Here is a 55375-nt window from a genome sequence, read left to right as displayed (position 1 = left end):
GCGAGGCGGGTGCCTACGCCAAGCTCAGGGAGATGATCGAGCCCGTCGCGGAGCGGCTGGGCTCCGAGGTCATCTGGGTGATGGGCAACCACGACGACCGGTCCACGTTCCGCCGCGAGCTCCTCGGCCAACTGCCGACCTCCAATCCCGTTGACCGGGTGCACGATATCAACGGGCTTCGCATCATCGCTCTCGACTCCACCGTCCCGGGCCACCACCACGGCATCGTCTCCGACGAGCAGCTCGACTGGCTCGCCGAGGAGCTGTCGGTGCCGGCACCGCACGGAACCATCCTGGCGATGCACCACCCACCGGTGCCGAGCGTTCTCGACCTCGCCGTGCTCGTGGAGCTCCGTGAGCAGGACGGGCTCGCCGAAGTGATCAGGGGCTCGGATGTGCGCAGCATCATCGCCGGGCACCTGCACTATTCGACGACAGCGACGTTCGCGGGGGTTCCCGTCTCGGTCGCGTCGGCCACCTGCTACACCCAAGACCTCAATGTGCCGGTCGGCGGCACACGCGGTCGAGATGGAGCACAGTCCTTCAACCTTGTGCATGTCTATGACGACACCGTGCTTCACTCGGTGGTGCCCGTGGGCAACTACCCGACGGTGTCGACCTGGGTCACAGCGGAGGAGACCGCGGAGATCCTCGCCGAACACGGGGTTGTGATCCCGGATGCTGTGAACCCCCACGTCACCGCGGAGCCGCCGTTCGTGCTCCCGCTCGCCGCGGTCGCCGCTGTCGCCGCCCTCTGAGCGCGGGGCTCAGCCTGCTTCGCTGTCCGAGCGACCGAGCCCACCGGAGTGTTCTCCCGCCGGCGCCCGTTCCCATGGCGCCGGAATCGGGAAGTAGCGATCGAGGAACGAGAGCACCGCGGTCGCCCGCTCCGCCCCGTCGATTTCGGGGAAGCTTCCGTCGTTCAGGCAAAAGAAATCGAATGAACGCCGCTTGAGGAGCCTCTTCAGGTCGCGGAGACCCTCGCGCATGGTCGTGTCGACGTATTTGACGCTCGCCTGCGTCTGGGTGACGGCCCGGCCGGTCATGAGCGCGTAGTAGTGATACAGCGAATTCGTCACCGAGATGTCGGTCGCCGAGCGGAACGGGCTGGCGCTCGTGCGGGTGAAGTCCTCGGCGAACTCGCGCTCGAGCTCGATCAGCACCGACTTGCGGAGCGGGGTCGCGGCGTGTTCGAGGTGACGCGTGGTGATCTTGCCGAACCTCTCGCCGAGCAGGCGGCGGTTCACCCGTGCACCGTTCTCGAACCCGCTGCGGCCGGCGTGGGTCTCGCCGAGTCCGATGCGCGTGTTCGCTTCGATGAACTTGGTGACCCCGCCGGGAGAGAAGAACATGTCGGGTGAGATCGGACGACCGAAGAACATGTCGTCGTTCGAGTAGAGGAAGTGCTCCGAGAGTCCGGGGATGTGCTGGAGTTGCGCCTCGATCGCGTGCGAGTTGTGCGTCGGCAACACCGACGTGTCGACGAAGAAGTCCTCGCTGCGCACGATGGTGACGCCCGCGTGCTCGTCGAGCCAGGTGGGCACCGGCGAGTCTGTCACGATGAAGATGCGCCTGATCCAGGGTGCGAACAGGTGCACCGAGCGCAGCGCGTACTTGAGCTCGTCGATTTGGCGGTAGCGCGCCTCGGCACTGTCGCCCTCGCCGACGACATAGCTCTCCATGCGCTTCGCCCGCGCGCGCTGCCAGTCGATCGACGCCCCGTCGACCCAGGAGAAGACGATGTCGATGTCGAAGGCGATGTCGCTCGCGTGCTCGTCGAACATGCCGTCAAGAGTGGGCCACGTCTCCCCGAAGAGGTCGACGGTGCCCTCGATCGCGTCGCTGGCGAGGAGGGTGTTCCGCATGAGGGCGTTCTCGGCGGGGGCGATGATCGTGTCGCCGGCCCACTCCCACAGTTCGACCCTGACGCCGGTCGCGGAGCCGTAGCGCAGCCGTCCCTGCGGCTCGATGCGCGGGCGGTAGAGGGTGAAGGCGCGCGCCTTCGGGTCGTCCGCGAGTCGGCCCTCGGCCACGAGAACGGGCGGACGGCCGCGCTCGCCGGCGGGCTTCGAGTAGAACGGCTCGTTTGCGCACGCCTCGGCGAGGGCAGTACGCAGCTTCTTCCGCCGCGAGAAGTCGACCGCGATGATGGGGCGGTCTCCCCCGTCACGGATCAGGAAGAACGGGATCTCAGCGGAATCAAGAACCGAACCGAGGAACAGAAGATCCTCGATCATCGATTCGCGCGGCGTGAGATGGCCGTTGACGAGGGTGAACATCCCCTTGCGGACGACGACGTCGGCGCGGCGGATCACGCCGGGGGAGGCGAGGGAAGACACCACTACGGGCGCGAGGTTGTCGGTCATTCGGGGCCCAATCGTCTGAGCCTGGCCCGCTGCCGTTCTTCTGGTTCGGGCCCTTAGCTTCTTCCATTATCACCCCGCCCGCGACGAGTTCTCCCCGCCTGCCACACCGGTCAGCGCCGGTTGCGGTCCTCGGGGTTGGGAACCTTGATCAGGAGGCCCGCCGCGATGAATACGAGGGCGGCCACAAACTGCACCGCCTGCCACGCCACGCCGTCGAACGGGAGCACAATGACGGGGTTCCACGCGACCGCGATCGGAAGCAGCCCGAGGAGCCACCACCACTGCCGGGATTGCCACGCGAAGACGCTGATGATGAGCGCGAGGATGCTCGTTACGTAGCGGATCCAGGTGAATCCCTCCGTGCCGACGAGCACGGCACCGGCCGCGAGCACGATCGCGGCGAGCACTCCGGGTACGAGGGCGGTGCGACGGAAGGCGGCGGTGGGATAGGTGGTCACGCGTCAACGCTAGCGGTCGCCGCTGGGGTCAGCGGGCGGGGCGGGTGTACTGGTCGGGCCTGATGATCTGAATCGGGGTGGTCATGGGCGGCATTTCCCGCAGTCGAACGAGGGCGGGCCGCAGCTCGCCAAGCCACGCCTCGTAGCCGGCGTCGTTGAGGTGCAGACGATCGCCGGAGAATTCGGGGTTGAGTTCGCCGTCCTCCAGCGCCATCGCCGGCCACAGGTCGAGGAACTGGGCGCGCACGGTGGAGGAGAACTGGCGAAGGTGGATGTTGGCATCCTGGAGACGGGGGGCATACTCCCGGCCACGGGGCAGGATCGACTGCACCAGCATCCGCGAACCGGGCAGTTCCTTGCGCAGCCTCACGCACGCCGACTCGATGTTGCGCACGAGGTGCTCGACAGTCTGGCGCGTGCCGAGGTCGTTGGTGCCGATGAGCATGACGATCTCGTCCGGTCGAAGCTCCACGACGTCATCGATCTGGCTGATCAGGTCATCCGTCGTGCTTCCGCTGACGCCGAGGTTCACGACGTTCAGGTCAGGGAACCAATCGGCCCAGCGCCCGCCGGCGGTAAGGCTGTCACCGAGGAACGCCACCGTGTCGCGCTCGTCGTGCTGGCGGCCGTTGTCGTGCTCGCTCGTCGCGCCGTCCGGTTGTGCGTCGTTCATGAGGGCCTCCCCGTAATCGCGCTCGCCAGAGCAGCGTGTGGTTTCCTCCACCCTAGGCCGCGATGACCTTCTCTTCCCCGCCCGGCACCGACTTCTCAGCTCTCGCTTCGGCAGTCTGGGTGATCTTTGTGGCCATCGAGTTGAAGATGATGCCGTGGAACGGGAGGATCGCGAACCAGTAGAGACGACCGCCGAGGCCCTGGGGGAAAAAGATCGCGCGTTGGCGGTAGTCCGAGCCGCCTCCGGGGGCCGGTTCGACGCTGAGCTCGAGCCACGCCCGGCCCGGCAGTTTCATTTCGGCACGCAGGCGCAGGAAGCTGCCCCGCCGGATCTCCTCGACACGCCAGAAGTCGAGCGCGTCACCCGAGTTCAGGGTCTCGGCGTGGCGCCGTCCCCTGCGCAGGCCGACTCCCCCGACGAGCTTGTCCAGTACACCCCGCGCGGCCCACGCAACGGGCAGGGAGTACCACCCGTTGTCCCCGCCGATGCCCTCGATGACCGCCCACAGGTCCTCGGGAGACGCCTGCGTGTGCTTCTCCTTGAGGTCGATGTAGACCGTGTGGCCGGTCCAGTCGGGGTCGGAGGGGAGGAGGTTCGCCGGGGCACCCTCGACGGAGGAGTTCAGCCAGCTCGTCTCGACCTCGCCGTCGCGCACACGGCCGAGGGCCAGTCGCACCGCGGTGCGGTACCGCGTCAGCCCACCCTCTGGAGCGGGGATGTAGTTCGCGATGTCGTGCTCGTGAATCACGCAGTCGTACTGCAGCGACGCGATAATCGGAATCGCAAGGCGGCGCGGGATCGGTGTGACGAGGTTGACCCACTGCGAGGCGAGCCACGGAGTGAGCACCGGCAGAGCGGCGATCGCCCGCTGCTTGAGTCCGGCCTCGAGCGCGTAGCCGTTCATCATCTGGCCGTAGCGCAGCACATCCGGTCCACCGATGTCGAACGTGCGATTGACCTCGGGCGGCAGGTCCGCCGCTTCGACGAGGTAGTGCAGCACGTCGCGCACGGCGATGGGCTGGATGAAGTTGCGCACCCACTTGGGAGCGGGCATGTACGGCAGAACGTCGGTGAGATGCCGGATCATCTCGAACGCGGCCGAGCCGGATCCGATCACCACCCCGGCCTGGAGCGCAACGGTCGGAACCCCGGAGCGGATGAGGATGCGTCCGACCTCGGCGCGAGATCGAAGGTGCGGCGACAACTCGCCGTCCGGGTGCAGGCCACCGAGGTACACGATGCGGCGCACATGCGCGGCCCGTGCGGCACGCGCGACATTCATCGCCGACTCCTTCTCGGCCTGCTCGAAATCGCCGGAACCGCCCATTCCGTGCACAAGGTAGTAGAGCGCCTCGATGCCGTCCACTGCGTCGACGAGCGAGGCGGGGTCGCCGAGGTCACCCTGCACGATCTCGACCTGGTCCGCCCACGGCACATCGCGCATCTTGGCCGTGTTCCGCACGAGCACACGCACCTGGTGGCCCGCCTCAAGAAGCTTCGGCACGAGCCGCCCGCCAATGTAACCGGTCGCACCGGTGACCAGAATTCGCATTCTCCGACCCTAGCCGCGACCCCTGTGACTTGCCGGAGGTTTCGTGTTCCCCTCTGGCGTCGAGCAAAAATAACCTTTGTGGCGGACGCGATTTCATGGCTAGGATGGCGGAATCTGGCCGACGACGGTCAGAGGAGGCGGCCAATGGGGGTCGTCGACTATCTGGCGGAGAAGACATGTCCATTACTTTGAGAGCGCTCCCACGGATAATCGCTGCCGCGGTTGCCGTGCCGGCGCTCATCGTGCCGATAGCGGTCGGGGGTGTCTCGGCCGCGGCGGCCGAGACAGTATCCACGGTCGACGACTTCGAGGCCGGCGCCCCCGCCCCCGCCTACTTCTCCTATGGCGGAGGGGGCGGCGGGGCCGGGATAGGCATCGTCGACGTTACTCCGGGCACCGCCGGGGCGAAGCCCGGCCAGACCGAACCGACAAAGGTTCTCTCCTACGGGTTCGACGTTCCCGCCGGCGCCTACGCCGGCTTCGGCCACAACTTCCCCGCGGCGGCCGACTGGAGCGACTTCGACGGCGTTCGGTTCATGCTGAACGGCACGGGCTCCGGCGCCGTCCTGCAGTTCGAGATCTTCGACGGCGGGACCAACTCCGACACATCGGAGCGATTCGAACTTCAATTCACCGATGATGTGGCCGGATGGCGCCCCATCGAGATCCCGTGGTCGTCGCTGGTCCGCTCCACCGACTTCAACCCGGGACCGAACGACGGCCTCGGCCTCACCACCATGTGGGGCTACGCTGTTCCCGCCGTCAGCGGCACCGCCACGGTGCAGATCGACGACATCGAGCTCTTCGCGGGCACCGAGGTGACGCCCACGGTCTCACTGTCCGCCGCATCCGCCGAGGTCATCGAGGGAGCCACCGCCAACATCAACGTGCGCCTCAATGTTGCACCCACCACCCCCATCACCGTCGACTACGCGACGAGCGACGGTACCGCCGGCACCGGCGACTACACCACCGCGACTGGCACGATCACGTTCGCCGCCGGCGAGACGACGAAGACGATCTCGGTCGCCACGATCGATGACGACGCCGAGGAGCCGAGCGAGAACCTCGCGTTGACCCTCAGCAACGCTGTCGGCGCGGTGCTCGGCAGCCCGAGCGCCGCGACGATCACGATCGTCGACAACGACGGCCCGGTCGTCGGTCCGCCCACCGGCCGCACGCTGCTCGTCGAGGACTTCGAGGCCGCGCTTCCGTCGGGCACCGCGGGAACGGTGCCGGTCGGCTGGTTCAATGCCGAAGACCCGAACAGCACCGTCTCGTTCGGCACGGTCCCGTCCCCCGTGGCCGTGCCCGGCCAAGCTGCAGGCAACGACGTGCTCTCCTCGGCATTCACCGTGACGTCGTATGGCGTCGTCGTGAGCAACTTCACCAACGACACCGCCGACGCGTGGACCACTCAGGACTGGAGCACCTACGAGGGCATCGGATTCTGGATGCACGGCAACGGATCGGGAACACGTCTGTTCCTCGACATCCAGGACAACCGCAACCCGGGCTCGACCGTCGACGACGCCGAGCGCTTCGTTGTCGAGTACACCGACAACTGGACCGGCTGGAAGTTCCAGCAGTTCGACTTCGCCGACATCGCGCGCAAGAACATCAACAACAACGCGCCGAACGACGGGCTCGGGCTCACCGAGATGCACGGCTTCGCCTTCGGCGCGCTCACCACGCCGGGCACGCAGACGTTCTACTACGACGATGTGCTGCTCTACGGCCAAGCCGCCGAGGTGCCCCTGACGGTCGGATTCGACCGCGCCGGGTACGAGGTTCTCGAGGGTGCAGATGCCACCGCGACCGTGCGACTGAACCGGCTCTCCGCCACCGACGTGACCGTCGACTTCGCGACGGCGGAGTCCGCTGCACGCACCGCGACCGAGGACCTGCCCGCGACGCTCGACCGCGACTTCACCGCGGCCAGCGGCACGATCACCATCCCCGCCGGGGAGCGTGAGGCGACCATCACCGTCTCGACCCTGCAGAACGCCAAGCACGAGGTCGACGAGACCTTCCTCATCGACCTGTCGAACCCGATCGGAGCCGAGTTCGGTTTCGTGGACAGCGCCACCGTGAGCATCCAGGACGACGACCCGATCGACTTCACGATCATCGACGACTTCGAGACCCACCCGTGGCTCTTCGACGCTGAGGGCGACATCGACCTCACGGTGCGCGAGGCCGCCGCAGGCACCTACGCCGGACAGGACGTCTTCGAGAACGTGCTCGACGTGACCACGGGCGGCGAGTCGACTCTCACGCGCGACTTCGCGGCCGGTCAGGACTGGTCGGCCTACGAGGGACTGTCGTTCTGGTACCTCGGAGAGGGCGACGGCGACACCGTCACCATGACGGTGGCTGACAACGCGGCCGCCGACCAGGGGCCCGACAGCTGGGTTCCGGTATGGAGCGACGAGTTCGACGGAGCGGCGGGCACTCCCGCCAATCCCGACAACTGGACCTACGAGACCGGAGGCTGGGGCTGGGGCAACGACGAGCTGCAGTACTACACCGACAGCACCGAGAACGCGGCGCATGACGGCAACGGCAACATGGTGATCACCGCTCGCGAGATCGACCCGGCGACCACCGACCTCGACTGCTGGTACGGACCGTGCACGCACACGTCGGCCCGCCTCATCACCGAGCAGAAGCAGGAGTTCGAGTACGGCCGCATCGAGTCACGCGTGAAGGTGCCCCAGGGCTCCGGAATCTGGCCCGCCGTGTGGACGCTCGGCAACGACTTCCGCGAGGTCGGCTGGCCCCAGACGGGCGAGATCGACGTGATGGAGTTCGTCGGGCGCCTGCCCAATGAGATCTTCGGCACCATCCACGGACCGGGATACTCCGGAGGCAACTCGTTCGGCGACATCTACACGTTCGACACCCCGGTGTACGAGGAGTTCCACACCTTCTCGGTCGAGTGGACCCCGGAGCGGATCGACTGGTTCGTCGACGGCATCCAGTACCACTCGGCCACCCCGGCCGACGTGGCACCGAACGAGTGGGTGTACGACCACCCGTTCTCGCTGCTCACCAACGTGGCCGTCGGCGGCAACTTCGGCGGAGCGCCTGGCGAGGATCTCGTGTTCCCGCAATCGCTGACCCTGGACTACATCCGTGTGTTCCAGGCGCCAGACACCGCCGAGCGGTTCGAGACGAGCTTCGTCGATAACCAGGCCGGATGGCGCAAGGTGACGGTGCCGTTCGCCGACCTGACCCGTGCCGCGGACCAGCCGGCCGGCGCACCGAGCGACGGCCTCACCCTCACCGACGTGCAGGGCTACGGCTTCGGCTTCAGCGGTGCGGGATCGGTGAGTCTGGACCGGGTCACCCTGGTCGAGGACATTCCGGTGCAGACCTGCACCGTCCGAGGCAAGCCGGAGGTCAAGGGCAAGCCGGCGGTCCCAGGCAAGCCCGCGTTTGCGGGCAAGCCGGAGTTCCCCGGGCGGCCCTGCCGGTAACGCGCGCGCCGAACTGACGGCGTCTGAGAACGACGAAGCCCTCACCGAAAGGTGGGGGCTTCGTCGTGGTGCCGGGTCCTGTGCCTAGATGAGGCCCTTCGTGTGCCACACCGTCTTGGTCTCGGTGAAGAACGTCACGCGCTCGACCGAGGGAGCCGGAATGCCGGCCTCGGGCGGCAGCACGCGCTTGAGCGTCTCGGCCGCGGCGATCTGCAGGTCGACCCAGTCCAGGTCCCCTGCCCCGGCGAGGTCGAAGGCGTTGACGTCGGCGTGGCTTGCGAGCCACGGCCCGATCTCCGCCGCCGACCCGGTGAGGATGTTCACCACTCCGCCGGGCACGTCGCTGGTCGCGAGCACCTCGCCCAGGCTGATTGCGCTGAGCGGGGCAGCCTCGCTCGCGATGACCACGACGGTGTTGCCGCTGACGAGTGCCGGGGCGACGACGCTCACGAGCCCGAGCAGGGAGGACTCCTGCGGGGCGATGACCGCCACGACGCCGGTCGGCTCCGGGGTCGACACGTTGAAGTAGGGACCGCTTACGGGGTTGCCGTTGCCGGCCACCTGCACGTATTTGTCGGCCCAGCCGGCGTACCAGACCCACACGTCGATGGCGGCGTCGACCTGGGCGGATGCCGCTGACTCGCTGACACCCTCCGAGCGGCGGATCTCGTCGACGAACTGCGCGCGACGCCCCTCGAGCAGCTCCGCGATGCGGTACAGCACCTGCCCGCGGTTGTAGCCGGTCGCGCTGGACCAGCCGGGGACGGCGGAGCGTGCCGCGACGACGGCATCCCGCGCGTCTTTTCGGGAGGCCTTCGCCGCGTTGGCGAGGAAGTCGCCCTTCGCAGTGACGACCTCGTAGACGCGGCCGGACTCGCTGCGCGGAAACTTACCGCCGATGTAGAGCTTGAATGTCTTCGGCACGGTGAGGTGGCTCACTTGCGTGCTCCCTTCGTGACGGCCGGCGCGGTCCAGCCGCGGGATTCGAGGTACGCGGCGAGGCCGTGACGGCCACCCTCGCGTCCGTAGCCGGACTCCTTGTACCCGCCGAACGGGCTCGAGGGGTCGAACTGGTTGAACGTGTTCGCCCAGACGACGCCCGCGCGCAGCTTGTCGGCCACGCCGAGGATCCGGCTGCCCTTGTCGCTCCAGATGCCGGCCGAGAGGCCGTAGGGGGTGTTGTTGGCCTTGGCGATCGCCTCGGCCGGGGTGCGGAAGGTCAGGATGCTGAGCACCGGGCCGAAGATCTCGTCCCTGGCGATCCGGTGGCTCGTCGACACGCCCGTGAAAATCGTCGGCGCGAACCAGAATCCGGCATCCGGCAGTTCGCACGCCGGGCTCCACCGCTCGGCACCCTCGTCCACGCCAACATTGCTCAACTCGCGGATGCGGTCGAGCTGCGCGCGGGAGTTGATCGCCCCGACATCGGTGTTCTTATCCAGCGGGTCGCCGACCCGCAGGGTCGACATGCGTGCCTTCAGCCGGGAGACGACCTCGTCGTGGATGTTCTCCTGCACCAACAGGCGCGATCCAGCGCAGCAGACGTGACCCTGGTTGAAGAAGATGCCGTTGACGATACCCTCGATGGCCTGGTCGATGGGCGCGTCGTCGAAGACGATGTTCGCCGCCTTGCCGCCGAGCTCGAGAGTGAGCTTCTTGCCCGACCCGGCCGTCGACCTCGCGATCGCACGGCCCACGGCGGTCGATCCGGTGAACGCGACCTTGTTGACATCGGTGTGGTTCACAAGCGCCTGACCGGTGTCGCCGGCACCGGTGATGATGTTGACCACCCCTGGCGGCAGGTCGGCCTGCTGCAGGATCTCCGCGAAGATGAGCGAGGTCAGCGGTGTTGTCTCGGCGGGCTTGATCACCACGGTGTTCCCTGCGGCGAGCGCCGGCGCGATCTTCCACGCGAGCATGAGCAGCGGGAAGTTCCACGGGATCACCTGGGCGGCGACTCCGAGGGACCGAGGGTCCGGCCCGAGGCCCGCGTAGTCGAGCTTGTCGGCCCACCCCGCGTAGTAGAAGAACCAGGCGGCGACGAGCGGGATGTCGACGTCGCGGCTCTCCTTGATGGGCTTGCCGTTGTCGAGGCTCTCGGCGACCGCGAGCTCCCGGGCCCTCTCCTGCACGAGTCTCGCGATGCGGAACAGGTACTTGCCGCGGTCCGAGCCCGACATTTTCGACCAGGTGCGGTCGTACGCGCGCCGGGCGGCGGCGACGGCGGCGTCGACATCGGAGGCATCCGCGTTCGCGATCTGGGCGATGTGCTTCTCGGTCGCCGGCGAGGTGGTCGAGAACGGGGTGCCGTGGCCCTCGACGAACTCACCGCCGATGAACAGCCCGTAGTTCTCGCGCAGGTTCAGGATCGCGGTCGACTCGGGGGCCGGAGCGTAGTCAAGAAAACTCATGGTTTCAGTCCATCGTCACGTAGTCGGGGCCGGAGTACCGGCCGGTGGAGAGTTTCTGGCGCTGCAGCAGCACATCGTTGAGCAGGCTCGACGCGCCGAAGCGGAACAGGTGCGGCTGCAGCCACTCCTCGCCCACCGTCTCGGCGACCGTGACGAGGTACTTGATCGCGTCCTTCGAGGTGCGGATGCCGCCGGCGGGCTTCACCCCGATCCTCTCGCCCGTGAGCCGGTACCAGTCGCCGACCACCTGCAGCATCAGCAGGGTGACGGGAAGCGTCGCGGCCGGCGCGACCTTGCCTGTGGAGGTCTTGATGAAGTCGCCGCCCGCGAGGATCGCGAGCCACGACGCCCGACGCACGTTGTCGTAGGTGGTGAGCTCCCCTGTCTCGAGGATCACCTTGAGGTGCGCGTAGCTTCCGTCGTCCCGACGGCAGGCCTCCTTCACCGCGACGATCTGGTCGAACACCCGGCCGTAGTGCCCGGCAAGGAAGGCTCCCCTGTCGATCACCATGTCGATCTCGTCCGCCCCGGCCGAGACGGCATCCGTCGTGTCCACGAGCTTCACGGCAAGCGAGGCCCGCCCGCTCGGGAACGCCGTGGCCACGGCGGCGACGTTGATGCCGTCGTCGCGGCCGGCCGAATGGGCCGACCCCAGCGCGGCGACGGCGTCGGCGACCATGTCGCCATACACACACACCGCGGCGACCCGTGGGGTGGAGAGGTCTCCGGGATCCGGCGTCATCGCCTTGGCCACGAGCGAGCGCACCTTGCCGGGGGTGTCCGCCCCCTCGAGTGTCGTGAGGTCGATGAGGCCGATGATCTTGTCGAGGGCCCAGGCCTTCGACGTCGTCTTGATCGAACGGGTTCCGAGTGCGGCGGCGCGCGCCTCGAGGCCGACGGCGTCGACCCCGGGCAGACCCTCGAGGTGGAGCCGAAGGCTCTTCTCCGTGAGGTCGCCGCCGATCAGTTCCACGGCCCGTTCGGCCGGGGCGAGGGCGTTGTTCTTGGTTGCTGTCATCGCTCGATTCCAGTCACGTGCCGGCCGGGCAGGGCCCCGGGGAAAGCGGCAGAATTCAATTCTGCCTCATGGCAGTCGTGAACTCGCACGGGTGGAGGGTCAGCCGCGCCCCTGCTCGGGCCGTGACCGCGAGACGGGCACCGGATAGCGGGCCCAATCAACCGGATGCCCGCGCAGAAGCTCCGCCAGCTGCTCGAGTGCCGCGAGCCACGTCTCGCGCACCCGCCCGGCAAAGGGAGGGTCGATCACTGCGGTGACGGTGAGCCGGAGCCGAGTGGATGTCCCGCGGGAACCACCCTCGAGTTCGTCGAGGCGGAAGTCGAACTTTCCGTGGCGCTCGCTCGCGATCGTGAGGCGGCCCGGTGCGAGAATCGTCTCAATTGTGCCGTCGGTGCCCGGGAAATGCGGTGAGCCGACCCAGTCGAGGCGGTAGCGGCCTCCGGGCGCGACGTAGATGTCGGCTTCGCCGAGCCAGCCGCTCACGAGCACGGGATCGACGAGCGCCGCCCAGACAATCCCGCGCGGGAGCTCGTAGTCACGCTCGAATTGCAGCTCGTGCACGCTCACGGTCACACCCTACGCGCGGCATCCGACACACTCGCGAACAGCGCGCGGCGGGTCCCCTATGCTCGACGCATGGAGACGTCCAGAACAACCCGTTCCGCTCGTGAGTGACGCCCTCGCCCTTGCGGTCGACCTCGGGGGGACCAAGGTCGAATCGGCCCTCGTCGACGCCGACGGCACCGTTGTTCCCGGCAGCCGATTCCGTGAGCCGACCGGGCCAGAGCTCTCGTCGGACCAGCTGACGTCGGCCGTCCGCTCGGCGATCCTCGCGAGCCTCACCACGCTCGGCGACCCGGCCAGACTCATCGGAGTGGGCATCGGCAGCGCCGGCCCGATCACCGAGTCGCTCGGCCTCGTCTCCCCGCTCAACCTCCCGTCCTGGCGGGACTACCCGTTGAAGGCCCTCGCCGAGCAGACCGTGCCCGGGGTTCCCGTCACCCTCCGCATGGATGGCCTCTGCATCGCCCTCGCCGAGCACTGGGTCGGCGCCGCGCAGGGGTACGACAACGTCATGGGGATGATCGTCTCGACCGGCATCGGTGGAGGCCTGATCCTGCACGGCAACACCGTCTCCGGCCCGACCGGCAATGCCGGGCACATCGGCCACGTCGAGGTCGCCGGCTTCGACGACCCATGCAAGTGCGGCGGAATCGGATGCGTCGAGGCGATCGCATCCGGTCCCAACACGGCGCGCTGGGCGCGGGCACAGGGCTGGACCGGCGAGACCGGTGAAGACCTCGCGATCAGCTACCGCGACGGCGACGAGATCGCTATCGCCGCCGTCGAGCGCGCGGGCCGCGCCATCGGCCAGGCGATCGCGTCGGCGACAGCCCTCGTCGACCTGGAGATCGTCGCGATCGGCGGCGGGTTCTCCCAGGTGTCCCCCGACCTCTTCGACCACATCCGCGCCGCGATCGCACGACGGGCCGAGTTCGGGTTCGTGACCAAGGTGAAGGTCGTGCCGAGCGGGCTCTCAAGCGACGGGCCGCTCGTCGGCGCGGCGGCGCTGGTTCACCGAGCGGAGACCGTCTCCTAGCGCCGGCCGAACGCACTCAGTGCGCGAGCGAGTCGGCGATCTCGTCTTCGACGAACGACCGCTGGCGGAGCATCAGCGCCGGGATGACGCACGCGAGGGCCGCCGCGATCAGCGTGACGAGCGGCAGGGTCCAGCCGCCGGTCGCGTCGTGCAGCAGGCCGAACGACACAGGGCCGGCCACGGCGACGGTATACCCGATTCCCTGCGCGAAGCCGCTGAGCGCGGCGGACCCGTTGGTCGTGCGCGTGCGCAGGTTGATGAGCGTCAGGACCCCCGGGAACATGATCGTGCCGATCCCCGAACAGCTGACCCACAGGGCGAGCAGGCCGCCGGGTGCAAGCAGCAGTCCGCCGTACCCGACGACGAGCAGGGTGATGCTCAGGAAGACGAGGATGCTGACGTCGGCGAGGCGGCTGATGACCCGCGGGATCACGATTGCGAGGGGCAGGCCGAGCGCGACGTAGAGCGCGAGGTAGCCACCCGCAGCGAGGGGCGAGACGCCTGCCGTCTCGATCAGCAGCCGGGGAAGCCAGGAGATGAGGGCATACACCTGGAACGAGGTGAGGGAGAAGACCATCGCCAGCGCCCACGCGGTGCGTGACCGCCACATCGCCGTGTGGTGGTGGGCGGTCGGCCGGGTGCCGCGCGCCCCCGCATCCGGTCCCAGCGCCCGCCGCTCACGATGCGTCCTGACGATCACGACCAGCCACGGCACGAGCGTCACCGCGGCGAGGATCGACCACATTCCGAGCGACGCGCGCCATCCGGCGGCCTCGGCGGCGGGTGCGGCGAGCAGTGCCGGCACTGCGCCGCTGATTGCCATGAACGACGCGTAGGCAGTGGTCATAAGCGCGATGCGGTCGGGGAAGTACTGCTTCACGAGCGGCGGGAGCAGGATGTTGCCGATCCCGATCCCGGCGAACGCGACGACGCTGCCGGCGAGCAGGGCCTGGTAGCTGTCCGCACTGCCGCGGAGGAGGTGCCCGGTCACCATCATGCCGATCGCCGCGAGCAGCAGCGGTTCCAGACCGAAGCGGCGTCCGAGCCGCGCCCCGAACAGACCGGAGAGCGCGAACGCGACCGGCGGCAGCGCGCCGATGATGCCGAGGCCGAGGGTGTCGAGCGGGATGTCCGCACGGACCTCGGCGACGATGGGCGAGATGGCGGCCACCGCCGTGCGCAGGTTGAGCGCCATGAGAAGGATGCCGACGAGGGCGAGACTTCGGCCTGCCCACAGCGGCAGAGGGCTTGTGTCAGGCATTATCTTTGAGCATACCCACCAGTGATTCCGGAGGTCTCCTTGTCCGACTTCTCCCGCCACCTTCCCCTGAGCCAGCGTGGCGGCGGCGGCGACGAGTCGACGGTCACGAACGACTGGCGACCGCTCGCGGGACAGTGTCTCCTGCTCGTGTGTGATCTGCTCGACGGTGCGACCGGCGAGCACTGGGACGCCCCGAGCCTGCGCGACGGATGGCGCGTGCGCGACGTGGCCGGGTACCTCCTCTGGCGCCTCGAGAGCAGCGGGACGGACCGCGCTCGAAGCTGGTTGCGGGGCATCCTCATCGGACGGGGCTCCCCGGCCCGCGGCCGGCGGATCATCGCGGTTCGGCTCGGCGGTGCGGATCCGGTCGTGCTGCTCCGGCGGCTTCGGGCCGTCGCTGGCGACAGGGTCGCCCGACGTGGCCCGCACGGCGTCGCCGGACTCTGCGCCGTGATTGTGGACGGGTACGACATCGCCGGGTCTCTCGGGCGGCCGCTCGCGTTCCCGAGCGAGGCGACCGGTGCCGTCGCCCTCGCCACCACGCTCGCGGCATCGACACCGATTACGGCGGTGACCCGCGGGCGGGCGCTGCGCGCGACGGATGCCGAGTGGACGGTCGGACGGGGACCGGAGCTGGCCGGCACCGCCGAGTCGATCATCCTGTTCCTCGCCGGCCGCAGCGGGAAGCTGCCGCAGACCGGCGAGTGACCGCGCTCAGCCCAGCAGTGACCAGGCCTTGCGCTTGATCAGCACGTGCCCACGCTCGGTCGACAGGCGCGTCCACGGTCCGGTCTCGAAGATGCGCACCTGCTCGCAGAGGAAGCCGAGGGACAGCGCGGCGAACGCCCCGCCGGCCGGAACGTGTTCGAGGCCCGGGATCGGCCGGCCCCATACTTCGGCGCGCACGCGGTGCACGATCTGCTCCCCGGTACCGGCGGGGATCGCCTGGGCGACCTCGTCGATTCCCGCCTTCGCGACGGGCTCGAGCACGCTGGACTCCGTGGGGTCGAGGCTCTTCCAGCCTCCCCGCGGCGGCGAGATCGCCGCCCAGGTCACGGTGTAGACCTGCATCGGCACGCTCACCACAACGGGGGCATCGGCCGACCGCCCGGCGTCGCCCTCCAGGCGCGCGAGGCGCTCGAGGAGCGACCTGACCGGCACGACGACGTCGAAGGCGGCCGGGGCCGAGAGCTCGAATGTTCGCAGCCCCAGCACCGTCGGGCTCTGGTCGAGCAGCCCGGACGGATAGAACACCGCGACATAGACCGCGAGCACACTGCCGTCGGCGATCAGGCGCACGGAACCGTCCTCGACACGACCGGCGCGACCGAGGTAGACCTGCAGGTCGTTGAGTGACAAGGAGTCAGTAAGGGAAAATTCGAGGCTCATCTGCACTCTAAAATACCCACTATGGCGCCCGCCCGGGTACCGCCCCGCACGACGACCTCGGGAGAGCGCATGACCGACCCCCTCGCCGGGCTGTTGACGGCCCTCGATCTCACCGACACCGGAGCCCGCACGAGCGAGGACATCTTCACCGGTCCGAGCCAGTGGATGCCGCTTGGCCGGGTATTCGGCGGGCAGGTTCTCGCCCAGTCCCTCGTCGCCGCGATGCGCACCATCCCCGAGGGCCGGTTCGTGCACTCGATGCACGGCTACTTCCTCCGCCCGGGCGATGTGAGCCTGCCGATCACGTTCTCAGTCGACCGAATTCACGACGGCCGGTCGTTCTCGACCCGGCGCACCCAGGCCTACCAGGAGGGCAACCCGATCCTCTCGATGATCGCGTCGTTCCAGGATGAGGACGAGGGGGTCGAGCACCAGATCGACATGCCGGCCGACATCCCCGATCCGGAGAGCCTGCCGAGCGCCGCCGAGGCCCTGGGCAAGGTCGACCACCCGATCGCGAGGTACTGGGCGTTCGAGCGCCCGTTCGACATGCGGCACGTGCCCTCCCCCGTCTTCCTCAGCGTCGAGGGCGCCCACGTCGCCCACCAGGCCGTGTGGATCAAGGCCATCGGAACACTCCCGGACGACCCGAACCTGCACCGCGCGGCGCTCGCCTATGCGAGTGACTACTCGATCCTGGAGCCGATCTTCCGCCGGCACGGCGTCGCCTGGGCCACCCCGGGGCTGAAGGCCGCGAGCCTCGACCACGCGATGTGGTTCCACCGGTTCGGCCGCGTGGACGAATGGATGCTGTACGTGCAGGGATCGCCCAACGCGCGAGGCGGGCGCGGGCTCTCCCTCGGTCGCATCTACGACCGCGCCGGGCGGCTCCTCGCCAGTGTCGCGCAAGAGGGAATGGTGAGGGTTCCGCGCTCCTGATCGGCGCAGGACCATCGTGCGGTCAGCGGCCGCGCTTGGTGAAGCTCACCGGCTCCTCGACATACGGCTCCCAGACGTGCCGGAGCTCATCGCTGATCCGCTCCGGGCGGCCCGTCGCCGCGGTGACCATGACGAGAGTCGTCGCGGCGCGGGTGAACAGCACCCGCGGGCTCACACCGACAGGCGAGTACAGCTCGTAGCAGACCTCGAGGCTTGCCCCGCCGATCCGGCCGATCCACAGCTCGATGTCGATCGGCGCCCGCATGTAGGGAATCGGGGCCAGATACTCGACTTCTTGGCGCGCGATCAGCGCGATCGTCTCCGCTCCGGGCCGCGCATCGAGTATCGCGGTGGCACCGGCGACCCCGCCGTCGTCAGGCCGCCAGAACGCCTCGATGCGGGCCTCTTCGAGCAAGCGCAGCATCTCGGCGTTGTTGACGTGCGCGTAGGCGTCAAAGTCCGACCAGCGCAGCGGAATGATGACGTGGAGGCGTGTCACCCCGGGTCAGTCTCTTGTGAGCTTGCGGTAGGTCGAGCGGTGCGGCTTCGCCGCGTCCGGGCCGAGGCGCTCGATCTTGTTATGCTCGTACGCCTCGAAGTTGCCCTCGAACCAGTACCAGTTCGCGGGGTCCTCCTCGGTGCCCTCCCACGACAGGATGTGGGTGGCGATGCGGTCGAGGAACCACCGGTCGTGAGTGATGACCACGGCACAGCCGGGGAACTCGAGCAGTGCGTTCTCGAGGCTGCCGAGGGTCTCGACGTCCAGGTCGTTGGTGGGCTCGTCGAGAAGCAGGAGATTGCCGCCCTGCTTGAGAGTGAGGGCGAGATTCAGTCGGTTGCGCTCGCCACCGGAGAGAACACCCGCCTTCTTCTGCTGGTCCGGACCCTTGAACCCGAACTGCGACACGTACCCGCGGGACGGAATCTCGGTCCTGCCGACCTGGATGAAGTCCTGCCCGTCGGATACGACCTCCCACAGTGTCTTGTTGGGATCGATTCCACCGCGGTCCTGGTCGACGTAGGAGATGTCGACGGTCTCGCCGATCTTCAGATCGCCACTGTCGAGAGGCTCGAGCCCGGTGATCGTCTTGAAGAGGGTGGTCTTCCCGACACCGTTCGGACCGATGACGCCGACGATGCCGTTGCGCGGGAGCGTAAAGGTGAGGTTGTCGATGAGCACACGCTCGCCGAACGACTTGTGGAGCTTCTTCGCATCGATGACCTGGGCACCAAGGCGCGGTCCGACCGGGATCACGAGCTCCTCGAAATCGAGTTTGCGCGTCTTCTCCGCCTCGTTCGCCATCTCCTCGTAGCGCGCCAGGCGTGCCTTCGACTTGACCTGACGACCCTTGGCGTTGCTGCGCACCCACTCCAGCTCGGACGAGAGCCGCTTCGCGAGCTTCGCGTCCTTCTTGCCCTGCACTTCGAGGCGTGCGCCCTTCTTCTCGAGGTAGGTCGAGTAGTTGCCCTCGTAGGGGTACAGGTGCCCGCGGTCGACCTCGGCGATCCACTCCGCGACGTTGTCGAGGAAGTACCGGTCGTGGGTGACGGCGAGGACGGCGCCGGGGTACTTGGAGAGGAACTGCTCGAGCCACAGCACGCTTTCGGCGTCGAGATGGTTGGTCGGCTCGTCGAGCAGCAGCAGGTCGGGCTTCTGCAGAAGGAGCTTCGTGAGCGCGACGCGGCGCTTCTCTCCACCGGAGAGGTTGGCCACCTCGGAGTCGCCCGGGGGTGTGCGCAGCGCGTCCATCGCCTGCTCGAGCTGGGAGTCGAGGTCCCAGGCGTCGGCGGCGTCGATTTCCTCCTGCAGCGTGCCCATCTCGGCGAGCAGCTTGTCGAAGTCCGCATCGGGATCGGCCATCGCGGCCGAAACCTCGTTGAAGCGGTCGAGCTTGGCCTTGATCGGGCCGACGCCTTCCTGCACGTTCTCGAGCACCGTCTTGGTCTCGTCGAGTTCGGGCTCCTGCATCAGGATGCCGACGCTGTAGCCGGGGCTGAGTCGCGCCTCACCGTTGCTGGGGGTGTCGAGCCCCGCCATGATCTTGAGGATGGTCGACTTGCCCGCCCCGTTGGGCCCGACCACGCCGATCTTGGCGCCGGGCAGGAAGGACATGGTGACGTCGTCAAGGATCAGCTTGTCGCCAACCGCCTTGCGGGCGCGCACCATCGAGTAAATGTATTCGGCCATGTACCCCAGTCTATTTGCCAGCGGCGCTACTTTTCCCGCCCTGGCCCAACGGCCGGGCGCTACCAGTCGATCGGGCGGAGCTCTCCAATGAGGCACCTCGAGCCGCTGAGCACGGGCCCCACGATTCCGACGTAGCCCGAATCGCTCGCCTGACCGACGAGGCAGGCATCGCCGACGCGCACCGAGAACTGCACAGAGTCGGCCGGCCGGCCGATCGGTGTCGTGTCGCGTGTCAGCTCCATCGCTTCGCGGTCGAATCCCGCGGCCACGAGGTTGTCGACGATTGGGCGCCCTCCAGGCGACGGATCGGCCGCAAGAAAGCGGGAGTTCACGTCGTCGAAGTAGGCGAGATTCTCGTCGGCGGTGGCGTCGGGGTCGAACTGCGCCGCCGGCTCGGGCTCGGGCGGCGGAGCTGTGTCTGGCGCCGGCGCGGGCCCGGGCTCGCCCGAGGGATCGACTGCCGCGGAGGAGGGCCGAGCCTGCGGGTCACTCACCCCGCATCCGGCGAGGGCGACAGCGACGGCGATTCCCAGAGTCGCGGCAGCCATCGCCGACCCGTGCGCCGCGGTGCGGATCCGTCTGCGTGGTGCACTCATCGGTGCAAGCTTAGAACGGCACGCTGGCCTCATCGTCGACTCGAAGGCCCGTCTGGGATTCGGCACTGTCGAAATCCGCCTGAGCGGTGCCGCCAGCACCGAACTGGGCCTGATCGGCATCCGGCGGCGCGGCGGCCTCCGACCACGTGTGCGCCGCCTCGGCCGGTTCGCCCGCCGCTGGACCCTGATCGTGTGCCGCGACCGCCGATGATCTCGTCCATCTCGCCGTCCCGAGCGTCAGGTCGTGCCCCATCCAGTCGACGTCGATATCGATGTTGGTGCCGGCCTTATCGGCGGTCTGCCACGGCCGGATGTGCAGCCGTCCGCTCAACACCACGGCATCGCCGCTGTTCAGCGAGGCATAGGCGTTGACGGCGAGCTTGCGGTAGGTGGAGACCGAGTAGAAGTTGGTCTCTGTCTCGACCCACTTGTTCAATCTCTTGTCGAAGTAACCCAGGTTTGAGGCGAGGCGGAACCGTGTGATCGCCACGCCATCGCGGCTGGTGTAGTGATTGGGCGCGGATGCCACGTTGCCGGTGATGATGATTGTGTCTGTCGTCATGCCGCCAGTGTGCCGAGGCGCAGGTGCCGACCGGGCGGCGTCTCTTGTTCCGGGGAGAGCCGCCGCCACGGACAGCCTGTGCAGGGGTGATGAGGCCTGTCGCGAGTCAGTGCTCGCGGAACTCCGGCCACTCCGATCCCGGCAGCAGGGCGGCGTGCAGTGCGCTCTTCGCCACCTCCAGCGACGGGTACACGGAACGGAACTGCTCGTCCCGGAGCAGCTTGAAGGTGTAGCCGTTTTCGACCCGGTGGATCGATCCGACCGCGCCGGCCGGCCCGAAGGCGACCCAGGTCTGACCGGTCAGGGTGAGGTTTTCGTTGCTCATCGTTGAGCTCCTTTTTCTAGTGTGCCCGCGATCAGGAAGCGAGAATGTAACCAGCGTACGACTTGCGCACCTTATTCACCTTAGGAAGCGCGACAGCCATGCAGTACCCCTGGCCGGGATTCTTCGCGAAGAAATCCTGATGGTAGGACTCGGCCTCGAACCACTCCCCGAGCGGGCTGATCTCGGTGACGATTCCCCCGTCCCACACTTCGGAGGCGCGATCGCGTGCGGCCTCGAACAGTTCGCGCTGGGCCTCATCGGTGTAGAACATCGCCGAGCGGTATTGCGTGCCGACGTCTGCGCCCTGCCGGTTCAGCTGCCGGGGATCGTGCAGCGTGAAGAAGACGTCGAGAATGACCTCCGCGGGGATGACCTCGGGGTCGAAGGTCACGGCGACCGCCTCGGCATGGCCGGTGCGCCCGGTGCAGACCGACTCGTAGGTCGGATGCGCATCCGCTCCCCCGGTGTAGCCGGAGACGACCGAGTCGACTCCCTTGAGTACGCGGTAGACCGCATCGAGACACCAGAAACAGCCACCGGCCAGTACGAGAGTTTGCATTGTGTGAGCCTACTTTCCGGCGCAGCGGGTTAGCTGAGCGCCTTCCTCGACAACAGCGCACGTCGGGAGGGCATTCCCGCTATCGCCCGGCCGTAGGCTGACCGCATGAGCTATTGCGCTGAGCACGCCCGCTACGAATCGATCCAGTACAACCGAGTCGGCCGGAGCGGTCTCAAACTGCCCGCCGTGTCGCTGGGACTCTGGAACAATTTCGGATTCGACAAGCCCGTCGAGACGCAGCGCGCCATCCTGCGACGCGCGTTCGACCTCGGCGTGACCCACTTCGATCTCGCCAACAACTACGGACCGCCCGCCGGGTCGGCCGAGACCAACTTCGGCCGCATCTTCGCCGACGACTTCCGCCCGTACCGCGACGAAATGGTCATTTCATCGAAGGCCGGATACGACATGTGGCCTGGCCCGTACGGCGACTTCGGCTCCCGTAAGTACCTGCTCTCCTCCCTCGACCAGAGCCTCGAGCGAATGGGGCTCGACTACGTCGACATCTTCTACTCGCACCGCCCCGACCCGGAGACGCCGATCGAGGAGACGATGGGCGCCTTGGCGACCGCGGTGCACTCAGGGCGCGCCCTCTACGTCGGAATCTCGAGCTACTCGCCCGAGCAGACCGTCGCCGCGCACGCGGCCCTCGCCGAGCACAAGATCCCCCTGATCATTCACCAGCCCCGCTTCAGCATGTTCGACCGCCACATCGAAGACGGCCTTCTCCCGGTGCTCGATGACCTGGGAATGGGAAGCATTGTCTTCTCTCCACTGTCGCAGGGGCTGCTGACCGACCGCTATCTGAACGGCATCCCGTCGGACTCCCGCGTGGCCGAGGGGCGGTGGATGTCGTCGGACGTGATCAGCGACACGTACCTGACCCGCGCCCGCGGGCTCAACGAGATCGCCGGGCAGCGCGGGCAGAGCCTCGCCCAACTCGCTTTGACCTGGGTGCTGCGTCACCCCCAGGTGACGTCGGCGCTCATCGGCGCCTCGAGCGTCGCCCAGCTCGAGGACAACATCCGAGCGCTCGAGGGTGCTGCTCTGAGCGACGACGAACTGGCCGCCATCGACGAGTTCGCCGTGCACGGAACCGGTCGCAGCTGACCCGCAGTTCACCTATGCCGTTGCGCTCGGACTTTCCCGGCGAGAAGCGCCCCGCGCCGACCAATGTCGGCGGCCTCCCCTACCGTCGTGTGCACACAGACCGTTGGGCCGGGCGGCAGACAGGAAGGCACCTCATGCGCACCATCGAACACCGCGCCGCCCCGGCATCCCGCGCCACCGCGGTACCGGGACTCAACCTCGTGCGAGTCAACGACGGCCTGTGGCGGGTTGTCCGCCCGGTCGGCGAACTAATCGGCTACGTCGAGTTGGTCACCACGCCAGGTGGCACCCGGTACCGCGCGAAACGGTTCTTGTCCGTGCAGCGGCGTGTGCTCATCGACGGGGAGTTCTGGGCGATGGACGACGCCGTGGAGTGCTTCCGCACCCGGTAGTCGCCCTCCGCGATTCTCATGACACTCGCGTGCGGTGGGCCGCCGGATCCCGAGTTCGGGTTATGTTGCCCCCATGGAGCTCTGGAACGATTTTCTCGCATGGTTCGAATCGGCTGATGGCGAGCGGATGATGGGCAACGTCATCATCCCATTCCTCGCGATCCTCGTCGCAGGTATTGTCGCGGCGTTGATCGGTCGCGGCTCGACGAAGCGCCTCATCACGCTCAACGACCGGGAAAACCGTGTCTCAGCGGTCGCGACGATGATCGGTGCGGCACGCCGCGCATCCGTCTGGAACACCCTGAGCGTGCCAGAGCAGCAGCACGCCGACCACGTGGCGAGCGAGGCGGACGTGCGCGTGCGCCTGCTGGCGGTGCCCGGTTCGAGTCTCGCCGCCGACTGGGCCGCACACGAGATCACGAGCATGAAGCGCGACTCGGTGTCGTTCAGCTTTCAGGCAGAGCAGTCGCTGATCGAGTTCCGCGACCGCATGGTGACCTGGCAGGGCAAGCCCGGCCGCGCGAAGAAGCTCTTCAAGAACGATCTCGACCTGTGGGCGTACGAGGACTCGAAGAACAAGAACGACATCGTCTCCCAGCAGCAGGCCTGGGCCGCCGCGCAGGTGGCCTCCGAAACCGGCCCTATCTCGACTGTGAAGCCGTCGCAGCAGGAGGCCGACGCGGCACAGCCTCGCGCCTTCGCGCCCGCGGCCCCAGCCCCGATTCCGGTCCCGGCCACAGCCCCCCAGCAGGAGACCCCGCGCGGCGCCGACGGGACTCCCGAGCTCATCGAACCAGCCCGTCGGTCAAACGAGGACACATTCGACGACGACGGCAACCGCCTCGACGAGGCTCATTACTCACCCGTCACGGCCAACACGGTGACGAAGCGGATAAACCCGCCGCGTGTCGGGGACGACGGCGAAAAGTACTGACCCCGCTCAGCGCACCGGAGCGGCTCCTCCCTCAACCGATCCTGCCAGTTTCGGCCACCGATGGCCGCCCAAGCCGGTGCATCGAGGGGGGCGGGGAGCGCGCGGCCCTGGGCGGCGGACGCTGAGGGCAGTCCATCGCTCGGGGCCCCGAAGGAGTTATGTGCCGGGAGGCCGGTACTTAATCTGCCCGGCTCTCCGCATGGCGTCCATCGTTTCGTCGACGGTCAAGAGCACTGTCGTTTCAAAGGAGCTCAGTGCGCCGCCTTCGCTGATAGCCAGTGCTACCGCGGCCATGGACACGTTGTCCGGGGCCTCCCACACGTTGTAGCCGTCGTGGGTGCCAAAGGCGTACCAGAATCCATGGAGTTTCCCGCCGACCGATCCGATATACGCCTCGGCGGCCTTCCGGCGATCTTCCGGGTTGTTGATCAGCCTCGCCCAAGTCTGGGTTGTACAGCTGAACTTTGTCAGATAGAGCGGCATCGCCTGTTCCTCTCGTTCGCCGTCGGAAGTGCGGATTCGCCCAGAATGGCAGCCTGCTGCCCTCCCGGCAATGGGTCACATCTCGACGCCCGGGATCGACGTCGGGGCATCTCGTCGGCATACGCGGCACCCGCCGCCGTGACGCCCAGCGCACCGGCGACGCCGCCGTCGCAGATCGCCAGCGGCGGGCTTGAAGCGAGGTTCAGCTTGTGGTGCCGGCCACACACGAGGACGAGGAAGTGACCCCGTGTGGCAGATCTAATCCTGTGAGTTGCAGTCCTGGGGCTCGGATGCGAACTGAGCCCACGAGGGAAGATCTGCAACGAACAATTCCGTGGTCGCCGTGTCGGACAGGATGGTCCAGTCCACGGTCTCACCTACTTCGGGTTCGAACTTTTTCCACTCGAACCAATTGATCATGCGCAGTGCCGGCAGCTCGGTCGCTGTCTTCTCGGAAAAGATCTGCTGCCACCATGCCCGTTTAATCGCGAGCTCGCCGGCCACGTCACCGCGATAGACAACGAAGGCAGCTGTCTCCGGAATGGCGACCGGCTTGTTCTTGTCTGCGCCGTAGAGCGCATAGAAGTTGGGCACTTGGGTCTCGTCGCCGTCGAGACCGTTGTACTCGCCAGTGAGCTGTTGCGCGAACTTGCCAACCTCGGGCATCTCGTTCTGACCCCACGGGTGCGTCGAACCCCAGTGGTAGAGGGACATGCCGACCCAGCCGACGACGTCGTCGCCCGGGTAGTACGCGGCGTAGGGGTCGTCGGCCTCGGTGAGGGCGCCGTCACCGTCTGTATCGAGGGAGACGAATTCGTCGGTACCAGCTTGCGCTTCGAAGGCGCCACCAGTAAACGGATATCCGCCACCATAGTTGGGGGCCCACATCATCGCCGTAGCTTGAGTACCTTGCCGCAGGCCCTTAGCCAGCGTCCGGAAGGCGGCGATGTATTGCGCAGGCTGCTGCCCCCATGCGTACCACGACCCGTTCATCTCGTGCGCGAAGCGCACAACCACCGTCGTCCCAGTGTCTTCCATCGAGGAAACGACCGTGGCGACGTCGGCGGCAACGGCGGGCGTGACGGAACGCAGCCCGAGTTTGGGCTCGAGTGTGAGCAGCAACATGCCACCATTCCGGGCCACCTGCTCGCCAGCAGCGACCACGTTTCTGGTGTCAGTAGCGCTCATCGGCACATCGGCGAACGAGACGGCCACCGCCGGCCGATGGCCCATGGCCGCCGCATACTGCTCGAGTGAACGTTTCTCCCAGTCGGGATTGATTCCGACAAGGACACCTTCAGCAGGAATGGCCTCCGCTGCTGACGGGACTATGCACGCAACGGGCGACGAGGGATCAGCACAACCGACGACCATGAAGACGAGTGCACCGGCGAGCGCTGCGCGAAGAGCCCGGCGGTGACCCCGTTTGACTTGGTTGTGCATCGCGCTTCAGATTACACGGCACGCCTATCAGCAGAGACCGGGACAACTCGAAGAATCATGTGCCCCCGGCAGGATTCGAACCTGCGACCAAGAGATTAGAAGGCTCCTGCTCTATCCCCTGAGCTACGGAGGCGTGTAGGGCACTTCAACGATACCGCAAGGGCCCTTTCGGGCCCTCGCCGGTGGCTACTGGCGGCCGCCGCGGTCCTCGGGGTCGTCGGAGGGCTCGCTCTGGTCCTTGTCCCAGGCGTAGGTGACGTGCACCATGCCGCCGACCTCTTTCCAGGACACGACGTCGTAGTTCTCGAGCGTCTCCTTGCCATCAACGGCAGTGAGAACGGTGACTTCCTTGTCCCAGGATCCGTCGGTGCTGATTCGACGGTCGGTCTGGCCATCGTTCGGTCCGCCGGTGTAGATCACGACGTACTCGTCGCCGTGCGCGAGCGTGGGAATGTTCTCAGTCATGCTGCATTACTACCACGCGCCGACGAGAGAAGCGATTGCCGCCACAGCCGACACGGCGGCAATGACGAGCGCCAGTCCGATCAGCACCGCGTGCACCTTGAGGAAGCGGGTCGCCCGCCCCGCGGCATCCCGCGCGCGCACGTCGCGCGCGACTCGACGGTAGAACGTGGGCCAGACGAGCAGGTTGAATGCCGCATTGACGAGCAGGAGGACGGCGAGGGTGATCGTCATGACACCAGCCTAGGCAGCCCCGGCGGGGTGGCCTGCCGCCTCGGATGCCGGTGCTCGCCGGTAGACTCGCCGCATGGCCTCTGTTACCGATCGTCTCGTCTGGATCGACTGCGAAATGACCGGGCTCGACCTCGCGACCGACGAAATCGTGGAGGTCGCGGTCGTCATCACCGATTTCGATCTCACCCCCATCGCCCCCGGTCTCGCCGTCGTCATCAAGCCCGACCGCTCGGCTTGGGAGAACATGGGCGACTTCGTGCGCGGGATGCACACCGCATCCGGGCTCATCGACGAGGTGCCGAACGGGGTCAGCCTTGCCGACGCCGAGTTCGCGATCCTCGAGTACATCCTCAAGTACGTGCCGACCGCGCAGCAGGCTCCCATCGCCGGCAACTCGATTGGCACCGACCGTGCCTTCCTGGCGAAGTTCATGCCGCGCGTCGACGCCCACCTGCACTACCGCAGCATCGATGTCTCGTCGATCAAGGAGCTCGCCCGCCGCTGGTTCCCGCGCGTCTACTTCAACGCGCCGGCCAAGAATGGCGGCCATCGCGCGCTCGCCGACATCCTCGAGTCGATCCGCGAACTGCAGTACTACCGCCTCGCGGCCTTCGTGCCGGAACCCGGCCCGACGACGGAGCAGGTGCAGCTGATCTCCTCGACCGTCACCGACGGCTTCCCGACGCAACTCGACTGACCCCTCCGGCCGGGCAATCGGGCGACGCGTGCACACCGGGTGCCTCGCGTGTAATACGATGGTCTAGTTGTCACGAAAGCGAAAGCGATCACGACGCATGGTGGGCGTAGCTCAGTTGGTAGAGCGCTGGCTTGTGGAGCCGGAAGTCGCGGGTTCGAGCCCCGTCGTTCACCCCAATCGGAATGGCCCCGCTTCGGTGGGGCCATTTCGCTGTCCTGAAAGGGTTCCCGCATGACCCTCACCGCCGAGTCCGTCGACACGACCGTGCAGGCCGCGCTCGACTCCCCGTGGGTCGCGATCGTCTGGAATGACCCGGTGAACCTCAGGTCATACGTCGAGTGGGTCTTCCGCAGCTACTTCGGCTTCAGCCGGGAGGAGGCCGAGATCCGGATGCTGCGCGTGCACAACGACGGCCGCGCCGTCGTTGCGACCGGCAGTCGCGAGGAGATGGAACGGCACGTCGAGGCCATGCACGACTTCGGGCTGTGGGCGACCCTCACGAAGGCCGACGCGTGAGAGCGTTCGAGCCGGCCGGCGACGGCAGCGTGCGCGCCGTCTTCGAACCCGTCGAGGCCGCGCTACTCGCCCAGCTGGCAGGTCAGGTCGCAGGGCTCCTCGACGAGCAGCGCGGCGGGGCCGCCGGAGATCTTGCGATCCTGCGCCTCCTGCCGAACGCCTACCCGGACGACCCGGAGGCCTCCGCAGAGTTCCGCCGGTTCACCGCCGATGAGCTCACCGAGAAGAAGCTGCGCAACGCCCGCATCCTGATCTCCGATTGCGCGGAGGCGGCGGATGCCGACGGGCCATCCACGATTCGCCTCGATGCGGCCTCCATCGGCGCCTGGCTGCGGTCGCTCACCGACGTGCGGCTCGTGCTCGCAACCCGGCTGGGCATCACCGACGACGGGGACCTCGGTCCGGACGACGACGAGGAGGCCCTCATGCTCACCGATGTGTACGACTGGCTCGGTTTCGTGCAGGACTCACTCGTGAGCGCGCTGGAAGACTGATGGCCGACGAACAGGAGCACGCCTCAATCGACCCGGCGACGATCGATGCGGCGGCATTCGAGGTGCTCGTCATCGCTGAACTCGACGAGCTGCCCGACGACATGATCGACGGGCTCGAGAACGTCATCTTCGTCACCGAGGACCGGCCGGAGGACGGCTCCCTCGACATCCTCGGCCTCTACGACGGCGTGGCCCTCACCGAGCGCGACCGCTACGGCTTCGGCGAGCTGCCCGATCGGATCATCCTCTACCGCGAGCCGCTGCTCGCGGCCTGCGCCGATCTCGACGAGCTCAAGGACGAGATTCACGTGACGCTCGTGCACGAGATCGCCCACTTCTACGGGATCGACGACGACCACCTGCACGAGCTCGGCTGGGCCTGAGCCCCGCCGGGACTCCCCCGGATCCACAGGCGTATGCCCCGCCTACCCCACAGTCGGGGTCGGCGCGCCCCGTCACCTGTCGCCAAAGTCGGACGTGGAGCCCTCAGCCCGGCGTTTTCGCGCCATCTGGAGTGCAGCGCTGGCCGAGTTCCGACTTTGGCGATACAGGGAGTCCGTCAGCCAGGAGTGGCCGGCAATGGACCTGACGCCGGGATCCGCCGCCTCCGCGCGTCAGCCGAGGTCGAGCGGCAGGACAGGGTCGGCGGACCACTCCTCGAGTGATCCGTCGTAGACCCGCACTGCGACGACACCGAGCTCGGCGAGGGTCAGCGCATTCGCCGTCGCGGAGATGCCCCCGCCGCAGTACAGCAGCACCTCCTCCTCTCCCGTGACACCCTCGGCGACGTACGCCTCTCGCAGCTCGTTCTCTCCCCGCACGGTGCCGTCGGCGGCGAACAGGTCGCGCGACGACACGTTGACGCTGCCCGGGATGCGCCCCCGGCGGGAGTACCGCGACGTGTCGGCGCCCGTGAAGCTCGCCGACGGCAGCCCGCAGACGAGCGGGCGGGAGTCGGTCTCGCTGCGCTCCGCCAGCTCGTCCTTGGTGACCCAGGCTGCCCCCTCCCCACTGACCGGCCAGCCGTCGACCGGTTCGTGGGCCGCCGCGGGCCCGGAGCGCACGGGTAGCCCCGCCGCCCGCCACGCGTCGAGGCCGCCGTCGAGAACACGGGCATCCACCCCGATCCAGCGGAGCAGGTACCAGAGCCGCGCGGCGAACATCGTCTGGGTCTGGTCATAGACGACCACCGGGTTGTGCCGTGCGACGCCGAGGCGGGCGAGCTCGTCGGCGATCGCCTGGGGCTCAGGATGCGTGAAATGGGTCGCGCCTCGCGGGTCGGAGAACTGCCGGGCGATATCGACGTATCTCGACCCGGGAATATGCGCCTCGAGCCAGTCCGACTCGGCGGGTCCTGAGCTGTAGTCGCCGTCGAACGCGGGCTTCGCGAGCAGGTAGCTCGCGTCGAACACCGCCGGCCGGGTATCGGGCGCCTCGAGGGCGAGGGCGAGCTGGCGGGCGGTGATGAACGGGGACGGGGATACAGGCGTAGGGGTCACGGGGCAATGCTACGGCCGTCGATCACGACGTCGGCCAGGCGGTCGGGGTGCTCCCGCGCGGCAAACCGTGCCTCCTGCGCGGCCCACCGGTCCCAGTGGGGCTCGTACGCCTCGCCATCCCTGGCGATCGCCCGCCGGCGTCTCTCGTCGGCATCCAGCTCGACCCAGACTCCGAGCGTGGCGAGCGCGCGGCTGGCGCGGCCGAGCGCGCCGGAGCCCTCGACAACGAGAGCGGACGCCGGATCGACGCTGTGCCACTCGGCGTGCGCCCCGTTGGTCCAGTCCCAGCGCCGCCAGCGGCCCGGCTGACCGGCGGCCAACGGCGCCAGGAGGTCGTCGGTGACCTGCCGGGCAGCGACCTCCAGGCCGTCCCAGCCGGGGTAGAAGTCGTCGAGCCGCACGAGGGAGACCTTCTCCCCCGGACGATTCGCGGCCCACTGCGCGACGAGCAGCCGCGCGAGCGTGCTCTTGCCGGACCCGGATCCGCCGTCGACGAGCACGACGGGCCGCCGGCCCGGCGTCGCGGCGGCCGCGAGCGCGGAGAAGACCGCCGCGATCGGCTCGGCCGTCAACCGCTCAGCCGCCGGCAATGAAATTCCAGTTCCCGGTCGCGACCGACACCGTGACCGACACGACGGCGACGACACCGCCGATCAGCAGCAGCGCGACCTCTGCCGCACCGAACCGTGACTCGCGAGCCCAACTGCGCCGGTGGGACGCACCGAAGCCGCGCGCCTCCATCGCCGTCGCAAGCTTGGAGCCGCGGCGGATCGAGAGCACGAGCAACGCGAACGCCTGGCCCGCGAAACGGCGCAGCCGTCCCCGGTCGGCGATGCCCCGGGCCCGGCGGGCCAGCTCGAGCGACTTCCAGTCGTCGATGAACAGGCCGACGAGGCGCAGCCCGCCGAGGGCGCCGAGCACGAACCGGGAGGGCAGGCGGAGCACCTGGGCCAGGCCGTCGGCGAGGTCGGTGGGATCCACCGTGACGAACAGCACGACCGCGGGCAGCCCGATCGCGAGCACGCGCAGGAGGGTGGCGAGCGCGAGCTCGATCGAGCCGTCGGTCACGTTGATGAGGAGGAACTGCAGGTAGCTGCGCCCGGAGGGCTGGCCGTAGAGCAGGATCGTGACGGCGCTGAAGAAGGCGGCGATCGTCACGGGGAGCGTGCGCAGGGCGAAGCGGCGCAGCGAGAGCCCGGCGAAGAGGAACAGAATGCTCTCGAACGCGAGGGCGACGGCCGCCGACACCCAGTCGATGCTGAGCACGAGTGCGATGCTGAGGATCGCGGTGGCCCCGAGCTTCGCGACCGGGTTCACCCGGTAGATCGCCTGGGTGCCCGCCTGAGGGGTGAGCACGCTCACGATCGCACCTCCAGGCGCAACTCGTCGTCGGCGAGCACGTCGACGAGCCTCGTGTCATGGGTCACAGCGACAACCCCGCTGCCCGCGTCGAGCAGCTCGGCGAGAAAGGCGACGAGTTCACGCCAGGTGCGGGCATCCTGGCCGAAGGTCGGCTCGTCGAGCACGAGCAGCCGGGGGCGGGTGACGAGCACCGTCGCGACCGACAGTCGGCGTTTCTCGCCGCCGGAGAGGGTGAAGGGGTTCGCATTCGCGAGGCTGCCGAGCCGCAACCGCTCGAGCAGCGGGTCGATTCGGCGCGCTGTCTCCGCGGCGTCCAGCCCGATCGCGTGGGCCCCGACGGCGAGTTCGGCCCGCACCGTGCCGGCGACGAACTGGTGCTCGGGATCCTGGAATACCGTGCCGATGCGGGTGACGAGCTCGCGCGACTTCCACGCGAGGGGCGCGGCACCGAGGCCATCGGCGATACCGCTCGCATCCACGGTGCCGGCGGCGGGCCGGATCAGCCCGGCGAGAGTGAGCCCCGTCGTCGACTTGCCTGTGCCGTTCGGGCCGGTGATCGCGAGGCAGCGCCCCGCGTCGATCCGGAGGTCGATGCCCGAGCGGAGCACGACGCCCGGCCGGCGCCCGACGGCGAGCCCCTCGGTTCGTACGAGCTCGGGGCCGCGGAACCCCACTCGGGCCGGCGGCTCGGGTGCGTGCCCTGGCACCCAGACGCCAGATGCGGCGAGCGCGGCGCCCTCGCGCGCGAGCACGTCGTCCGGACGGCCGTCGGCGAGCACTCCTCCGCCCGGCGCGAGCACGATCACGCGGTCGACGAGCTTCCACCACACGTCCACGCGGTGCTCGATCACGATGAGGGTGGCATCCGACCCGGCGAGCACCCGCGCGACGGCGTCCCGCACTTCGATCACCCCATCGGGGTCGAGGTTCGCAGTCGGCTCGTCGAGCAGCAGGAGTCCGGGGCGCATGGCGAGAACCCCGGCGAGCGCCAGGCGCTGCTTCTGACCGCCGGACAGTTCGCTCGTCGGATGCCGGAGGGGCAGGTCCAGACCCACAGCATCCAAGGCGTCGGCCACGCGGCGCCAGGTCTCGTCCCTCGGCACGCCGAGGTTCTCGCATCCGAACGCCACGTCATCGCCGACACGCGCGAGCACGACCTGCGAATCCGGATCCTGCAGTACCAGTCCGGCGCCGCCGCGAGCGCTCTCCGGCTCAGCCCCGTCAATGAGCAACCGCCCCTCGCTATCGCCCTCGTCCGGGCCGCCAAGCACACCCGCGAGGGCGTGCATCAGGGTGGACTTGCCCGCGCCGGATGCACCGAGTAGCAGCACGCGCTCGCCGGGCTCGATGCGCAGGTCGAGCCCGCGGAGGGCCCACGCCGCGCGGCTCGCGTGCCGCCAACCCCAGCCGATCGCCTCGACCGACGCCCCGCCCGCCGCACCGACAGCAGCTGGGCCGCCGCGCGCGCGTCCGGATGCCGTCGCGCGGGTCGGCGCGGCGGTGCCCTCCGGGGGCGTGAGCGGCGGGGCGGCCATGCGCGTTCTCAGGCGCGCGCGGTGGCGTCCCGGCCGGACGCGAACCGGCTCAGCACACCCGTCTTCGCGAGGGCACGCACGATCAGCCACGAGCCGAGGCCCGCGATCACGGCACCGGAGATGATCGCGGAGACGGTGTAGATCGCCTGGAAGGCGGTGTCGGCTCCCGGGTACCAGAGCACGAGGTCATTGATGGCCATCGCCAGTCCCGCGCCGGCGCCGGCAAGGATCGCGACGCCGACCTTCCAGCTGGAGTAGAGGAAGACGAGGAAGACGACCTCCGCGCCGAGTCCCTGAACGAGGCCGGCCTCGATCGTGAGGAACCCGCCCCACTTGGCCCCGAGCAGCGCCGACACGGTGGCGGCAACGACCTCGGTGTAGAGCGCGGCGCCGGGCTTGCGGATGACAAGCCCGCCGAGCACGCCCGCGAAGAGCCACACCCCGTAGAGCAGCGCCTGCGATCCGGGCAGCAGCGCCTCGAAGGGGGCGGTAACCGGGGCGTAGAGCTGGTTCCAGCCGAAGAAGATCAGCGCGGCGGCGACCCCGAGCACGCTCGCGACGACGATGTCGACGACCCTCCACCGGTAGTTGATGCGCTGGAACGGAGACGTGGTGGTGATGAGTGTGTTCTGCACTGGCGTGCCCTTTCAGTATATGAAGTGGGCACGGGTGTGGATCGAGGCGGTTGCCTGGACCCGGAGAGAATCTGCCTCCCTGCGCTGGCATGATCCAGATCAGGTTCGACGGTCGAAGCTTGGAGAAGCTTCCTCTCAGCCCGGCTCACCGGACTCCCGTGTTCGAGTCGATCATACGCCGGTCGGCGCGCGCTCACACCTCGAGGAGCATGATTGTCCGCCCGTCGCGCGTGCGACCGACCTCGCCGAACCCGAACGAGCTGTACAGGGCGAACGCGGCGTCGTTTCCCGCCCGAACGTTCAGTCCGACCCGGCGCACGCTCGGATGCTCCGACGCGAGCCAGTCGAGAATCGCTGCCACCGCGGCGCGGCCGAGACCTCGCCCCTGCGCCTCCGCCTGGATCAGCAGGTTGTGGATCCACGCGGACTGCGCGCCGCCCAGCCTGTCGTCGCGGTCGATGCTCACCGCGACGATCCCGACCGGCTTGCCGCGCTCGGCGATCAGGAACGGGTGCCAGACCTGGGCCCCGGGCCGGTCGTGGCACTTCGCGAGCATGAGCGCGGCCGGGGCCACGCGGTGTGATTCGGCAGGGGTGAGACGCACGCCGAGGGCGTCGGGAAGGTTGTCTCGTGTGATGGGCGCGAGAACAAGCATCCGCACAGATTACCGCGCACTGACCAGCTCGGATCGGCCATGCGGCATCCGGTCGCGCGTTTCGAGATACGGTTATCTTCCCCCTCTTCACTAGGAGCTGCATTGGAAACATGGCCCGGATCGGCCTACCCGCTTGGCGCGACATTCGACGGAAGTGGCACCAACTTCGCCATCTTCAGCGAGGCCGCTGAAAAGGTTGAACTCTGTCTCTTTGACGAGGACGGCACAGAAACGAAAGTTCAAGTCCACGAGGTCGACGCGTACGTGTGGCACTGCTACCTGCCCCAGGTGCAGCCGGGCCAGCGCTACGGCTACCGCGTGCACGGCCCGTACGACCCCAAGAACGGCAAGCGCACCAACGCGAACAAGCTGCTGCTCGACCCCTACGCCAAGGCGACCGCCGGGGAATTCGACTGGGACCCGTCGTTGTTCTCCTACAACTTCGGCGACCCCACCTCGGTCAACAACGAGGACTCCGCCGCGCACATGATGCTCGGTGTCGTCATGAACCCATTCTTCGACTGGGCCGGCGACCGCCCGCCCCGCATCCCGTACGCCGAGACGGTCATCTACGAGGCGCACGTCAAGGGAATGACGCAGCTGCACCCCGACGTGCCCGAGGAGCAGCGCGGCACCTACGCCGGCCTCGCGCACCCGGTCGTGATCGAACACCTCCAGCGCATTGGCGTGACCGCGATCGAGCTCATGCCGGTGCACCAGTTCGTGCAGGACAACACCCTGCTCGAGAAGGGACTGCGCAACTACTGGGGCTACAACACGATCGGCTTCTTCGCGCCGCACAACAGCTACTCCGCCGCCGGCCAGCTCGGCCAGCAGGTGCAGGAGTTCAAGGGAATGGTGCGCGCGTTCCACGACGCCGGCATCGAGGTCATCCTCGACGTGGTCTACAACCACACGGCGGAGGGCAACCACCTCGGCCCGACCCTGAGCTTCAAGGGCATCGACAACGAGGCGTACTACCGCCTCATGGAAGATGACAAGCAGCACTACATGGACTACACGGGCACGGGCAACTCGCTCAACGTGCGCCACCCGCACTCGCTGCAGCTCATCATGGACAGCCTGCGCTACTGGGTCACCGAGATGCACGTCGACGGCTTCCGCTTCGACCTCGCCTCCGCTCTCGCCCGCGAGTTCTACGACGTCGACAAGCTCTCGACCTTCTTCGAGCTCGTGCAGCAGGACCCGATCGTCTCCCAGGTGAAGCTCATCGCCGAGCCGTGGGACGTCGGGCCCGGCGGCTACCAGGTCGGCAACTTCCCGCCTCAGTGGACGGAATGGAACGGCAAGTACCGCGACACCGTGCGCGACTTCTGGCGCGGCGAGCCGTCGACGCTGGGCGAGTTCGCCTCGCGCTTCACCGGCTCCGCCGACCTCTACGAGCAGGATGGCCGGCGCCCGGTCGCGTCGATCAACTTCGTCACCGCGCACGACGGGTTCACGATCGCCGACCTCGTCTCCTACAACGACAAGCACAACGACGCCAATGGCGAGGGTAACAAAGACGGCGAGTCACACAACCGCTCCTGGAACTCGGGCGCCGAGGGTCCGACCGACGACGAGAAGGTGCTGACCCTGCGCGCCCGCCAGCAGCGCAATTTCCTCGCCACCCTCCTGCTGTCGCAGGGCGTGCCGATGGTGCTGCACGGCGACGAGCTCGGCCGCACCCAGCAGGGCAACAACAACACCTACGCCCAGGACTCCGAGATCTCCTGGGTGCACTGGGACCGGGCCGACACACCGCTTGTCGAATTCGTCGCGGCGATCACCCGGCTCCGCAAGGAGCATCCGACGTTCCGGCGTGCCCGCTTCTTCGACGGGCGCCCCGTGCGCCGCGGCGAGGGAGAGCCCCTGCCCGACATCGTCTGGCTCACCCCGGACGGCACCTCGATGAACCCCGAGGACTGGGATGCCGGATTCGGCCGTGCCATCGGCGTATTCCTCAACGGCAACGGCATCCGCGGCCGCGACGCGCGCGGCGAGCGCATCCACGACCGCAACTTCGTGCTCTACTTCAACGCCCACGATGATGTCGTCGAGTTCACCCTGCCGTCGGACGAGTACTCCGCCGAGTGGGAGACCGTCGTCGACACCGCCGGAGCGGGCGCGGACAGCGCCCCGGTCAAGGCCGGCCAGGTCATCCCGGTCGCCGCGAAGGCCCTCGTTGTGCTGCGCGCGTTCACCACCCCGGAGGTCGAGCCCGACCACTCGGTCGCCGCGTCCCTGCTCAGCCAGGCGCACACGGGAGCGATCAGCCTGCCGAAGGTCACCTGATGCGCCTCCCGATCTCGACCTACCGGCTGCAGATCCGGCAGTCGTTCGACCTCCACAAGGCGGCCGGGATCGCGCGCTACGTGCACGATCTCGGCGCCGACTGGCTGTACTTCTCGCCGCTGCTCAAGGCGGAGGAGGGCTCCGACCACGGCTACGACGTGACCGACCACTCGCTCATCGACCCCGCGCGGGGTGGAGCGGCGGGGCTGGATGCGGCGTCGGCGGCCGCGCGCGCGCTGGGCCTCGGGATCCTCATCGACATCGTGCCGAACCACGTCGGCGTCCAGACGCCGGCCCAGAGCGTCTGGTGGTGGGACCTGCTCACCCACGGGCAGGACTCGCGCTACGCCGAGGCATTCGACGTGGACTGGGAGTTCGGCGGCGGCAAGGTGCGCCTGCCTGTTCTCGGCGACGCCGGCGACGACGCCGGCGAGAACGTCGAACTCGACAAGCTCACGATCACGGACGGCGAGCTGCGGTACTACGACACCCGGTTCCCGATCGCGCCCGGCACCGCCGACGACGGCGCGACGCCCGTCGAGGTGCATGCGCGACAGAACTATGAGCTGATGAACTGGCGGCGCGCCGACGCCGAGCTCAACTACCGCCGCTTCTTCGCCGTGAACACGCTCGCCGGCATCCGGGTCGAGACCCCCTGGGTCTTCGACGAGTCGCACGTCGAGATCGTGCGGTGGATCCACGAGGGCCTTGCCGACGGGCTGCGCGTCGACCACCCCGACGGGCTCGCCGACCCGGCCGGTTACCTCGACGACCTCGCCACCGCCACCGGCGGCACCTACGTGCTCGTCGAGAAGATCCTCGAGGGCGAGGAACGGCTGCCGTCGTCGTGGGCCACCGCGGGCACGACCGGCTACGACGCCCTCGCCGACATCGACCGGGTGCTGATCGACCCCGACGGTCGGGCCGCGCTCGACGCGCTCGACTCGAAGCTGCGCGACCAGTCCGAGGTCGTGTCGTGGACCGAGCTCATCCATGGCACGAAGCGTGCTATCGCCGACGGCATCCTGCGCTCCGAGGTGCTGCGGATCGAACGTGACCTCGGCCGGTCGGTCGAGGAGGTCACCGGCGACGAGGGCGCCGAGATCTCGCGCACCGCCGACGCGCTCGCGGAGCTCCTCGCCTGCTTCCCCGTCTACCGCTCCTACCTTCCGCTGGGGCTCGGGCACCTCCACGAGGCGTCCGACCTCGCGAAGGCGCACCGGCCGGAGCTTGCCGAGGAGATCGACTCCCTGCTCGTCGTGCTGTCGGATGCCGCGCATCCGGCGGCGATCCGGTTCCAGCAGACCTCGGGCATGGTGATGGCCAAGGGCGTGGAGGACACCGCGTTCTACCGGTACACCCGGCTCGGGTCGCTCACCGAGGTCGGAGCCGACCCGGCCGAGTTCTCGATCGATGCGGCCGAGTTCCACCGCCGCCAGCAGATGCGCCAGGCGAGCTTCCCCGCGTCCCTCACGACCCTTTCGACCCACGACACCAAGCGCGGCGAAGACGTGCGCGCGCGCATCAACGTGCTCGCCGAGATGCCAGAGGAGTGGAAGTCCACCCTCGGTCGGCTCCGCGAGGAGGTTCCCCTCGGCGACGGGCCGCTCGAGGTGCTGCTCTGGGAGGCCATCATCGGCGCCTGGCCGGCATCGCGCGAGCGGCTGCACGCCTACGCCGAGAAGGCCTCCCGGGAAGCCGGTGACTCCACCACCTGGACGGCTCCGTCGGCGGACTTCGAGCAGCGGATGCACGCACTGATCGACAGCGCGTTCGACAACCCGCTGGTGGTCGAGCTCATCGAAGGGCTCCTCGCGAAGGTCACCGCGGCCGGCTGGAGCAACTCGCTCTCGGCGAAGCTGATCCAGCTCACGGCCCCCGGTGTGCCCGACGTGTACCAGGGCAGCGAGCTGTGGGAGACCTCGCTCGTCGACCCCGACAACCGCCGCGCCATCGACTTCGACCTGCGGCAGCTGTACCTCGTCGCGATCGACGGCGGGGTTCTCCCCGAGGTCGACGAGACCGGCGCCGCGAAGCTCCTCGTGGTCTCTCGCGCCCTGCGCCTGCGCCGGGACCACCAGGAGCTGTTCAGCCGCTACGCGCCCCTCGAGGCGCACGGGTCGGCCGCCAAGCACGCCATCGTCTTCGATCGCGGCGACGTCGTGACCGTCGCCACCCGGCTCCCTGTCGGCCTCTACCGGGCCGGCGGCTGGGGCGACACCACCGTCATCCTCGCCGGACGCCCCGTCGTCGATGTCATCACCGGGCGGGTGTTCGAGGGCGGCACCATCGCGCTGTCCGACCTGCTCGACCGCTATCCGGTTGCGCTGCTCGTGCCCACCGACCTCCTCCCGAACGGAGCCGCACGATGATACGCGAACTGTGGGCCCCCAGGGCCGGAGCCGTCGCACTGCTGGCCGATGGCCAGACGCATCCGATGACCGCGGGCGAGAACGGCTGGTGGAGCGTGGACGCGCCCGCCCCGGCATCCGCCTACGGCTTCCTGCTCGACGACGACGAGACGCCCCTGCCCGACCCGCGCTCGCGTCGGCAGCCGGACGGGGTGCACGGGCTCTCCCGCGACGTCGACCCCGCGGGCTTCGCCTGGACCGACGGTGCCTGGACGGGCCGCCAGCTCGCGGGCGGCATGATCTACGAGCTGCACCTCGGCACGTTCACCCCCGATGGCACCCTCGACTCGGCGATCGACCGGCTCGACCACCTCGTCTCGCTCGGCGTCGACTTCGTCGAGCTGCTGCCCGTCAACGGCTTCAACGGCACCCACAACTGGGGCTACGACGGCGTCGCCTGGTTCACCGTCTCCGAGACCTACGGGGGGCCAGAGGCCTACCAGCGGTTCGTCGACGCCTGCCACGCGCGCGGATTGGCCGTTATCCAGGACGTCGTGCACAACCACCTCGGCCCGAGCGGCAACTACCTGCCTCGCTTCGGCCCGTACCTGCACGAGGCCAGCGCGAACACCTGGGGCTCGTCGGTCAACCTCGACTCCCCCGAGGTGCGCCGCTTCATCCTCGACAACGTCGCCATGTGGATGCGCGACTACCACGTCGACGGCCTGCGCCTCGACGCGGTGCACGCGCTCATCGACACCTCGCCGAAGCACCTGCTGCAGGAGATGGCGGAGGAGACGGACGCCCTCTCCGCATACCTCGGCCGCCCGCTGATCCTCATCGCCGAGTCCGACCTCAACGACCCGAAGCTGATCACGCCGCGGGAGGCGGGCGGCTACGGCCTGCCCGCGCAGTGGAGCGACGACTTCCACCACGCCGTGCATGTCGCCCTCACCGGCGAGGTCACCGGCTACTACGCCGACTTCGCGAAGCTCGAGTCGCTCGCCAAGGTGCTGACCAAGGGTTTCTACCACGACGGCACCTTCTCGTCATTCCGCGAGCGGGACCATGGCGGCCCCGTCGACACCGAGAACATGCCCACCTGGCGCCTCGTGGTCGCCAACCAGAATCACGACCAGATCGGCAACCGGGCGATCGGTGACCGGCTGAGCGCGTCGCTCGACTACGGTCAGCTCGCGATAGCGGCCGTGTTGACCCTCGCTGGCCCGTTCACGCCAATGCTGTTCATGGGCGAGGAGTGGGGCGCGTCGACGCCGTGGCAGTTCTTCACTTCGCACCCGGAGCCCGAGCTCGGCACGGCGACGGCCGAGGGCCGCATCCGCGAGTTCGAGAAGATGGGCTGGGATCCGGCTGTCGTGCCCGACCCGCAGGCGCCGTCGACCTTCACCAACTCGAAGCTCGACTGGTCCGAACTGCAGTCCGGCGATCATGCGCGGCTGCTCGCCGTGTACCGGGCGCTCGCGCGGCTGCGTGCGGAGCATCCGGAGTTCACCGACCCGCGTTTCACGCAGATCGACGCGGAGTTCGACGAGGACGCGCGCTGGTTCGTGCTGCACCGCGGCGGGGCGAGCATCGTGATCAACTTCGCGGCGAGCGAGCAGGAGCTGCCCCACTCGGGCCGCGTGCTGCTCGCGACGGATGCGGCGACGGCGCTGACCCCCGGCGGGATTTCGCTTCCGGCACACAGCGCGGTGATCCTCGCCCGCTGAGGCGCCGGCTCACCTAGTCAATCGTCCGAACGCGGTCAGTCGTCGCTGCGGCGGCGCTGGCGTGCGTCGCCGAGCTTGCCGCGCCCCAGCAGGTGTGTGGCCGGCCCGAGTAGCGACGCGGGCCGGAGCGACCCGCGGCCGAACCTCTCGGCGACCCCGTCCACCGCCCTCTCCGTGTCTCGCCAGGTCTCGTCCTCATCCCACAGCGATGCCGCCTGGCCGCCGACCGGGGTGAGTTGCTCGACCCGCACCCCGATGAGCCGCACCGTGCCGTGTGCGCCGACGGCGTCGTAGATGCCGCGCACCTCCTCGTAGATGCGCCGGCCGAGGTCCGTGGGTTCGGCTATCGTGCGCGACCGGGTGATGGTCGTGAAGTCGGAGTACCGCAGCTTCAACACCACCGTGCGCGCGACCCAGCCGCCGCGGCGCAGGCGCACGGCCACGGCATCCGCCTGGCGCAGCAGCTCCCGCCGCAACAGCTCCGCGTCGCTCATGTCGACCTCGAAGGTCACCTCGTGCCCGATGCTCTTCTCGGCGACGTCCGGGGTGACGCTTCTGCGGTCGATGCCGTTGGCGAGGTCGTGCAGCTTGTGGCCGGCGGCGTCGCCGACCGCCCGCTGCAGGTTGGCGAGCGGGGTGGCGGCGATGTCGCCGATCGTGCGCAGGCCCCGCTTGATCAGCGCCTCTTCGGTGGTCTGGCCCACGCCCCAGAGGGCTCCGACGGGCAGCGGATGCAGAAACCGCAGTGTCTCCTCCGCCGGAACCACGAGGAGCCCGTCCGGCTTCGCCCGACCGGAGGCGAGCTTGGCGATGAACTTGGTCGACGCGGCACCGACCGAGCAGGTCAGCCGTGTCTCGGCCTGCACGCGCCGGCGAATAAGCCGGCCGATCTCGGTGGGGCTTCCGAGCAGCCCGCGCGCGCCCGCGACATCGAGGAAGGCCTCGTCGATGCCGAGGCGCTCGACGATCGGGGTCATGTCGTCGAAGATCGCCATGACCTGATTGGAGTAGGCGGTGTATTTTTCCCGGTGCGGCTCGAGCACGATCGCGTGCGGGCAGAGCCGCAGCGCCTGCGACAGCGGGATCGCCGAGCGAACGCCGAACTTGCGTGCCGGGTAGTTCGCGGCGGTCACCACCGACCGCGACGAGTTTCCGGACACGACGACGGGTTTGTCGACGAGGTCGGGGCGGTCGAGCAGTTCGACCGAGGCGAAGAAGGCGTCGAGGTCGACATGCAGGATCGTCGCCGTCGAGCTGTCGACGCTGTCCCCGCTGACCTGTCGGTCGCTGCCGTCCTGCCTGCTCATCGCACTCTCCCGGTGTCGAGCTTAACCGGAGCCGCCCACCTCGAGGTCGCGGCGCGGATGCTGTGCCTCGAGGCGCGCGATGCGGACGCGCGCGGCATCCTCCGATGTCGACGACGCGCCGAGCAACAGTCGAACACCACCGAGCACCACGCGGGTGCCCCAGATGACCGGCAGCGGCGACCGCTTGAGGCCGAGCAGCGCCCTGTAGTCGGGCGGGATCGACGCGACGGCGCCGGCGAACATGATCCGGTACGCCGGCATCATCGACCGACGCAGCGGCGGATTGCGGATGAACCGCACCGCCTCGGCGACGCGCTCGTCGTTCTTGTAGACGCCGGCGTCGCGGAAGGCGTCGAACTGCGCGCGGAGCTGCGCCTCGGACCGGGGCGGGTTCGCCACTCCGACCAGTTCACCGGCCTTGGCCCACTCGCGCACGTAGCCGTCGGGGCCACCGGGGATCTCGCCGTCCCAGATCTTGTGGCAGCTGAGGAACGCGTCGGTGAACACCACATGCACCCAGGAGAGCAGTTCGGGGTCCCCCGCAGCGTACGGGCGCTCCTCGCCGTTCGCGTCGAGGTAGGTTCCCGTGACCCGGTCGTGGAACCGGCCGACCCGGGACGACTCGGTCTCGGCGAGCGTGGTGTCGGCGAAGGTCACGGTCACGAGCCACTGGATCGTGCCGGAGAGGCGCCCGAGCGGGTCCTCGCGGTAGCGGGACCAGTCGTGCACCCCTGCCATCGCGCCGGGATGGAGGGTCTGCATGAGCAGCGCGCGGATTCCGGCGACCATCGTCGCCATGCCTCCGTGGACGGCCCACGCCGCCGAGCCCGGTCCGAAGAATCCGGCGTCGTCGCCCTCCTCGATCTTCCCGACCCAGTGCGGACGACCCTCATTGTTGCCCGACAGGGTCGTCAGCAGGCGTGACCGCCAGGTGTCCGAGAACCGACTCATGATGAGAGGCTAGCCGCCGGTCGCTGGGCATCCGCCCAGACGATTCAGGCCACGCGCGGGGCGAGGAATGCCACCGGATCGACGGCAGCGCCGCCGCCCGGGTGCACCTCGAAGCGCAGGTGCGCACCCGTGCAGGAGCCCGTGCAGCCGAGGAGCCCGACGACCTGACCGGCCGCCACGAAGTCGCCGACCTGGAGGCTCATCGACCCCTCCTGCATGTGCGCGTAGACGCTCGTGACCATCTGGCCATCGACGAGGTGCTGGATGCGCGCGTGCACGCCGAGGGACGCGTAGCCCGGGGCGTTCGTGTCCACGACGACGCCGGCAGCCATCGCCTCGATGGGGGTGCCAGACGGTGCGTTGAGGTCGATGCCCTGGTGGTCGCTCGAGCACCCCGAGCAGCTCCGGGGGCCGAAGTCGCTGCTCATGGGCGTGCTCGGGGGCAACGGCCACTGCACGGGAGGCGGCGCCGTCACACCGTAGGCGTCGCGCGGTGCGTCGAACATCGCGGCGGTGGAGACGGAGGCCGCGTCGGCGACGCAGAAGGTCTGCGCGGCGCCGGACTGCTGCGGTGCCGCGCTCGCGTCGAACGCGGCAGCGCTCGGGATGACGAAGGCGACCGACGTGACGATCGCGAACGCACCGGCGAGAGCGGACAGGATGCGACGGCTCGCGCGGACGGCGCCGAGCCCTGGTCGGGTTGCACGGTGGAAGTGGGCGACGGCGGGAGGGGTCGTGACGTTGGCGACGGTCGGCGCCCCGGCGGGCTCGGGGGCGCGCAGGATGAATGGATGTTTCGGCAAGGGGGTTCTCTGACTCTCGGCACGCGCTCGCCGTGGGACTCGCGGGGTCAGTCCGGGCGGATGCACGACGGTGAGCAGGGACGGATCGAACAACGACCCAGCACCAAGTTGGCTGGCAGGGTGCTGGGAGCACGGCGGGTCGACTACCCGAGTCGGGCTCGCATCCACGCCACGGGATCGACGGGGGCGCCGCCTCCCGGCTGGATCTCGAAGTGCACGTGGGTACCGGAGCACGATCCGGTGCAGCCCATGGCACCGATGACCTGGCCAGGCGCGACCGTCTGACCCGTTACCACCTGCACCGAGCCGGACTGCATGTGGGCGTAGAGGGTCTCGACCATTTCGCCATTCACGACGCTCTGAATCCGCACGTGCACGCCATAGGACGAGTAGCCCGAGCCGAGGGGCGGCAGGACCACTCCGGCGGCCATGGCCCAGATCGGGGTGCCAGCGCTGGCGTTGAGGTCGACTCCCTGGTGGAAGCTCGAGCATCCGCTGCAGCTTCGCGGGCCGAAGGCGCTGCTCATGGGCGTTCCCGCTGGCACCGGCCACTGCAGGGAGGCCGACGAGGACGACGGCGTCAACGACACCCGTATCGGAGACGCGAAGGTCGAGACGACCTTGGCCGGCGGGGGCGGGGGCGGCGGCGGGGGCGGGGGCGCGGCCGTGACGGTGTAGGCATCGCGGGAGACCGCGGGATCGGGGACCGCGCCATCGACCGGGGCCATCGCCTGGACATCACCCTGCTGGGTCTGTCCGCCGATCGCGATCGCCTCGTACGCCTGCGCGTTGGGCACGACAGCAGCGACCGATGCCGTGAAGGCGAACACCACGGCGATCATCGCCAGAACCCGACTGCCGCCCCGAAGGACGGTCATCGCCGAGCGGTGCGGCCTGATCGGCGCGGCGGCCGATGCGGGCACCGCAACGAGTCCGCCGCGGCGGGTCTGCAGGGCGCGAGAGATACGTTTGGGTGGCACGAAGTTAGGGTTCCAGACGATCGGCGCGCAAATTTCACGCGGTGACGCGCGGGGTTCGCACGCTCATTAGCAGGTTTTCGGGTTGCCCGTAATGCGGCCGTTACCTTGACAGGCTAAGGGCCGAACGGCGCCGAGTCAAAGTTTGACGTTATACGTGTTGCATTCACGTGCATCCACAAGCCACCCGGGGCCGAGTCGAACACCCTATTCCCGCGCACCCGCGCGGGACTTACCAGCCAACCCGGTGAACGGCGCGTAACGTGGGTTTCATGGAATTCAGATATCTCGGAAACAGCGGCCTCAAGGTCTCGGCTATCACCTACGGCAACTGGCTCACCCACGGTTCGCAGGTCGAGAACGACACGGCGATCGACTGTGTCAGGGCGGCCCTCGACGCCGGGATCACCAGCTTCGACACCGCGGACGTCTACGCCAATACGGTCGCGGAGAAGGTGCTCGGCAAGGCCCTCAAGGCCGAACGCCGCGAGTCACTCGAGGTCTTCACGAAGGTGTTCGGGCCCACCGGGCCGAAGGGCCCGAACGACTCCGGTCTCTCCCGCAAGCACATCCTCGAGTCGATCGATGGCTCGCTGCGGCGCCTGAAGACCGATTATGTCGACCTCTACCAGGCTCACCGCTACGACGTCGAGACCCCGCTCGAGGAGACGATGCAGGCGTTCGCCGACGTCGTACGCCAGGGGAAGGCACTCTACATCGGGGTGTCCGAGTGGACGGCCGACCAGCTTCGCGCCGGACACGCGCTCGCCACCGAGCTGAACATCCAGCTCATCTCGAACCAGCCGCAATACTCCATGCTGTGGCGGGTCATCGAGGCGGAGGTCGAGCCGGTCTCACGCGAACTCGGCATCAGCCAGATCGTCTGGTCTCCGATTGCCCAAGGGGTGCTCACCGGTAAATACAAGCCGGGAGCGGCACTGCCGAAGGGCAGCCGGGCCACCGACGAGAAGGGTGGCGCCAAGATGATCGAGCGGTTCATGACGGACGAGGTGCTCACATCGGTGCAGGAGCTGAAGCCCATCGCGAAGGAGCTCGACCTGGATCTGGCGCAGCTCGCCATCGCCTGGGTGCTGCGCAACTCGAACGTGGCATCCGCGATCATCGGGGCCTCCCGCCCCGAGCAGGTGACGGCGAATGCGAAGGCGGCAGGGGTGAACCTCTCGGGCGAGACCCAGGCCCGCATCGATTCCGTGCTCGGGAATCTGGCGGAGTATGACCCGGCGCGAACGCACGAACAGTCGCCGAAGTCCCGCGAAACCTGAATTGCTCGATCGGGAATAAGTTGCCGATCAATGCGCTTGCATACATCTGAGCCCCGGCTCATCCCTGTCAGCTCTATCAAAGGACGTCAATCATGACCACGCTCAGCGCAGAAACCATTCCCGGATACGTCGCCGGAACCTGGAAGCTCGACCCCACCCACTCCGAGATCACCTTCTCGGTTCGCCACCTCGCGATCTCCAAGGTGAAGGGATCGTTCGAGACGTTCGACGTCACCGTCGAGACCGGCGAGAACCCGCTCGACACGAAACTGACCGCCTCGATTGACGTCGCATCGGTCAACACCCGCCAGAAGGACCGCGACAACCACCTCCGCACGGGAGACTTCTTCGCAATCGACGCGCACCCCACGATCGAGTTCGCCTCGAGCGCGGTGCGCCAGGACGGCGACGTGCTGCACATCGACGGCGACCTGACCATGCGCGGCGTCACCAAGCCCGTCACGTTCTCCGGCGAGTTCGGCGGAATCATCGTCAACGGCTACGGACAGACCGTCGCCGGCGCGTCGTTCTCGACCAAGATCAACCGCCACGACTTCGGCGTGAGCTGGAACGCGGCCGTCGAGGCCGGCGGCCTCACGCTCGGCGACACCGTGTCGATCTCCATCGACGCGCAGGTCGCGCTCCAGGCGTAAGCCAGCCAGTCCGACGCTGCGGCACCCGAACGAACATGTCGGGTGCCGCAGTCACGACGGTACCGCGGGCCGCGTGTTCCCGGCACCCTCGGGCTCCCCCGCAGCCGAACGAGCCGGTGTCGACCTTTCCGGAGCCCGTGCTGCACCTCGTGAACGGATTCGTGCTCCCGATCGACGAGCCGGCGCACATCGCAGGAGTCGCCTACCCTGAGATCATGAGCCCCGCCCGCAGTCAACGCATCGCGGGCATCGTGCTCTTGTTCGGATTCGTCTATCTCGCGTTCGAGTTCATCGCGGCGATGGCTTGGGTCGATCCACCGTACGACTGGGCAGCGAACTACATCTCGGACCTCGGCTTCGCCGACTGCGCTGTCGTCGAGGGGATGCGACTGTGCTCGCCGCTGCATCCGCTCATGAACGCCGGCTTCCTGGTGCAGGGCACGGTCTTCACCATCGGCAGCATTCTCGTGGTGCGCCTCATGCTCCCGGAACGCTGGACGCGTGTGCTCGTCGGTATTCTGCTCGTGATCTCGGGGGCGGGCACATTCCTGGTCGGCATCTTCCATCAGAGCCTCGGGCTCTACGAGGCCGGGCTGAACTCTTTCCATGTGTTCGCGGCCTTCCTGGCCATCGGGGCGGGAAACATCGGCATCGTGCTGCTCGGCCTTCTCGTGCTCGGCCAGCGGGAGTGGCGAGGGTACGGCATAGCCGTGCTCGCGATCGGCGTGATCGGGATCGCCGCCGGCCTGCTGCTGTTGGCCCGCAATGACCTCGGGCTCGGCATCGGCGTGGTCGAACGGATCGCCGTCTATCCGCTGAACGCGTGGACGATCGGTACCGGCGTCGGGCTGCTCGTGAAGGGCGTCCGAGACCGGAGGCGATTCGCCCGCGCGCGGGCCGCCGCAGCGACGCCGTCCCCCGCCTGACACCGCCCTGTCAATCCCGCACGTCGTCCGTGGCCCGAATGGGCCCGGATGCCTAGCATGGGGCCATGAACGATCTCCCGTTCTGGCTCGACCGGCCCGTGGAGCGATGATGTTCTCGGTCTACTACCGCACCCCCCGCGACGAGGCCCTGCGCGTGCTGTTTCTCGTGGAGCAGGGTCCGGCGCGCCTCGCCCGGTTGCGGGAGCTGTACACCGGCCGCCACGACGTGCTCGACGCGCTCTGGTGGCGGCTTCACCCGCGCGAGACGTCGCCGCGCGGCGTTGCCGATCCCGTGATCGAGCGTGACGGCCTTCAACGGCAGGCGTTCTCGCGCGAGGGGGAGACGGCGCCGACGCTCGAGCAGCGTGACCTGATCACCGGTGCCGCGATCCGCTTGACGGCGGACGAGCACCGCCTGCGCGAGCTCGACGCCCACCTCTCCGAGGATGCGCGCGCCCTGGACGCGGCCGTCGCGAGGTTCGGCGCGGACTTCCCGGCGGGCGAGGCGGCGGGCGTCCCGGCGATGGTTTCGAGTGCCGACAGGGGGTCCGATGCCACGTCGCCGCCGTCGACAGTGCCCGCGACCGCGACGCCGCCCGCGCCGACCAGATGGCGCCGTCGGCTCATCGCCGCCCTTGCCGTCGGGCTGGCGGCGCTACTGGGTGTGAACGTGTTCCTCGCGATCCGGCTGGAACAGGTGTCACGACGACTCGATACGATCGCCCGGCAGGCCATCGCTGACCCCCGCGCGCGCTGGGACGAGGTGGACGCCAGCTCGGCATCCGCCCTGCAGGTCTTTACCCGCGCCCAGACGATCAACGATGTCTACCCGGTTCAGCTGCCGATCGCGTACGACCTCCGTGATGTACGCAGGCTCACACCTTCGGTGCGAACCGGCGCATTCGAGCTTTACACGGTGCTCGCCCATCCCGGTGACGTCTGCCTTGTCGCGGTGCTCCCCGACCTGTCGAGCTCGAGCACCTGCTCCGCGGTGAGCGACTTCGCAACGAACGGGCTCACCGTCACCTCCACCGAGCTGGTCGGCTTCGACGATCGAAATCCGGTGGTCCGCGAGATCACGTGGCGTCCGAACGGCGCGATCGTGCTCGCCATCCGCTCCTGAGCGCGCCCGTCAGTAAAAGGCGCGCACGTGGGCCGCATACCCGCCGGGCGTGCGGCCCGTGGTGCGCGCCGACGTCTGCACCCAGCACTGCGCGTTCGATTGGATGACAGCCCCCAGCCGGCGGAGGTTCTCCACGAGCGCCACGTCCTCGTGCTCCGGGTAGGCCGGGAATCCACCTGCCTCGAGGTAGGCATCCGCCCGCACCCCGAGGTTGGCGCCGTGCACCCGCGCGATCGCCGGCGCCGCAGCGTGGCGGCGCTGCCAGTCGCGGTACTTCGACGGCGAGAGGTCGCGCGGGTCGGGGCGGATCGCGCCGAGCATGACGACCGCACCCGCCCTGGCGGCCTCGACGTGGTGTGAGATCCACTCCCCCGGCACCGTCGAGTCCGCGTCGGTATTCGCAAGCCAGAGCCGGGCGGCAGGCGCCAGCGATCCGTCGATCACGTGCCTGACTCCGTGTTCGCGCGCGGCGCCGACGTTGCGGAACTCGACCTCGAGCGCCTCGACCCCCGGCCAGCTGGTAGCTATTGCCGCTGACCCGTCCGTACAGGCGTCGAGCACCACGACGACCCGCAGCCTCCGCAGCGGGTGCGTCACCCGCCGCACCGCGGTGTCAATCGCGGCGAGGCAGGCTGGGAGATGCTGGACCTCGTTGTTCACCGGGACCACGACCGCGACCTCGTCGAGGGGATCGCCCGGGCTCACGCGTCGTGGCCAAGCAATCCGGTCTCGCGGGCCACCGAGCGCGCGGGAGGGCGGACGAGCACATCCAGCAGGAAGTCCTCCTCGCGGTGTTCGGAGAGCACCTCGAAGGCCGGATGCGCCCGGAGGGCCGCATGGACGTCATCGCCCGTCTCGGGATAACCCTCAACCGGATGCCGCCAGTGGCAGGCCACAATCACACCGTCGTCCGTGAGCGACGCCTCGATGTGCTCGAGCGCGACTTGCAGGTCCTCGGGGCTCCAGTAGTAGGCGACCTCCGAGATCACGACGAGGTCGAAGGTGCCCGCCGGCCATTCGATCGGGGTGTCGGCGCGCACGACCGTGACGTGCGCCTGCTCGATGAGGCGCGTGCGAGCGCGGCTGAGGGGCTGCTCGGCGATGTCGGTCGCGATGATCTCGGCGCAGCGTCCGGCGAGTTCGGCGGTGAGCACGCCAATCGAGCATCCGACCTCGAGCGCCGAGGCGAACAACGGCCGCGGGAGGGAGGCGACGGTGAGCGCGCGCTTGCGGATCTCATACCAGCGCGTCTCGAAGCCCCAGGGATCCTCGCTGCCGGAGTAGAAGTCATCGAAGAACTCCCGCGTGAGCGTGCGGCTCCCGACGGGTGTGATGAAGACCTCGAACGGTCGGCTGAAGTACTCGTGGAATTCCTCGCTGAGCAGCCGCTCGTCTCCCGCTGCGTCAGAGAGCGGAGCATTCTGGCTCTCGTGTGCGGAAATCGCCATGTCCTTGGCGCTGCGCTCGTCACGCTCGAGCGCGAGAGTCACGAATCGGCTCCAGGGCACGTCCTCGTCGCTCGGCTGCGCCCAGTGCCACATCCACACTGGGTATTCGAGAAGTTGGGCACCACGAGCGCGCGCGACCCGCGCTGCCACGGCCCCGGCGACCTCGTGGTCGCCATGCCGATCATGACGCCACGGCGCGACGATGAGAGTCCCCTCCGCGAGCTCGAGGGACTCGAGGTGGGCGGCCAGCTCGCTCGCATGCTGGCCCAGCGCACCGTCGGGGAGGTCGAGAAAGTCGACCGTGGCGAACGGCGCGACCATCTGAACCGCCTTGAGCACCTCGCTGCGCCGCAGGAGGGCGATCTCCTCCGGCGAGGTTGTCGGCGACCCGGGGTGTGACGCCTCACCGTTGGTCGCGACGACGAGGTGCACCGGCACGCCGAGATGTGTCGCGTGCGCCATCAGCCCGCCCGCGCCGAGTGACTCGTCATCGGGGTGCGCCGACACCACGACGAGTCTCCGGAAGTCCGACAGGGTGAGCGCCGGGACCTCCTGCCATCTGGGCGCCGTCAGCCACTCGTCCTCCGGCGTGCCCTTCTGACGATGATCGAATTTCACCATGGTCGTGCCTCTCTCGTGATCAGGGCGCGGCCGATTTCTGCCTCGTCCCGCTCGGCGTGGTCCTGACGAAGGTACAGCTCGAGGTCGGCGACGCGGCCGGCGTGGCGGGCGTCGAGGGCGAGCGGGGCTGGCCCCATCGCGTGCGCGCTCCGGCGAATGATCTCCTCCGCCGAACGGGCGACGATCGAGCGTGTGCGCCCGGCGAGAATCCGTGTCTCGCCGCGGTCCGGTTCGCCCCGGTCGATGCTCGCGGCCGCCGCAGACAGCGCGAGGCGCCCGATCTCGACCTGCACGTCTGTCGCTCCAAGGTGCATCAGCGCAATCTGGTCGGGGTCCCTGGTACGCGCACTCTCGTCAATCGTGCGCGCAATTCCGGTCGCCGCACCCCACCAGACCGCGGCAACGCCGATCCCGCCCCACGCGAAGCCGGGCCGGGAGAGGTACCACCCGTCGTCACCGATCGCCACGGCGGGAACGGCGCCCAATTCGATCGGTCCACTCTCGACTCCCGGCAGGCCCCTGGCGAACCACTCACCCTCCCCCAGCCGCACCCCGTCGTGGGCGAGGTCGATCGCGAACAGCCGCCGACCGCCCTCGGTGTGGGCGGTGACGAGGGCGTGGGACAGTCGCCCCGCGAGCGAGCACCACGGCTTGACCCCCTCAAGCACCCACGATCCGTGACGACGTGTCGCGGTGACCCGCAGGCTGGCGCCCTCGGCGGCGAACACTCCCCAGGCGCTGCGCTCATCCGCTCCGACGACACCGACGTCGGCAGCGTGGGGCAGCTGCCCGAGGATGGCGAGGGCGTCGAGGTGCGGCTCGACGACGCGCGCGACCGACACGTCGGCGGCGGCAATTGTCGCGAGGGTCGACCACAACGCCGGCGTCTGTCCGACCCCGGGCAGCGGCACAGCCGGCCCGAGTTCGACGGCGAGCTCGATCGCAGCAGCGATGCTGCCATCAGTCGCCAGCACCCGGGCGTACAGGGCGTCGAGCGTGTTCTCGAGGGCGCCCTGCCCGGGGTCAAGCGGCACGGCGGCACGGCGGGAGTGGACCATGCACCAAATCTAAGCTGGCGCGCCGGAAAATCCTGTCACGAGATGCCGCAGGTCAGGCGATCGAGCACAAGCGCGGCCATCGGCGGGCCGGCTCACTCCACTACCCGCGAGCGCACCGCTGCGGCGAGGAGGGCCACCTGGACGCTGCCGCCCTTGGTGCCCTGTCGTCCGATCTCGACGAAGCCGATCCTCGTGTGGAACGCGAGGGACCGGGGATTGGGCGGTTCGACATTGACCTCGCAGGTGACCTCGGAGCGGCCCGCTGTGCGGGCCAGCCGGAACGCATGGTCATAGAGCAGCCGACCGATTCGCTGGCCACGGCGCGCCTCGTCGACCACGATGCGATCGACGTAGAGCGAGTCGGCGCCGCGCTGCTCGAAGAAGCGGTAGTTCTCGCTCGCGTAGTCGCTGCCGGGATCGAATCCGATCAGGAACCCGTACAGCTGCTGGGTCTCATCGTCGACGACGCCGAACGAGTGGTCGCTCAGGGCGATGAGCACCGCGAGCTCGTCCGCCGTCGTGAACGGCACGGCCGGGACCGCCGCATTGTTGAGTTCCGCCACCCGGGCGAGGTTGTCGGCGAGCAGGTCGCGAATGGCTAGGGGCACATATCGACCCTAGCGGCGCGGGCTTCCCTCGGCGGGAAGGATGACCCAGAGCAGTGCGTAGACCACCCACATTGGGCCGGGGAACAGGCTCAGCACGATCCAGAGGACGCGCACGGTGGTCACGTTCCACCCGAGGCCATTCGCGAGTGCTGCGCAGACGCCGGCGAGGACCCGGCCGGACTTGGGGCGTTGAAGAGTAGTAGCCATACCCCCACCCTGCCTCACTCGGCGCCCGAGGTGTAGTGGGTTAACCCGCCGAATGACCGGTGATACTAGAATCCGAAGTCGCCGCCGAAGTCACCGAACCCGCCTCCGCCGAAGTCGCCACCGGCATCCCCTCCGCCAGCGTCGCCACCGCCGTCGCCGGACTCCGCGGCGCTGGCCTCGCCGCCGGCATCCATCGGCAGAAACGCACTCACGAGCGCCGAGCCGATGACGTATCCCGCCACGGTGCCGAGCAGGGAGCTGCCGACCATGCCGCCGAAGCTCATGCCGCCCTGCCCCGCTCCGCCGAAGGTGCGGGTCAGGGTGCCCGGCTGCTGCAGCTCCGTGCGAGTCGCCGCCTTCGCGAGCGTGGCCGGTGCCGCATCCGCGGGGCGCTCGCTCGGGTTGGGGTTCTCGCTCAGCCGGGCGAAGAGGAGATCGCGCTGCTCGACGGTCAGCTTGCCGAAGGCTTCGGTGTGCACCTGCTCGATCGTCTCGGGCGGGGCGGTACGAAGCAGGTACTCGTAGCGCTCGACGGCGATCTCGTCGTCGGTGCGCTGCCCGGAGCCCTGCTGGGCCGTGCGGCGCTCCGGTTCCGGCAGTTCGCGGCCGAGGATGCGGTCGAGGAATCCCATGTCATGCTCCCTTTCACAAATTTGATGACCAACGATCGCAGCGCCGGCTGGGGGTGCGCTGGGGGTCAGGAGTCGTCGCTGTCGGCGTCCCAGACGGGCGGGGCCAACTCGAGAAATTTGTCGAGCACCTGCGCGGTTACGAACGGCCCCTCACCGTCGGCGCGGAGTTGCGGCTCGTCGAACTCGATCCACCACCACTGTCCACCACCGGCGGCACCCCAGACGCCCGCGAGCGCGGAACCGCCCGATCGAAAGACGATTCCGCTGGGCTCGGACGGCCACGGCGACCGCTCCGTCTCGGATGCGTCGCGGACGAAGACCTGTGCGCCGATTCCGATGGCGCTCGCGTGTGAGGACATACCGCAAGTCAAGCACGCCGGGAGTCCGCTGGGCGTTTGCCGTGGTTGCCGCTCCGCCGCTCCGCCTCGCGACAAGATGAACCATGAGTCCGACTAAGCGCGCGTCCAGAGCAGTCACGTTCAGTAGATACGGAGGAGTCGACGCGTTGGAACTCGTCGAGTCGCCGCCGCCCGTGCCGGGTCGTGGCGAGGTCGTCGTCGAGGTCCTCGCCGCCGGGATCAACCACATCGAGGCGTACGTGCGGCAGGGGCTGTTCGCCGACGACGTCCCCGTCGTCTTCCCCCAGGGCCAGGGAACCGACTTCTCCGGCCTTGTCACGGCGATCGGCGAGGGGGTCGCGTCGTTTGCGAAGGGGTCTGAGGTGCTCGGTCATGCCGTGATGGCATCCCACGCGAACTACATTGTCGTACCGCAGTCGAGCCTGGTCGCTAAGCCCGCAAGCCTCTCCTGGGAGGTCGCAGGCAGCCTGTTCCTGGCGGGGCTCGCCGCGAACGACGCCGTCGAAGCGGTGCGGGTCGCTCCCGGCGACGTCGTCGTCATCTCCGCCGCCGCGGGCGGCGTCGGAAGCATGGAGGCGCACCTCGCCATGGCGAAAGGCGCGACGGTAATCGGCACCTGCGGCGAGCGTAACTTCGACTACCTTCGCCAGATCGGCGTCAAGCCGGTTGTCTACGGCGACGGGCTCGCCGGCCGGATCCGCGAGATCGCCCGCGGGAATGTCAGCGCCTACATCGACAACTTCGGCAGGGATAATCCGGCGGTCGCCGAGGAACTTGAGGTGGCCCCCACGAGATTTCGTTCGAGCGAGAATCGCCGCGACATCGAGGTGCAGGCGCTGAAGCCCACCGCCGAGCAGTCGGAGGCCCACACACGGGTGCTCTCGAAGCTCGCCGGACTCGCTGCCGATCGCACCCTGAACGTGCTGATCTCCGGGTTCTATCCGTTCGAGCGGGTGCACGACGCCTTCGAGGATCTCGAGCAGCGTCACGCGAGAGGCAAGATCGTGCTCGGCATGCGCCCCGTAGACAATTCGTTCCATGGCCTCGGCAACCGCAAGGTGCGCGACGAGCACGAGCGCACCTGACCTGCGGCGGCCTCAGCCGCGGGTCGCGTCGTCCGTGACGAAGTCGATGAGTTGCTCGACCCGCCCGAGCAGAACCGGTTCAAGGTCGGCGAAGGTCGAGACTCTCCCGAGGATCCGCTGCCAGGCACGGGCGACGTCCGCCTGCTCCTCGTGCGGCCACCCGAGCGCCTCGCAGATTCCATGCTTCCACTCGACCGATCGGGGGATTTCGGGCCACGCGGTCAGGCCGACCCTGGCCGGCTTCACCGCCTGCCAGATGTCGACGAACGGATGGCCGACGACGAGCACGTGGGATCCGTGCCGGCCGCGCGCGACGGCATCCGCGATTCTGCTCTCCTTCGAGCCGGGAACGAGGTGGTCGACGAGGACACCGATGCGGCGGTCGGCACGCGGGGAGAAGCTTGCGACGATGGACTCGAGGTCGTCGACGCCCTCGAGGTACTCGACGACGACACCCTCGACACGGAGGTCGTGCCCCCACACCTTCTCGACGAGTTCGGCATCGTGCCGGCCCTCGACGAAGATGCGGCTCGCGCGGGCCACCCGGGCTTTGACGTCGGCGACCGCGAATGAGCCGGATGCCGATCTCGCGGTTCCGGCCGGTGCACGGCTCGGCAGGGTGAGCTGCACCGGTTCGCCCTCGAGGAGGAATCCGGGGCCGAGCGGGAACACCCGGACGGCGCCACGGTAGTCCTCGAGGTGCACGAGGCGCCCCTCGACCCGGAGGACGGCGCCGCAGAAGCCCGTGGCGGTCTCCTCGATGACGAGGTCACGCACGGCCTCGACCGCGCGGGCGGCCTGTCGGGGCGTGCGCTTCGAGTAGCCCGCCAGCACGTCGCTGCTATACCTGTCGTCGCTCATTCAGTGAGGCTAATAGCGACTTTGACTCATAGCCAGCAGACACCCCGTCTGTCAATCCTTCCGGCCGATGCAAGAGATTCGCGACTCAGCGGCTAGTGTTGTATCTGAAGTTGAAGTGCATCGCACGTCGCAACGCTTTTCGGAGCGTCTCACAGGGAGAGCGAATGCGGGCTCCTCGGCGCGTGGCCCCGACGTTCGGGTCCCGCATAGCACTCCAGGAGGAGCTTGCAATGACTACAGGTACTGTGAAATGGTTCAACGCTGAAA

General features: G+C 68.4%; 59 protein-coding genes, 2 tRNA genes and 1 riboswitch (2 of these 62 only partly in view). Of the genes, 22 read left to right on the top strand and 39 right to left on the bottom strand.

The genetic code is table 11. The annotated features are described in order from the left end of the window. Window positions 1-758, top strand: partial view of a phosphodiesterase gene (locus ABIB15_RS04925; protein ID WP_354475746.1) — the 3' portion only. The gene continues 196 nt to the left of window position 1, outside the view; 758 of the gene's 954 nt are visible here — the last part of the coding sequence; its start codon lies beyond the left edge, outside the window; the stop codon is at window positions 756-758. A gap of 9 nt (window positions 759-767) precedes the next feature. Here the strand turns inward: ABIB15_RS04925 and ABIB15_RS04920 are convergent, their stop codons facing one another. From ABIB15_RS04920 to ABIB15_RS04905, 4 genes are all read right to left on the bottom strand, one after another. Then, complete coding sequence (locus ABIB15_RS04920; protein WP_354475745.1) at window positions 768-2366, bottom strand: stealth family protein; 1599 nt, start codon at window positions 2364-2366, stop codon at window positions 768-770. A 110-nt stretch (window positions 2367-2476) separates the two neighbouring features. Further along, the gene (locus ABIB15_RS04915; RefSeq protein WP_354475744.1) at window positions 2477-2824 is read right to left on the bottom strand and encodes a DUF6804 family protein; all 348 of its coding nucleotides are present in this window, start codon (window positions 2822-2824) and stop codon (window positions 2477-2479) included. A gap of 28 nt (window positions 2825-2852) precedes the next feature. After that, entirely contained in the window at window positions 2853-3497 is a 645-nt protein-coding gene (locus tag ABIB15_RS04910) for a GDSL-type esterase/lipase family protein (RefSeq protein ID WP_354475742.1), read from the bottom strand. A 52-nt stretch (window positions 3498-3549) separates the two neighbouring features. Next, window positions 3550-5049 carry an SDR family oxidoreductase gene (locus ABIB15_RS04905; protein WP_354475740.1) on the bottom strand — a complete coding sequence of 500 codons (1500 nt, stop codon included), beginning with the start codon at window positions 5047-5049 and terminating at the stop codon, window positions 3550-3552. 176 nt (window positions 5050-5225) lie between these two features. Between ABIB15_RS04905 and ABIB15_RS04900 the strand changes: the two genes are divergently transcribed. Continuing rightward, entirely contained in the window at window positions 5226-8531 is a 3306-nt protein-coding gene (locus ABIB15_RS04900; protein WP_354475738.1) for a carbohydrate binding domain-containing protein, read from the top strand. Window positions 8532-8615: 84 nt separating this feature from the next. On the opposite strand, the gene ABIB15_RS04895 is transcribed toward ABIB15_RS04900, so the two are convergent. From ABIB15_RS04895 to ABIB15_RS04880, 4 genes are all read right to left on the bottom strand, one after another. Then, window positions 8616-9470, bottom strand: a complete 855-nt coding sequence (locus ABIB15_RS04895) for an aldehyde dehydrogenase family protein (protein ID WP_354475737.1) — start codon at window positions 9468-9470, stop codon at window positions 8616-8618. Beyond that, on the bottom strand, window positions 9467-10942 hold the full coding sequence (locus ABIB15_RS04890; RefSeq protein ID WP_354475735.1) for an aldehyde dehydrogenase family protein: 1476 nt from the start codon (window positions 10940-10942) through the stop codon (window positions 9467-9469). Before ABIB15_RS04890 ends, ABIB15_RS04895 begins: the two co-directional genes overlap by 4 nt. A gap of 4 nt (window positions 10943-10946) precedes the next feature. Continuing rightward, a complete protein-coding gene (gene deoC / locus ABIB15_RS04885; RefSeq protein WP_354475734.1) occupies window positions 10947-11960 on the bottom strand; it encodes a deoxyribose-phosphate aldolase in 1014 nt (337 codons plus the stop codon). 99 nt (window positions 11961-12059) lie between these two features. After that, window positions 12060-12527, bottom strand: coding sequence for an SRPBCC domain-containing protein (locus tag ABIB15_RS04880; protein ID WP_354475732.1), 468 nt, complete (start codon window positions 12525-12527; stop codon window positions 12060-12062). A 100-nt stretch (window positions 12528-12627) separates the two neighbouring features. Here ABIB15_RS04880 and ABIB15_RS04875 point away from each other — a divergent pair, with 100 nt between their 5' ends. Beyond that, window positions 12628-13560, top strand: coding sequence for an ROK family protein (locus ABIB15_RS04875; RefSeq protein ID WP_354475730.1), 933 nt, complete (start codon window positions 12628-12630; stop codon window positions 13558-13560). A gap of 16 nt (window positions 13561-13576) precedes the next feature. Here ABIB15_RS04875 and ABIB15_RS04870 read toward each other — a convergent pair whose 3' ends face one another. Next, the gene (locus tag ABIB15_RS04870) at window positions 13577-14821 is read right to left on the bottom strand and encodes an MFS transporter (protein ID WP_354475728.1); all 1245 of its coding nucleotides are present in this window, start codon (window positions 14819-14821) and stop codon (window positions 13577-13579) included. Window positions 14822-14842: 21 nt separating this feature from the next. Between ABIB15_RS04870 and ABIB15_RS04865 the strand changes: the two genes are divergently transcribed. Then, a complete protein-coding gene (locus ABIB15_RS04865; RefSeq protein ID WP_354475726.1) occupies window positions 14843-15529 on the top strand; it encodes a maleylpyruvate isomerase mycothiol-dependent enzyme family protein in 687 nt (228 codons plus the stop codon). Between the two features lie 6 nt (window positions 15530-15535). Here ABIB15_RS04865 and ABIB15_RS04860 read toward each other — a convergent pair whose 3' ends face one another. Beyond that, entirely contained in the window at window positions 15536-16210 is a 675-nt protein-coding gene (locus tag ABIB15_RS04860; protein ID WP_354475724.1) for a DUF8185 domain-containing protein, read from the bottom strand. 69 nt (window positions 16211-16279) lie between these two features. Here ABIB15_RS04860 and ABIB15_RS04855 point away from each other — a divergent pair, with 69 nt between their 5' ends. Further along, window positions 16280-17149, top strand: a complete 870-nt coding sequence (locus ABIB15_RS04855; protein ID WP_354475989.1) for an acyl-CoA thioesterase — start codon at window positions 16280-16282, stop codon at window positions 17147-17149. Between the two features lie 22 nt (window positions 17150-17171). On the opposite strand, the gene ABIB15_RS04850 is transcribed toward ABIB15_RS04855, so the two are convergent. The 6 genes from ABIB15_RS04850 to msrA form a co-directional block, all read right to left on the bottom strand. Next, the gene (locus tag ABIB15_RS04850) at window positions 17172-17648 is read right to left on the bottom strand and encodes an acyl-CoA thioesterase (RefSeq protein WP_354475723.1); all 477 of its coding nucleotides are present in this window, start codon (window positions 17646-17648) and stop codon (window positions 17172-17174) included. 6 nt (window positions 17649-17654) lie between these two features. Beyond that, the gene (ettA, locus tag ABIB15_RS04845; RefSeq protein ID WP_354475721.1) at window positions 17655-19337 is read right to left on the bottom strand and encodes an energy-dependent translational throttle protein EttA; all 1683 of its coding nucleotides are present in this window, start codon (window positions 19335-19337) and stop codon (window positions 17655-17657) included. Between the two features lie 59 nt (window positions 19338-19396). Continuing rightward, complete coding sequence (locus ABIB15_RS04840; protein WP_354475719.1) at window positions 19397-19933, bottom strand: DUF6993 domain-containing protein; 537 nt, start codon at window positions 19931-19933, stop codon at window positions 19397-19399. A 10-nt stretch (window positions 19934-19943) separates the two neighbouring features. Beyond that, window positions 19944-20495, bottom strand: a complete 552-nt coding sequence (locus tag ABIB15_RS04835; RefSeq protein WP_354475718.1) for a single-stranded DNA-binding protein — start codon at window positions 20493-20495, stop codon at window positions 19944-19946. Between the two features lie 106 nt (window positions 20496-20601). Continuing rightward, entirely contained in the window at window positions 20602-20820 is a 219-nt protein-coding gene (locus tag ABIB15_RS04830; RefSeq protein ID WP_354475716.1) for a methyltransferase, read from the bottom strand. Between the two features lie 31 nt (window positions 20821-20851). Next, window positions 20852-21379: a peptide-methionine (S)-S-oxide reductase MsrA gene (gene msrA / locus ABIB15_RS04825; protein ID WP_354475715.1), complete on the bottom strand. Its 528-nt coding sequence runs from the start codon at window positions 21377-21379 to the stop codon at window positions 20852-20854. A 105-nt stretch (window positions 21380-21484) separates the two neighbouring features. Here msrA and mgrA point away from each other — a divergent pair, with 105 nt between their 5' ends. From mgrA to ABIB15_RS04810, 3 genes are all read left to right on the top strand, one after another. Then, entirely contained in the window at window positions 21485-22489 is a 1005-nt protein-coding gene (mgrA, locus tag ABIB15_RS04820; RefSeq protein WP_354475714.1) for an L-glyceraldehyde 3-phosphate reductase, read from the top strand. A gap of 134 nt (window positions 22490-22623) precedes the next feature. Next, window positions 22624-22881: a hypothetical protein gene (locus tag ABIB15_RS04815; protein ID WP_354475712.1), complete on the top strand. Its 258-nt coding sequence runs from the start codon at window positions 22624-22626 to the stop codon at window positions 22879-22881. Between the two features lie 73 nt (window positions 22882-22954). Beyond that, window positions 22955-23815 (top strand): hypothetical protein, encoded by an 861-nt coding sequence (locus ABIB15_RS04810; protein WP_354475710.1) that lies wholly within the window; start codon window positions 22955-22957, stop codon window positions 23813-23815. A gap of 156 nt (window positions 23816-23971) precedes the next feature. On the opposite strand, the gene ABIB15_RS04805 is transcribed toward ABIB15_RS04810, so the two are convergent. The 5 genes from ABIB15_RS04805 to ABIB15_RS04785 all read right to left on the bottom strand — a co-directional run bounded on the left by ABIB15_RS04805 (window position 23972) and on the right by ABIB15_RS04785 (window position 26437). Beyond that, on the bottom strand, window positions 23972-24298 hold the full coding sequence (locus ABIB15_RS04805; protein WP_354475709.1) for a GYD domain-containing protein: 327 nt from the start codon (window positions 24296-24298) through the stop codon (window positions 23972-23974). A gap of 258 nt (window positions 24299-24556) precedes the next feature. After that, window positions 24557-25741, bottom strand: a complete 1185-nt coding sequence (locus ABIB15_RS04800) for a glycoside hydrolase family 26 protein (protein WP_354475708.1) — start codon at window positions 25739-25741, stop codon at window positions 24557-24559. Between the two features lie 60 nt (window positions 25742-25801). After that, window positions 25802-25874 (bottom strand) — tRNA-Arg (locus ABIB15_RS04795). Window positions 25875-25927: 53 nt separating this feature from the next. Further along, complete coding sequence (locus ABIB15_RS04790; protein WP_354475706.1) at window positions 25928-26206, bottom strand: oligoribonuclease; 279 nt, start codon at window positions 26204-26206, stop codon at window positions 25928-25930. Window positions 26207-26215: 9 nt separating this feature from the next. Then, on the bottom strand, window positions 26216-26437 hold the full coding sequence (locus ABIB15_RS04785; RefSeq protein ID WP_354475704.1) for an SCO4848 family membrane protein: 222 nt from the start codon (window positions 26435-26437) through the stop codon (window positions 26216-26218). A 73-nt stretch (window positions 26438-26510) separates the two neighbouring features. Here ABIB15_RS04785 and orn point away from each other — a divergent pair, with 73 nt between their 5' ends. From orn to ABIB15_RS04760, 5 genes are all read left to right on the top strand, one after another. Further along, window positions 26511-27134: an oligoribonuclease gene (orn, locus tag ABIB15_RS04780; protein WP_354475702.1), complete on the top strand. Its 624-nt coding sequence runs from the start codon at window positions 26511-26513 to the stop codon at window positions 27132-27134. A 100-nt stretch (window positions 27135-27234) separates the two neighbouring features. Continuing rightward, a tRNA-His gene (locus ABIB15_RS04775) sits at window positions 27235-27310 on the top strand. 55 nt (window positions 27311-27365) lie between these two features. Further along, window positions 27366-27650, top strand: coding sequence for an ATP-dependent Clp protease adapter ClpS (gene clpS, locus ABIB15_RS04770; RefSeq protein WP_354475700.1), 285 nt, complete (start codon window positions 27366-27368; stop codon window positions 27648-27650). After that, window positions 27647-28144, top strand: coding sequence for a DUF2017 domain-containing protein (locus tag ABIB15_RS04765; RefSeq protein ID WP_354475698.1), 498 nt, complete (start codon window positions 27647-27649; stop codon window positions 28142-28144). Before clpS ends, ABIB15_RS04765 begins: the two co-directional genes overlap by 4 nt. Beyond that, window positions 28144-28527: a metallopeptidase family protein gene (locus tag ABIB15_RS04760; RefSeq protein WP_354475696.1), complete on the top strand. Its 384-nt coding sequence runs from the start codon at window positions 28144-28146 to the stop codon at window positions 28525-28527. Before ABIB15_RS04765 ends, ABIB15_RS04760 begins: the two co-directional genes overlap by 1 nt. A gap of 231 nt (window positions 28528-28758) precedes the next feature. On the opposite strand, the gene ABIB15_RS04755 is transcribed toward ABIB15_RS04760, so the two are convergent. From ABIB15_RS04755 to ABIB15_RS04730, 6 genes are all read right to left on the bottom strand, one after another. Then, window positions 28759-29643, bottom strand: a complete 885-nt coding sequence (locus tag ABIB15_RS04755) for a sulfurtransferase (RefSeq protein WP_354475695.1) — start codon at window positions 29641-29643, stop codon at window positions 28759-28761. After that, window positions 29640-30215 (bottom strand): nucleoside/nucleotide kinase family protein, encoded by a 576-nt coding sequence (locus ABIB15_RS04750; RefSeq protein WP_354475693.1) that lies wholly within the window; start codon window positions 30213-30215, stop codon window positions 29640-29642. Before ABIB15_RS04750 ends, ABIB15_RS04755 begins: the two co-directional genes overlap by 4 nt. A 4-nt stretch (window positions 30216-30219) precedes the next feature. After that, a complete protein-coding gene (locus ABIB15_RS04745) occupies window positions 30220-31005 on the bottom strand; it encodes an energy-coupling factor transporter transmembrane component T family protein (protein ID WP_354475691.1) in 786 nt (261 codons plus the stop codon). After that, on the bottom strand, window positions 31002-32540 hold the full coding sequence (locus tag ABIB15_RS04740) for an ABC transporter ATP-binding protein (RefSeq protein WP_354475689.1): 1539 nt from the start codon (window positions 32538-32540) through the stop codon (window positions 31002-31004). Before ABIB15_RS04740 ends, ABIB15_RS04745 begins: the two co-directional genes overlap by 4 nt. Before the next feature lie 8 nt (window positions 32541-32548). Then, a complete protein-coding gene (locus ABIB15_RS04735) occupies window positions 32549-33175 on the bottom strand; it encodes an ECF transporter S component (protein WP_354475687.1) in 627 nt (208 codons plus the stop codon). 59 nt (window positions 33176-33234) lie between these two features. Then, a riboswitch (TPP riboswitch) is annotated at window positions 33235-33345 on the bottom strand. Between the two features lie 23 nt (window positions 33346-33368). After that, window positions 33369-33830 carry a GNAT family N-acetyltransferase gene (locus ABIB15_RS04730; RefSeq protein WP_354475686.1) on the bottom strand — a complete coding sequence of 154 codons (462 nt, stop codon included), beginning with the start codon at window positions 33828-33830 and terminating at the stop codon, window positions 33369-33371. Between the two features lie 102 nt (window positions 33831-33932). Here ABIB15_RS04730 and glgX point away from each other — a divergent pair, with 102 nt between their 5' ends. From glgX to treZ, 3 genes are read left to right on the top strand one after another with little or no spacing between them, the layout of a single operon-like run. Then, entirely contained in the window at window positions 33933-36125 is a 2193-nt protein-coding gene (gene glgX / locus ABIB15_RS04725) for a glycogen debranching protein GlgX (protein ID WP_354475684.1), read from the top strand. Beyond that, complete coding sequence (treY, locus tag ABIB15_RS04720; RefSeq protein ID WP_354475682.1) at window positions 36125-38497, top strand: malto-oligosyltrehalose synthase; 2373 nt, start codon at window positions 36125-36127, stop codon at window positions 38495-38497. The genes glgX and treY overlap by 1 nt, the downstream gene beginning before the upstream one ends. Continuing rightward, complete coding sequence (gene treZ, locus ABIB15_RS04715; RefSeq protein ID WP_354475680.1) at window positions 38494-40206, top strand: malto-oligosyltrehalose trehalohydrolase; 1713 nt, start codon at window positions 38494-38496, stop codon at window positions 40204-40206. The genes treY and treZ overlap by 4 nt, the downstream gene beginning before the upstream one ends. A 35-nt stretch (window positions 40207-40241) precedes the next feature. Here the strand turns inward: treZ and dinB are convergent, their stop codons facing one another. From dinB to ABIB15_RS04695, 4 genes are all read right to left on the bottom strand, one after another. Next, window positions 40242-41513: a DNA polymerase IV gene (dinB, locus tag ABIB15_RS04710; RefSeq protein ID WP_354475679.1), complete on the bottom strand. Its 1272-nt coding sequence runs from the start codon at window positions 41511-41513 to the stop codon at window positions 40242-40244. A gap of 21 nt (window positions 41514-41534) precedes the next feature. Continuing rightward, window positions 41535-42464 carry an oxygenase MpaB family protein gene (locus ABIB15_RS04705; protein WP_354475677.1) on the bottom strand — a complete coding sequence of 310 codons (930 nt, stop codon included), beginning with the start codon at window positions 42462-42464 and terminating at the stop codon, window positions 41535-41537. A gap of 44 nt (window positions 42465-42508) precedes the next feature. Continuing rightward, window positions 42509-43267 (bottom strand): M23 family metallopeptidase, encoded by a 759-nt coding sequence (locus tag ABIB15_RS04700; RefSeq protein WP_354475675.1) that lies wholly within the window; start codon window positions 43265-43267, stop codon window positions 42509-42511. A 143-nt stretch (window positions 43268-43410) separates the two neighbouring features. After that, the gene (locus ABIB15_RS04695; protein ID WP_354475673.1) at window positions 43411-44247 is read right to left on the bottom strand and encodes a M23 family metallopeptidase; all 837 of its coding nucleotides are present in this window, start codon (window positions 44245-44247) and stop codon (window positions 43411-43413) included. A 269-nt stretch (window positions 44248-44516) separates the two neighbouring features. Here ABIB15_RS04695 and ABIB15_RS04690 point away from each other — a divergent pair, with 269 nt between their 5' ends. The 4 genes from ABIB15_RS04690 to ABIB15_RS04675 all read left to right on the top strand — a co-directional run bounded on the left by ABIB15_RS04690 (window position 44517) and on the right by ABIB15_RS04675 (window position 48229). After that, complete coding sequence (locus ABIB15_RS04690; RefSeq protein WP_354475671.1) at window positions 44517-45527, top strand: aldo/keto reductase family protein; 1011 nt, start codon at window positions 44517-44519, stop codon at window positions 45525-45527. A gap of 92 nt (window positions 45528-45619) precedes the next feature. Next, on the top strand, window positions 45620-46180 hold the full coding sequence (locus ABIB15_RS04685; RefSeq protein WP_354475670.1) for a YceI family protein: 561 nt from the start codon (window positions 45620-45622) through the stop codon (window positions 46178-46180). 116 nt (window positions 46181-46296) lie between these two features. After that, window positions 46297-47106 carry a DUF998 domain-containing protein gene (locus ABIB15_RS04680; protein ID WP_354475669.1) on the top strand — a complete coding sequence of 270 codons (810 nt, stop codon included), beginning with the start codon at window positions 46297-46299 and terminating at the stop codon, window positions 47104-47106. A 106-nt stretch (window positions 47107-47212) separates the two neighbouring features. After that, window positions 47213-48229 carry a hypothetical protein gene (locus ABIB15_RS04675; RefSeq protein ID WP_354475667.1) on the top strand — a complete coding sequence of 339 codons (1017 nt, stop codon included), beginning with the start codon at window positions 47213-47215 and terminating at the stop codon, window positions 48227-48229. A 9-nt stretch (window positions 48230-48238) separates the two neighbouring features. Here ABIB15_RS04675 and ABIB15_RS04670 read toward each other — a convergent pair whose 3' ends face one another. The 7 genes from ABIB15_RS04670 to ABIB15_RS04640 form a co-directional block, all read right to left on the bottom strand. Then, window positions 48239-48934, bottom strand: a complete 696-nt coding sequence (locus tag ABIB15_RS04670) for a glycosyltransferase family 2 protein (RefSeq protein WP_354475665.1) — start codon at window positions 48932-48934, stop codon at window positions 48239-48241. Next, window positions 48931-50298, bottom strand: coding sequence for a PIG-L family deacetylase (locus ABIB15_RS04665; RefSeq protein WP_354475664.1), 1368 nt, complete (start codon window positions 50296-50298; stop codon window positions 48931-48933). Before ABIB15_RS04665 ends, ABIB15_RS04670 begins: the two co-directional genes overlap by 4 nt. Continuing rightward, window positions 50292-51356 (bottom strand): acyl-CoA dehydrogenase family protein, encoded by a 1065-nt coding sequence (locus tag ABIB15_RS04660; RefSeq protein WP_354475662.1) that lies wholly within the window; start codon window positions 51354-51356, stop codon window positions 50292-50294. The genes ABIB15_RS04665 and ABIB15_RS04660 overlap by 7 nt, the downstream gene beginning before the upstream one ends. A 92-nt stretch (window positions 51357-51448) precedes the next feature. Further along, complete coding sequence (locus ABIB15_RS04655; protein ID WP_354475660.1) at window positions 51449-51964, bottom strand: GNAT family N-acetyltransferase; 516 nt, start codon at window positions 51962-51964, stop codon at window positions 51449-51451. 9 nt (window positions 51965-51973) lie between these two features. After that, window positions 51974-52171 (bottom strand): PspC domain-containing protein, encoded by a 198-nt coding sequence (locus tag ABIB15_RS04650; RefSeq protein WP_354475658.1) that lies wholly within the window; start codon window positions 52169-52171, stop codon window positions 51974-51976. Between the two features lie 65 nt (window positions 52172-52236). Next, the gene (locus tag ABIB15_RS04645) at window positions 52237-52803 is read right to left on the bottom strand and encodes a hypothetical protein (protein ID WP_354475656.1); all 567 of its coding nucleotides are present in this window, start codon (window positions 52801-52803) and stop codon (window positions 52237-52239) included. A 65-nt stretch (window positions 52804-52868) separates the two neighbouring features. After that, on the bottom strand, window positions 52869-53162 hold the full coding sequence (locus ABIB15_RS04640; protein ID WP_354475654.1) for a hypothetical protein: 294 nt from the start codon (window positions 53160-53162) through the stop codon (window positions 52869-52871). A gap of 83 nt (window positions 53163-53245) precedes the next feature. Between ABIB15_RS04640 and ABIB15_RS04635 the strand changes: the two genes are divergently transcribed. Next, entirely contained in the window at window positions 53246-54247 is a 1002-nt protein-coding gene (locus ABIB15_RS04635) for an NADP-dependent oxidoreductase (protein ID WP_354475652.1), read from the top strand. Between the two features lie 12 nt (window positions 54248-54259). On the opposite strand, the gene ABIB15_RS04630 is transcribed toward ABIB15_RS04635, so the two are convergent. Beyond that, complete coding sequence (locus ABIB15_RS04630; protein WP_354475650.1) at window positions 54260-55108, bottom strand: DUF3097 domain-containing protein; 849 nt, start codon at window positions 55106-55108, stop codon at window positions 54260-54262. A 230-nt stretch (window positions 55109-55338) separates the two neighbouring features. Here ABIB15_RS04630 and ABIB15_RS04625 point away from each other — a divergent pair, with 230 nt between their 5' ends. After that, on the top strand, window positions 55339-55375 hold the beginning of the coding sequence (locus tag ABIB15_RS04625; RefSeq protein WP_161886984.1) for a cold-shock protein. Its footprint extends 167 nt past the window's final position; only the first 37 of its 204 coding nucleotides appear in the window; its start codon is at window positions 55339-55341; the stop codon falls past the right edge of the window.

The organism is Marisediminicola sp. UYEF4, from assembly GCF_040546025.1.
GTDB lineage: Bacteria > Actinomycetota > Actinomycetes > Actinomycetales > Microbacteriaceae > Marisediminicola.
This window is presented reverse-complemented; position numbering and strand designations above follow the sequence as displayed.

Bases quoted from the DNA above. Each gene is read 5' to 3' on its own strand.
- ABIB15_RS04650 (WP_354475658.1), bottom strand. From the start codon at position 52,171: ATGGCTACTACTCTTCAACGCCCCAAGTCCGGCCGGGTCCTCGCCGGC.
- ABIB15_RS04840 (WP_354475719.1), bottom strand. From the start codon at position 19,933: ATGAGTGCACCACGCAGACGGATCCGCACCGCGGCGCACGGGTCGGCG.
- ABIB15_RS04810 (WP_354475710.1), top strand. From the start codon at position 22,955: ATGGAGCTCTGGAACGATTTTCTCGCATGGTTCGAATCGGCTGATGGC.
- orn (WP_354475702.1), top strand. From the start codon at position 26,511: ATGGCCTCTGTTACCGATCGTCTCGTCTGGATCGACTGCGAAATGACC.
- ABIB15_RS04640 (WP_354475654.1), bottom strand. From the start codon at position 53,162: ATGTCCTCACACGCGAGCGCCATCGGAATCGGCGCACAGGTCTTCGTC.
- ABIB15_RS04685 (WP_354475670.1), top strand. From the start codon at position 45,620: ATGACCACGCTCAGCGCAGAAACCATTCCCGGATACGTCGCCGGAACC.
- ABIB15_RS04785 (WP_354475704.1), bottom strand. From the start codon at position 26,437: ATGACGATCACCCTCGCCGTCCTCCTGCTCGTCAATGCGGCATTCAAC.
- ABIB15_RS04690 (WP_354475671.1), top strand. From the start codon at position 44,517: ATGGAATTCAGATATCTCGGAAACAGCGGCCTCAAGGTCTCGGCTATC.
- ettA (WP_354475721.1), bottom strand. From the start codon at position 19,337: ATGGCCGAATACATTTACTCGATGGTGCGCGCCCGCAAGGCGGTTGGC.
- treZ (WP_354475680.1), top strand. From the start codon at position 38,494: ATGATACGCGAACTGTGGGCCCCCAGGGCCGGAGCCGTCGCACTGCTG.
- ABIB15_RS04660 (WP_354475662.1), bottom strand. From the start codon at position 51,356: ATGGTCCACTCCCGCCGTGCCGCCGTGCCGCTTGACCCCGGGCAGGGC.
- mgrA (WP_354475714.1), top strand. From the start codon at position 21,485: ATGAGCTATTGCGCTGAGCACGCCCGCTACGAATCGATCCAGTACAAC.
- ABIB15_RS04830 (WP_354475716.1), bottom strand. From the start codon at position 20,820: ATGAGCAACGAAAACCTCACCCTGACCGGTCAGACCTGGGTCGCCTTC.
- ABIB15_RS04790 (WP_354475706.1), bottom strand. From the start codon at position 26,206: ATGACTGAGAACATTCCCACGCTCGCGCACGGCGACGAGTACGTCGTG.
- ABIB15_RS04630 (WP_354475650.1), bottom strand. From the start codon at position 55,108: ATGAGCGACGACAGGTATAGCAGCGACGTGCTGGCGGGCTACTCGAAG.
- dinB (WP_354475679.1), bottom strand. From the start codon at position 41,513: ATGAGCAGGCAGGACGGCAGCGACCGACAGGTCAGCGGGGACAGCGTC.
- ABIB15_RS04665 (WP_354475664.1), bottom strand. From the start codon at position 50,298: ATGGTGAAATTCGATCATCGTCAGAAGGGCACGCCGGAGGACGAGTGG.
- ABIB15_RS04855 (WP_354475989.1), top strand. From the start codon at position 16,280: ATGACCGACCCCCTCGCCGGGCTGTTGACGGCCCTCGATCTCACCGAC.
- ABIB15_RS04740 (WP_354475689.1), bottom strand. From the start codon at position 32,540: ATGGCCGCCCCGCCGCTCACGCCCCCGGAGGGCACCGCCGCGCCGACC.
- deoC (WP_354475734.1), bottom strand. From the start codon at position 11,960: ATGACAGCAACCAAGAACAACGCCCTCGCCCCGGCCGAACGGGCCGTG.
- ABIB15_RS04910 (WP_354475742.1), bottom strand. From the start codon at position 3,497: ATGAACGACGCACAACCGGACGGCGCGACGAGCGAGCACGACAACGGC.
- treY (WP_354475682.1), top strand. From the start codon at position 36,125: ATGCGCCTCCCGATCTCGACCTACCGGCTGCAGATCCGGCAGTCGTTC.
- ABIB15_RS04675 (WP_354475667.1), top strand. From the start codon at position 47,213: ATGATGTTCTCGGTCTACTACCGCACCCCCCGCGACGAGGCCCTGCGC.
- ABIB15_RS04835 (WP_354475718.1), bottom strand. From the start codon at position 20,495: ATGACGACAGACACAATCATCATCACCGGCAACGTGGCATCCGCGCCC.
- ABIB15_RS04815 (WP_354475712.1), top strand. From the start codon at position 22,624: ATGCGCACCATCGAACACCGCGCCGCCCCGGCATCCCGCGCCACCGCG.
- ABIB15_RS04905 (WP_354475740.1), bottom strand. From the start codon at position 5,049: ATGCGAATTCTGGTCACCGGTGCGACCGGTTACATTGGCGGGCGGCTC.
- msrA (WP_354475715.1), bottom strand. From the start codon at position 21,379: ATGCAAACTCTCGTACTGGCCGGTGGCTGTTTCTGGTGTCTCGATGCG.
- ABIB15_RS04870 (WP_354475728.1), bottom strand. From the start codon at position 14,821: ATGCCTGACACAAGCCCTCTGCCGCTGTGGGCAGGCCGAAGTCTCGCC.
- ABIB15_RS04890 (WP_354475735.1), bottom strand. From the start codon at position 10,942: ATGAGTTTTCTTGACTACGCTCCGGCCCCCGAGTCGACCGCGATCCTG.
- ABIB15_RS04920 (WP_354475745.1), bottom strand. From the start codon at position 2,366: ATGACCGACAACCTCGCGCCCGTAGTGGTGTCTTCCCTCGCCTCCCCC.
- ABIB15_RS04760 (WP_354475696.1), top strand. From the start codon at position 28,144: ATGGCCGACGAACAGGAGCACGCCTCAATCGACCCGGCGACGATCGAT.
- ABIB15_RS04900 (WP_354475738.1), top strand. From the start codon at position 5,226: ATGTCCATTACTTTGAGAGCGCTCCCACGGATAATCGCTGCCGCGGTT.
- ABIB15_RS04860 (WP_354475724.1), bottom strand. From the start codon at position 16,210: ATGAGCCTCGAATTTTCCCTTACTGACTCCTTGTCACTCAACGACCTG.
- ABIB15_RS04635 (WP_354475652.1), top strand. From the start codon at position 53,246: ATGAGTCCGACTAAGCGCGCGTCCAGAGCAGTCACGTTCAGTAGATAC.
- ABIB15_RS04805 (WP_354475709.1), bottom strand. From the start codon at position 24,298: ATGCCGCTCTATCTGACAAAGTTCAGCTGTACAACCCAGACTTGGGCG.
- clpS (WP_354475700.1), top strand. From the start codon at position 27,366: ATGACCCTCACCGCCGAGTCCGTCGACACGACCGTGCAGGCCGCGCTC.
- ABIB15_RS04730 (WP_354475686.1), bottom strand. From the start codon at position 33,830: ATGCTTGTTCTCGCGCCCATCACACGAGACAACCTTCCCGACGCCCTC.
- ABIB15_RS04800 (WP_354475708.1), bottom strand. From the start codon at position 25,741: ATGCACAACCAAGTCAAACGGGGTCACCGCCGGGCTCTTCGCGCAGCG.
- ABIB15_RS04645 (WP_354475656.1), bottom strand. From the start codon at position 52,803: ATGGGATTCCTCGACCGCATCCTCGGCCGCGAACTGCCGGAACCGGAG.
- ABIB15_RS04705 (WP_354475677.1), bottom strand. From the start codon at position 42,464: ATGAGTCGGTTCTCGGACACCTGGCGGTCACGCCTGCTGACGACCCTG.